The 57671-nt window shown below is 60.9% G+C and carries 49 protein-coding genes, 4 tRNA genes and 1 pseudogene (2 of these 54 running past the window's edge); 14 read left to right on the plus strand and 40 right to left on the minus strand.

What is annotated here, in order from left to right:
* The 6 genes and pseudogenes from smpB to H3T92_RS08270 all read right to left on the minus strand — a co-directional run.
* A protein-coding gene (smpB, locus tag H3T92_RS01855; protein ID WP_024626674.1) for an SsrA-binding protein SmpB crosses the window boundary here: on the minus strand, positions 1-389 show its 5' portion. It extends 88 nt beyond the left edge of the window; 389 of the gene's 477 nt are visible here — the first part of the coding sequence; it begins with the start codon at positions 387-389; the stop codon falls past the left edge of the window.
* 93 nt (positions 390-482) lie between these two features.
* On the minus strand, positions 483-1871 hold the full coding sequence (locus tag H3T92_RS01860) for a CHAP domain-containing protein (RefSeq protein ID WP_198189312.1): 1389 nt from the start codon (positions 1869-1871) through the stop codon (positions 483-485).
* Positions 1872-1959: 88 nt separating this feature from the next.
* Entirely contained in the window at positions 1960-2883 is a 924-nt protein-coding gene (gene ftsX / locus H3T92_RS01865; RefSeq protein ID WP_198189313.1) for a permease-like cell division protein FtsX, read from the minus strand.
* Between the two features lie 766 nt (positions 2884-3649).
* Positions 3650-4685 (minus strand): annotated as a pseudogene (gene ftsE / locus H3T92_RS08175) (cell division ATP-binding protein FtsE); the annotation flags it as partial.
* Positions 4686-4782: 97 nt separating this feature from the next.
* The gene (gene prfB, locus H3T92_RS01875) at positions 4783-5916 is read right to left on the minus strand and encodes a peptide chain release factor 2 (protein ID WP_045924723.1); all 1134 of its coding nucleotides are present in this window, start codon (positions 5914-5916) and stop codon (positions 4783-4785) included.
* Positions 5917-6023: 107 nt separating this feature from the next.
* Positions 6024-6155, minus strand: coding sequence for a hypothetical protein (locus H3T92_RS08270; protein WP_255297770.1), 132 nt, complete (start codon positions 6153-6155; stop codon positions 6024-6026).
* Between the two features lie 146 nt (positions 6156-6301).
* Between H3T92_RS08270 and dapD the strand changes: the two genes are divergently transcribed.
* Positions 6302-7261, plus strand: coding sequence for a 2,3,4,5-tetrahydropyridine-2,6-dicarboxylate N-succinyltransferase (gene dapD / locus H3T92_RS01880; RefSeq protein WP_144085132.1), 960 nt, complete (start codon positions 6302-6304; stop codon positions 7259-7261).
* Positions 7262-7280: 19 nt separating this feature from the next.
* On the opposite strand, the gene H3T92_RS01885 is transcribed toward dapD, so the two are convergent.
* The 3 genes from H3T92_RS01885 to H3T92_RS01895 form a co-directional block, all read right to left on the minus strand.
* Complete coding sequence (locus H3T92_RS01885; protein ID WP_144085217.1) at positions 7281-8570, minus strand: citrate synthase; 1290 nt, start codon at positions 8568-8570, stop codon at positions 7281-7283.
* 350 nt (positions 8571-8920) lie between these two features.
* Entirely contained in the window at positions 8921-9697 is a 777-nt protein-coding gene (gene map, locus H3T92_RS01890) for a type I methionyl aminopeptidase (protein ID WP_029678693.1), read from the minus strand.
* A 103-nt stretch (positions 9698-9800) separates the two neighbouring features.
* Entirely contained in the window at positions 9801-10499 is a 699-nt protein-coding gene (locus H3T92_RS01895) for an HdeD family acid-resistance protein (RefSeq protein ID WP_144085131.1), read from the minus strand.
* 176 nt (positions 10500-10675) lie between these two features.
* Between H3T92_RS01895 and H3T92_RS01900 the strand changes: the two genes are divergently transcribed.
* A complete protein-coding gene (locus tag H3T92_RS01900; RefSeq protein ID WP_144085130.1) occupies positions 10676-12769 on the plus strand; it encodes a M13 family metallopeptidase in 2094 nt (697 codons plus the stop codon).
* A gap of 119 nt (positions 12770-12888) precedes the next feature.
* Here the strand turns inward: H3T92_RS01900 and H3T92_RS01905 are convergent, their stop codons facing one another.
* Entirely contained in the window at positions 12889-13398 is a 510-nt protein-coding gene (locus tag H3T92_RS01905; RefSeq protein ID WP_198189315.1) for a single-stranded DNA-binding protein, read from the minus strand.
* Positions 13399-13768: 370 nt separating this feature from the next.
* On the opposite strand from H3T92_RS01905, the gene H3T92_RS01910 reads away from it, so the two are divergent.
* Positions 13769-14623, plus strand: a complete 855-nt coding sequence (locus tag H3T92_RS01910) for an exodeoxyribonuclease III (RefSeq protein WP_144085128.1) — start codon at positions 13769-13771, stop codon at positions 14621-14623.
* A gap of 128 nt (positions 14624-14751) precedes the next feature.
* On the opposite strand, the gene H3T92_RS01915 is transcribed toward H3T92_RS01910, so the two are convergent.
* Entirely contained in the window at positions 14752-16566 is a 1815-nt protein-coding gene (locus H3T92_RS01915) for a proline--tRNA ligase (RefSeq protein ID WP_144085127.1), read from the minus strand.
* Between the two features lie 221 nt (positions 16567-16787).
* On the opposite strand from H3T92_RS01915, the gene H3T92_RS01920 reads away from it, so the two are divergent.
* Positions 16788-17258 (plus strand): GNAT family N-acetyltransferase, encoded by a 471-nt coding sequence (locus H3T92_RS01920; protein WP_144085126.1) that lies wholly within the window; start codon positions 16788-16790, stop codon positions 17256-17258.
* Between the two features lie 45 nt (positions 17259-17303).
* Here the strand turns inward: H3T92_RS01920 and H3T92_RS01925 are convergent, their stop codons facing one another.
* The 8 genes from H3T92_RS01925 to rpmE form a co-directional block, all read right to left on the minus strand.
* A complete protein-coding gene (locus tag H3T92_RS01925; RefSeq protein ID WP_198189316.1) occupies positions 17304-18710 on the minus strand; it encodes a PIF1 family DEAD/DEAH box helicase in 1407 nt (468 codons plus the stop codon).
* Between the two features lie 39 nt (positions 18711-18749).
* On the minus strand, positions 18750-19451 hold the full coding sequence (gene orn, locus H3T92_RS01930) for an oligoribonuclease (RefSeq protein ID WP_101432699.1): 702 nt from the start codon (positions 19449-19451) through the stop codon (positions 18750-18752).
* A gap of 194 nt (positions 19452-19645) precedes the next feature.
* Entirely contained in the window at positions 19646-21193 is a 1548-nt protein-coding gene (gene guaB, locus H3T92_RS01935) for an IMP dehydrogenase (protein WP_144085124.1), read from the minus strand.
* A 49-nt stretch (positions 21194-21242) separates the two neighbouring features.
* A complete protein-coding gene (locus H3T92_RS01940; RefSeq protein ID WP_144085123.1) occupies positions 21243-22448 on the minus strand; it encodes an MraY family glycosyltransferase in 1206 nt (401 codons plus the stop codon).
* Positions 22445-23092 (minus strand): L-threonylcarbamoyladenylate synthase, encoded by a 648-nt coding sequence (locus H3T92_RS01945; protein ID WP_232341824.1) that lies wholly within the window; start codon positions 23090-23092, stop codon positions 22445-22447. Before H3T92_RS01945 ends, H3T92_RS01940 begins: the two co-directional genes overlap by 4 nt.
* A gap of 121 nt (positions 23093-23213) precedes the next feature.
* Positions 23214-24119: a peptide chain release factor N(5)-glutamine methyltransferase gene (gene prmC / locus H3T92_RS01950; RefSeq protein ID WP_186279345.1), complete on the minus strand. Its 906-nt coding sequence runs from the start codon at positions 24117-24119 to the stop codon at positions 23214-23216.
* A gap of 41 nt (positions 24120-24160) precedes the next feature.
* Positions 24161-25249, minus strand: a complete 1089-nt coding sequence (prfA, locus tag H3T92_RS01955; RefSeq protein WP_144085120.1) for a peptide chain release factor 1 — start codon at positions 25247-25249, stop codon at positions 24161-24163.
* A 103-nt stretch (positions 25250-25352) separates the two neighbouring features.
* Positions 25353-25565: a 50S ribosomal protein L31 gene (rpmE, locus tag H3T92_RS01960; RefSeq protein WP_015022244.1), complete on the minus strand. Its 213-nt coding sequence runs from the start codon at positions 25563-25565 to the stop codon at positions 25353-25355.
* Between the two features lie 208 nt (positions 25566-25773).
* Here rpmE and H3T92_RS01965 point away from each other — a divergent pair, with 208 nt between their 5' ends.
* The gene (locus H3T92_RS01965) at positions 25774-26547 is read left to right on the plus strand and encodes a (S)-acetoin forming diacetyl reductase (protein WP_144085119.1); all 774 of its coding nucleotides are present in this window, start codon (positions 25774-25776) and stop codon (positions 26545-26547) included.
* An 88-nt stretch (positions 26548-26635) separates the two neighbouring features.
* On the opposite strand, the gene H3T92_RS01970 is transcribed toward H3T92_RS01965, so the two are convergent.
* Entirely contained in the window at positions 26636-27847 is a 1212-nt protein-coding gene (locus H3T92_RS01970) for a MalY/PatB family protein (protein ID WP_144085118.1), read from the minus strand.
* 141 nt (positions 27848-27988) lie between these two features.
* Between H3T92_RS01970 and H3T92_RS01975 the strand changes: the two genes are divergently transcribed.
* Positions 27989-28765 carry a helix-turn-helix transcriptional regulator gene (locus H3T92_RS01975; protein WP_144085117.1) on the plus strand — a complete coding sequence of 259 codons (777 nt, stop codon included), beginning with the start codon at positions 27989-27991 and terminating at the stop codon, positions 28763-28765.
* Between the two features lie 591 nt (positions 28766-29356).
* Here H3T92_RS01975 and H3T92_RS01980 read toward each other — a convergent pair.
* The 3 genes from H3T92_RS01980 to H3T92_RS01990 form a co-directional block, all read right to left on the minus strand.
* Positions 29357-29430, minus strand: a tRNA-Ile gene (locus H3T92_RS01980).
* 70 nt (positions 29431-29500) lie between these two features.
* On the minus strand, positions 29501-31129 hold the full coding sequence (locus H3T92_RS01985; RefSeq protein ID WP_144085116.1) for a peptide ABC transporter substrate-binding protein: 1629 nt from the start codon (positions 31127-31129) through the stop codon (positions 29501-29503).
* Positions 31130-31232: 103 nt separating this feature from the next.
* Positions 31233-31859, minus strand: a complete 627-nt coding sequence (locus H3T92_RS01990) for an ECF transporter S component (protein ID WP_144085115.1) — start codon at positions 31857-31859, stop codon at positions 31233-31235.
* A gap of 305 nt (positions 31860-32164) precedes the next feature.
* On the opposite strand from H3T92_RS01990, the gene ettA reads away from it, so the two are divergent.
* Together ettA and H3T92_RS02000 are read left to right on the plus strand one after the other, a co-directional pair.
* On the plus strand, positions 32165-33841 hold the full coding sequence (gene ettA, locus H3T92_RS01995) for an energy-dependent translational throttle protein EttA (protein ID WP_101432710.1): 1677 nt from the start codon (positions 32165-32167) through the stop codon (positions 33839-33841).
* Positions 33842-33879: 38 nt separating this feature from the next.
* A complete protein-coding gene (locus H3T92_RS02000; protein WP_198189317.1) occupies positions 33880-34794 on the plus strand; it encodes an acyl-CoA thioesterase in 915 nt (304 codons plus the stop codon).
* A 107-nt stretch (positions 34795-34901) separates the two neighbouring features.
* Here the strand turns inward: H3T92_RS02000 and H3T92_RS02005 are convergent, their stop codons facing one another.
* The 10 genes from H3T92_RS02005 to H3T92_RS02050 form a co-directional block, all read right to left on the minus strand.
* On the minus strand, positions 34902-35456 hold the full coding sequence (locus H3T92_RS02005) for a DUF3180 domain-containing protein (RefSeq protein ID WP_101432712.1): 555 nt from the start codon (positions 35454-35456) through the stop codon (positions 34902-34904).
* Entirely contained in the window at positions 35453-36535 is a 1083-nt protein-coding gene (locus H3T92_RS02010) for a dihydroneopterin aldolase (protein ID WP_198189318.1), read from the minus strand. Before H3T92_RS02010 ends, H3T92_RS02005 begins: the two co-directional genes overlap by 4 nt.
* An 80-nt stretch (positions 36536-36615) precedes the next feature.
* Positions 36616-38730, minus strand: a complete 2115-nt coding sequence (gene ftsH / locus H3T92_RS02015) for an ATP-dependent zinc metalloprotease FtsH (RefSeq protein ID WP_101432714.1) — start codon at positions 38728-38730, stop codon at positions 36616-36618.
* Positions 38727-39329 carry a hypoxanthine phosphoribosyltransferase gene (gene hpt, locus H3T92_RS02020; RefSeq protein ID WP_144085110.1) on the minus strand — a complete coding sequence of 201 codons (603 nt, stop codon included), beginning with the start codon at positions 39327-39329 and terminating at the stop codon, positions 38727-38729. The genes ftsH and hpt overlap by 4 nt, the downstream gene beginning before the upstream one ends.
* Entirely contained in the window at positions 39316-40425 is a 1110-nt protein-coding gene (gene tilS / locus H3T92_RS02025) for a tRNA lysidine(34) synthetase TilS (RefSeq protein WP_144085109.1), read from the minus strand. The genes hpt and tilS overlap by 14 nt, the downstream gene beginning before the upstream one ends.
* A 19-nt stretch (positions 40426-40444) precedes the next feature.
* A complete protein-coding gene (locus tag H3T92_RS02030) occupies positions 40445-41893 on the minus strand; it encodes a D-alanyl-D-alanine carboxypeptidase/D-alanyl-D-alanine-endopeptidase (protein WP_186279325.1) in 1449 nt (482 codons plus the stop codon).
* A gap of 86 nt (positions 41894-41979) precedes the next feature.
* Positions 41980-43611, minus strand: coding sequence for a hypothetical protein (locus H3T92_RS02035; protein ID WP_144085107.1), 1632 nt, complete (start codon positions 43609-43611; stop codon positions 41980-41982).
* Positions 43608-44453, minus strand: coding sequence for an ABC transporter ATP-binding protein (locus tag H3T92_RS02040; protein ID WP_144085106.1), 846 nt, complete (start codon positions 44451-44453; stop codon positions 43608-43610). Before H3T92_RS02040 ends, H3T92_RS02035 begins: the two co-directional genes overlap by 4 nt.
* 58 nt (positions 44454-44511) lie before the next feature.
* Positions 44512-45738 (minus strand): glycosyltransferase family 2 protein, encoded by a 1227-nt coding sequence (locus H3T92_RS02045; protein ID WP_045924751.1) that lies wholly within the window; start codon positions 45736-45738, stop codon positions 44512-44514.
* On the minus strand, positions 45738-47177 hold the full coding sequence (locus tag H3T92_RS02050; RefSeq protein ID WP_144085105.1) for an AI-2E family transporter: 1440 nt from the start codon (positions 47175-47177) through the stop codon (positions 45738-45740). The genes H3T92_RS02045 and H3T92_RS02050 overlap by 1 nt, the downstream gene beginning before the upstream one ends.
* 90 nt (positions 47178-47267) lie before the next feature.
* Between H3T92_RS02050 and H3T92_RS02055 the strand changes: the two genes are divergently transcribed.
* Positions 47268-48161, plus strand: a complete 894-nt coding sequence (locus tag H3T92_RS02055) for a glycosyltransferase (protein ID WP_144085104.1) — start codon at positions 47268-47270, stop codon at positions 48159-48161.
* A 60-nt stretch (positions 48162-48221) separates the two neighbouring features.
* A tRNA-Glu gene (locus H3T92_RS02060) sits at positions 48222-48296 on the plus strand.
* Between the two features lie 299 nt (positions 48297-48595).
* On the opposite strand, the gene H3T92_RS02065 is transcribed toward H3T92_RS02060, so the two are convergent.
* From H3T92_RS02065 to trmB, 4 genes are all read right to left on the minus strand, one after another.
* Complete coding sequence (locus H3T92_RS02065; RefSeq protein WP_415873688.1) at positions 48596-50128, minus strand: xylulokinase; 1533 nt, start codon at positions 50126-50128, stop codon at positions 48596-48598.
* Between the two features lie 63 nt (positions 50129-50191).
* Positions 50192-50572 carry a VOC family protein gene (locus H3T92_RS02070; RefSeq protein ID WP_144085102.1) on the minus strand — a complete coding sequence of 127 codons (381 nt, stop codon included), beginning with the start codon at positions 50570-50572 and terminating at the stop codon, positions 50192-50194.
* 114 nt (positions 50573-50686) lie between these two features.
* Positions 50687-52708: an elongation factor G gene (locus tag H3T92_RS02075; protein ID WP_144085101.1), complete on the minus strand. Its 2022-nt coding sequence runs from the start codon at positions 52706-52708 to the stop codon at positions 50687-50689.
* Positions 52709-52773: 65 nt separating this feature from the next.
* Complete coding sequence (trmB, locus tag H3T92_RS02080) at positions 52774-53586, minus strand: tRNA (guanosine(46)-N7)-methyltransferase TrmB (RefSeq protein ID WP_144085100.1); 813 nt, start codon at positions 53584-53586, stop codon at positions 52774-52776.
* A gap of 143 nt (positions 53587-53729) precedes the next feature.
* Between trmB and galE the strand changes: the two genes are divergently transcribed.
* The 3 genes from galE to H3T92_RS02095 all read left to right on the plus strand — a co-directional run bounded on the left by galE (position 53730) and on the right by H3T92_RS02095 (position 55009).
* Positions 53730-54740, plus strand: coding sequence for a UDP-glucose 4-epimerase GalE (gene galE, locus H3T92_RS02085; RefSeq protein WP_144085099.1), 1011 nt, complete (start codon positions 53730-53732; stop codon positions 54738-54740).
* A 72-nt stretch (positions 54741-54812) separates the two neighbouring features.
* A tRNA-Asp gene (locus H3T92_RS02090) sits at positions 54813-54886 on the plus strand.
* A 47-nt stretch (positions 54887-54933) separates the two neighbouring features.
* Positions 54934-55009: transfer RNA gene (locus tag H3T92_RS02095), tRNA-Phe, on the plus strand.
* 65 nt (positions 55010-55074) lie between these two features.
* Here the strand turns inward: H3T92_RS02095 and H3T92_RS02100 are convergent.
* The 3 genes from H3T92_RS02100 to H3T92_RS02110 form a co-directional block, all read right to left on the minus strand.
* On the minus strand, positions 55075-55614 hold the full coding sequence (locus H3T92_RS02100) for a low molecular weight protein-tyrosine-phosphatase (protein WP_144085098.1): 540 nt from the start codon (positions 55612-55614) through the stop codon (positions 55075-55077).
* Positions 55614-56282, minus strand: coding sequence for a dihydrofolate reductase (locus tag H3T92_RS02105; protein ID WP_144085097.1), 669 nt, complete (start codon positions 56280-56282; stop codon positions 55614-55616). The genes H3T92_RS02100 and H3T92_RS02105 overlap by 1 nt, the downstream gene beginning before the upstream one ends.
* An 89-nt stretch (positions 56283-56371) precedes the next feature.
* Positions 56372-57247 (minus strand): thymidylate synthase, encoded by an 876-nt coding sequence (locus H3T92_RS02110; RefSeq protein WP_144085096.1) that lies wholly within the window; start codon positions 57245-57247, stop codon positions 56372-56374.
* A gap of 143 nt (positions 57248-57390) precedes the next feature.
* On the opposite strand from H3T92_RS02110, the gene H3T92_RS02115 reads away from it, so the two are divergent.
* Positions 57391-57671: the 5' portion of an OsmC family protein gene (locus H3T92_RS02115; protein WP_024626723.1), read on the plus strand. The gene runs 133 nt beyond the window's last position; the window shows 281 of its 414 coding nt (coding positions 1-281); the start codon lies at positions 57391-57393; the stop codon falls past the right edge of the window.

Here is a 57671-nt window from a genome sequence, read left to right on the forward strand (position 1 = left end):
CGCTTGCCCCTTGCCACGGCGATCTCCACCTTGACTCTGCCATCCTTGAAATACAGGCTCAGTGGGACGATGGTGTAGCCCTTGGCCTGAATCTGCCGCTCCAGACGAATGATCTGCTTGGCATGCAGAAGCAGCTTGCGCTTGCGCTTGGGGGCATGGTTGTTCCAGGTGCCGTTGAGATATTCAGGGATATTCGCGTTCTCCAGCCAGACCTCGTGCCGACGGTCGATGCTGACGAATGACTCGGCCAGGGAGGCCCGCCCCTCGCGCAAGGACTTGACCTCAGTCCCGGTCAGGGCGATGCCGGCCTCATACCGATCTTCGATCTGGTAGTCATGACGGGCCCTGCGATTCTGGGCAATCATCGACGTGCCAGTCTCCTTAGCCATGGTGTCCTCCTCCGGACCATGCCGATCATGTCGCCTGGTAGGCCGGACGGCTAGGAGTGGCGTCCCAGGTGGCGGACCTGGTCCGCTTCGATGTCAGTAATGAATGTACTGGTAGTTGCCAGCCCCGTAAACCGTCTCATAGGCGGGGAATGAGGCAAATCCGGTGCCTCCCTCGGAGATGAGCACGGACCCGTCCCCGTTGACGCGCTCGACCACGGCCACATGGCCATAGGTCCAGTCGGCGTTCCAGTAACCGACCCGCTGGCCACGGGCGAAGACCATGGCAGCTCCGACGTGTGGAGTGTTGTTGACCAAGTAGCCCAGACTGCGTGCGGTATTGGCCCAGTCAGCCCCGTTGCCCATGTAGGATCCCACAGGAAGGGACAGCTGCGAGCGGCGGATGTAGGCCCAGAGGGTGCACTGACGGGCGGGATAAGCGCTGCCGCCCACCGAGTTGCCGGTGGGATGGCCGTAGCAGAACCCAGAACCCTCAGGACAGCTGCCAGGTACCCCGTAATTCATGCCGGAGGCACCTCCACCGCCCCCGTTGCTCGGCGGAGCCGGCTGCGGAGCCGGCGATGGTGCGGAGCCGCCACCGCCGACCTGCTGGGCGCCGCCGGCATGGGGATCGGCACCGCCGCCGGCATTGCCTGTGTTGAGGGAATCGATCATCGACTCGGTGGCCACGATGTCAGCGGCCTCACGGGCTGACTGGGTGGTCAGGGCAGCCTTCTGCCCCTCCAGCTGCTTGCGTGCTGCAGTTCCCTGGTCACGCAAGGCCTGCAGACTGTCCTGCTTGGCCTGCGCCGCGGCTGCCGCCTGCTGGGCCGCCGCCTGCTGCTGGTCGGCTTTGGCCTTCAAGGTGCTGATCTGCTCCTCGATGGCCTCGAGACGCTGCTTGCGATTCATGGACGAATTGAGGGTATTGGCGGCATCATTGGCTGTGTTGGCCTCGGATCGGGTCACGGCTGCATCGGACTGCATCTTGTCCACAAAGTCCTTGGTGCTGGAGGACTTGGTCACCACATCCATGACCTGGGAAGCCTCAGAGCCGTGGAAGCTCTTTCTCGCCATCTGCGCCACACCGGCCTTGGCATCGTCATAGTCGATGCCGGTCTGACGGATCTTGGCCTCCAGGTCGGCACGATCTTTGCGGGCCGCCTGCAATCGGTCGTTGGTGGCCTGAACCAGACTGTCGGCCTGTTCGGCCTGCTGCTGAGCTTCGACAGCGCTCTGCTGAGCCGCCGGGATCTGGTTGGCAGTCAGATCGTTGAGGCTGAGAATCTGGTCGGCCAACTGGCTGTTGACACCTGCCAGTTTGCTCTTCAGAGCCTCATGGCTCTGTACCTTCTGCTGATAGCTGCTCCAATCGGCCCGTGCCGGCGCAGGGGCCACTGTCAACCCCAGGATCCCACCGCCCAGCATCATGGCCAACGACCCCACCAGGCCGCAGATGGCTTCCAAGTGCTTCGTACGATTCATGGTCAAGTCCTCACTATCACTTATCCATGCTAGTCATCATTATGGCAGAGTTCGTGCCCATAAGGTCAACCCGGCCCGTCGCTGGGGATCAGGTCCTCAGATACCGCCGCAGGGAGATGGAAGAGGCCAATGCGGACAAGAGCATGGCCCCTAGGATCAACGCCGGGGCCATGAGCAGGACCGTGGATTGGTCCACGTAGGGCATCCACTGGACCGTCCGGGCCAGCCAATCCGTGATGAAAAGCTTGACGATGGCGCTCAGAGCGCCGACAGCCAGAAGAGACCCCAGCAAGGATGCCACCACGCCTTCCAGGATGAAGGGCAGCCGTATGGTCCAGTTGGAGGCTCCCACCAGTCTCATGATCTCGGTCTCGTTGCGACGCGAGGCGGCGCTCATCCTGATGGTGGTGCCAGTCAGCAGGATGGCCACGATCACCATGACTACGGCCAGAACCAGGGTGACTGCCGTAGCCCTGTTGAGAATCTTGAAGACCGGGTCGAATATCTGACGCTGGTCGGACACCTCCTCTACGCCGTCGCGTCCGGACAGCACCTCGGAGACCACCTGGTACTTGGTTGGATCCTTGAGCTTGAGACGCAGGGAGGCCTGCATGTCCGCTGCGGTCATGGTCCTTCCCTCGTATGTGCCGTTGGGGTACTGCTTGAGGAAGGTGTTTTTGAAGAAGTCCTCCCTGCTCTGGTAGGTGATTTTTGCCACAGAGTCGCGCAGCTCGGTATTGATGGTGTTCTCCAGCTTGACGATCTCGGCGTTGGTGGGCGCCTTGCCGGTCGCGCAGGATGCCGACTGGCTGGCGCCGTCCGGGCATAGCCAGACCACCACCTCTACTTGGTCGTACCAGTCCCCCTTGGCCTTGCTGATCTGGGCCTGCATGAGTCCCGATGCGCCGATGAAGAGGAAGGAGATGAACGTGACCAGCATGACCGAGAGGATCATGGAACCGTTGCGCCGCAGGTTGTCCCAGGTGCTGGAAAGGATGAACCGCAGTCTCATCGTGCCGCCTTCTTCTTGTCATGACGCTCGTTCCGAGCCTGTGCGCCGCTCTTTTGCTGGGGCTTCCTGGCCGCCTTGGGGGCTTCAGGGGGAGCGGGCGGGGCCGGCGGGGCCCCCATGGACTCGGCATCGTGAGACTCGACATCATGATCTATTTCATTCGTCGAGTCCTTTTTGCTGGTCCTGCTCTTGCCGGAGGGTGCTTTTGAGGATTGCGCGCCGTCCTGCTTCATGCGGACCGCAGCCTGACCGGATTCGCCGGTCGGTTGGGCTGGGCTGGATACATCGGGCCTCTTGAACTGTTGTTCACGATCAGAAGCCTCAGCAGAGGATTCCTTCAACGGTTGGCGGTTTTTGACTTTGTCATCTTTCTTGGGCCCGCCTTGACCATGGTCATGATTGTGATCGTCATGCGCGAGACCCTTGCGGTCACGACCTGGGTTCCTATCCTGCTCTCGACTGCCCGCATCTTCGGGCCGCGGAGCAGCTTCCGAACCACGAGCGGACTTCCGAGACTTCCTGGAGGCTGCAGGTTCTGCAGGTTCTGCTTGGGGACGATTCCCGGATTCGGCGCGATCAATTCCTGCCTTGCCCTGGTCTTTGTCACCGGAACCTTCACTCGACTGACCCGGTCGATCCTGGCTGCCCTGAGACACCGGTGCAGGTCTGCGGAATCGTTCGTCAGAATCGGAGTCGGCCTTCCGATCGGGCTGCCCCGCAGAGGCTTCTCCATGCTGACTGGAATCTTCCTGCGCAGACTCAAGACTGCCCAGGCCCTTCCCCCAGGTCAGGGTGTCCTCCACCGAGGTGAAGACCTGCCCATAACGTCCTGTTCTCCCCGAATGCATGGACTTGGCCAGCCGTGCGATTCCCTCATCGCCATACTGACCCTGGTCGACGGCCTGTGCCGCCGCCTGGACCACCTGCTTGGCCCCCTTGGTTCCATCCGCGATGGGTTCGGTAGCCGAGCTATTCCCATCCTGCACGACAACCTGCACCGGACGGCGCCCTCCAACACCAACCTCACGAGCACGGTCCAGGGCATCGCCGTCGGCGGGATCCCCGATGGCATGATGGGAGCGCGCCGCAACCTCGGCATCGGGGAAGAAGCGCGAAGAATCGTAGGAACCGTGGGCCTCGTCGCGCATGATCCGACCCGTATGCAGCTCCACCACCCGCTTGCGCATGGAGTTGACGATCTCCTCGTTGTGGGTGGCCATGACCACGGTGGTGCCGGTCCGGTTGATGGCATCCAGAACCTCCATAATGCCCAGGGAGGTTGTGGGATCTAGATTGCCTGTGGGCTCGTCAGCCAGCAGGATTTCCGGATTATTGACGTAGGCGCGGGCCAAAGCCACCCTTTGCGCCTCGCCGCCGGAAAGCTCGTGCGGGTAGTTTTGCTCCTTGCCCGTCAGCCCCACGGTCTTGAGCACCTGAGGCACCAGAGTCTTGATGGTGGACCGGCGAGCGCCGATGACTTCCAGCGTGAAGGCCACATTCTGCCATACGGTCTTGTTGTTGAGCAGCTTGTAATCCTGGAACACAAAGCCGATGGAGCGCCGATACCCGGGAATCTCACGATTGCGCAGACGTCGCAGGTCGTTGCCGGCCACACGGATCTCCCCCTCGGTGGCCTCCTCCTCGCGCAGAAGCAGGCGAAGCAGGGTGGTCTTGCCCGACCCGCTGGCGCCCACAAGGAAGACAAAATCCCCACGATCGACATCCAGGCTGATGTCATCCAAGGCGGGACGGGACCCCTTGGGGTAGATCTTGGTCACGTCCTTGAGCGAAATCAACGCCATTGACTCTCCGTTCCTCGGTATTCCCCTACAGAGGCTATCAAGAAGACCGACACCACACGCTCATGAAACACCGACCCGGAAGAGGCCGAGCGCAGGGTTATTTGCTGGCTTCCTCCTCACGGGCCTGAACCCGCTGCTGATGCCGCCAGCGGATGCCGGCCTCTATGAAGGCATCGATGTTGCCGTCGAAAACGCCCTGGGTGTCAGAGGTCTCGTATCCGGTGCGCAGATCCTTGACCATCTGGTAGGGATGCAGCACATATGAGCGCATCTGGTCCCCCCAGCTGGCCTTGATGTCGCCGGCCAGCTCTTTCTTCTTCTTGGCCTCCTCTTCGTGCCGCAGCACCAGCAGACGGGACTGCAGAACGGCCATGGCAGCCGCACGGTTCTGGATCTGGCTGCGCTCATCCTGCATGGTGACCACGATATTGGTCGGCAAATGAGTGATACGCACGGCCGAATAGGTCGTGTTGACACCCTGGCCGCCGGGGCCGGAAGAGCAGTAGGTATCCACTCGGATATCCGAATCGGGGATGTCGATGTGGTCGGTTGGCTCCACCAGGGGGATGACCTCGACGGCGGCGAAAGAGGTCTGCCGTCGGCCCTGGTTGTCAAAGGGCGAGATCCGCACCAGACGATGGGTGCCGCCCTCCACCGACAGCCGACCGTAGGCGTAGGGGGCATCCACCTGGAAGGTGGCTGACTTGATGCCGGCCTCCTCTGCATAGGAGGTATCCATGACCTTGGTGGAGAAGCCGTGCCGCTCAGCCCACCTCATGTACATGCGCAGGAGCATTTGGGCCCAGTCAGCTGCGTCCACCCCGCCGGCGCCAGAGCGGATAGTGACCACGGCGGCGCGCTCGTCATACTCCCCGTCCAGCAGGGTCTGGATCTCCATGTCAGCCAGGTCGGACCTCAAGGAGTCGATCTCCTTGCGGGCCTCCACCAGGGTGTCCTGGTCATGCTCCTCCTGGCCCAGCTCCTCCAGAGCCTGGACATCCTCCAGCCGGGAGGATGCGGACTCCAGATGCTTGAGCTGGGATTGCAGGGCCGAGAGCCTGCTGGTCACCTTCTGGGCATTCTCCTGATCATCCCAGAGTCCGGGCGCGCTGGCCTGACGCTCCAGATCAGCAATCCGCGAGCGCAAACCCTCCGGGTCCAGCGCCTTGGAAATCATCTCGTACTTGGCCTTGGCCTGATCCAATGCTTGGGCAAAATCCATCTCTGCCATACCGTCTCACCGCTTTCCAGACCGGCTCCACGCGAGTCGGTCGCCGTCTTCATTCCCATTTGCCTTTGACTGTGACGGCCGGATTCCCGCCGACCGGACGGACCGGGTCAAAGGCCGCTGAAGATGGCGGGAATGACAAGACTGGCCAGCAAAGCCACGGCAATGACCAGGCAGACCGCCCTGGCTGTGTTGCGGCGCCGACGTTCCCGGCGCTCGCGCTCATGACTGTAGGCACTCATGATTGATAATTTTACCTACCGGCTGGGACCTGGCTGGCGACCATCCAGACCCGACTGTCGGACGGACCATCGCTGTTTGAGCATCGACCGGTTTATCCTGTAAGACAACCTATGACAATACGACTGCACAGCCTGAAGGAGGAACGATGAGCACAGCACGCACCGCATGGGGTTGGGGCTTGGCCAGCCAGGACGAGCAGGGCCGGACCCTGGACACCTGGTACCCCAAGGCCGAGATCTCGACACCGCCGACCCCGGCCAACCGTCCCAACCACGACTTTGGCGACCAGGTCAACAACCAGCCCGACGCCCGCGGCATCCGAAAGGTTCCGGTCTTCACCGTGGCCGATTTGGATGGCCCAATAGCCAATGCCGCCGATGCCTATCTGCGGCTTCATCTGCTCAGCATGCGCCTGAGCCTTCCCAACAGCATGAACCTGGATGGGATCTTCGAACAGCTCAACACGGTGGTCTGGACCAACTACGGACCCTTTGCCGTGGAGGACTTCGCCCTGCGCCGGTCAGCGGTCATGGCCGCAACCAGCCGGTCCATGCCAGGCATCCCGGTGACACAGGTAACGGTGCTGAGCGTGGACAAGTTCCCCCGCATGGTGGATTATGTGGTTCCCGAGGGTGTACGCATCGGCAACGCCGACCGGATTCGGCTCGGCGCCTATCTGGCGCCGGGAACGACAGTCATGCACGAGGGCTTCGTCAACTTCAACGCTGGCACGCTGGGCCACTCCATGGTCGAAGGACGGATCTCCCAGGGAGTCGTGGTCGGCGACGGTTCGGACATCGGTGGCGGAGCCTCCATCATGGGCACCCTGTCCGGAGGAGGCCGCCACCGGGTCTCCATTGGTCAGCACTCCTTGCTGGGAGCCAACGCCGGCATCGGCATCTCCCTAGGCGACGACTGCGTGGTTGAAGCCGGGCTCTATGTCACCGCCGGCACCAAGATCGGCCTGGGCGACGAGGAGGTCAAGGGGGCAGCACTCAGCGGACGGGATCATCTGCTCTTCATCCGCGACTCCCGCACGGGCCAGGTCAGAGCCCTGCCCCGCAAGAAGGGGATCGAGCTGAACGAACGACTGCACGCCAACTGAACCCAGGCGGTCATAAGACTCAGCGCTCTTCTATAGGCAGGTAGTCGCGTGGCCCCTGACCGGTATAGACCTGCCTGGGTCGACCTATTTTCGTGTCAGGATCGTCCAGCATCTCCCGGTACTGGGCGATCCATCCGGGGATGCGACCCAAGGCGAAGAGCGTGGTGAACATCTCCGGGTCGAAGCCGATGGCGCGGTAGATGAGCCCGGTGTAAAAATCCACGTTGGGATACAGGTGCCGCTCGACGAAGTAGTCGTCATGCAGGGCCAGGTCCTCCAGCTGGAGGGCCACGTCGAAGAGCTCTGCATCCTCGGCGTTCCTGTCCTGGTCGGGCTCGTCCATGAGCTTGTAGAGCCACTGCTTGGCTATTGCCGCGCGCGGGTCATAGGACTTATAGACCCGGTGGCCCAGACCCGCGATTTTCCGCCCCTCGTTCTTGGCCTGGTCCACATAGCCTCGTACGCCCAGTCCGGAATCCCGTATGTTCTTCAGCTGGCGCAGCACGGCCTCGTTGGCGCCGCCGTGCAGGGGGCCTGACAGAGTGTTGATGCCGGCGGCCACCGCAGAATACAGGTTGGCCCGGGCCGAGCCGGCAATCCTCACCACTGAGGTGGAGCAGTTCTGCTCATGGTCGGCATGGATGATCAGGAGCTTGTCCAAGGCTTGCACCCTGAGAGGATCGGCCTGATAAGGCTGGTAGGGCATGGCGAAGCTCATCCGCAGGAAGTCCTCCACATAGCCCCAGGTTCTGTCCGGGTAGAGCAGAGGCTGGTCGCGGCGACGACGGTGGATCAGGGAGACGATGGTGCGCACCTTGGCCATGATGATGGCGCTGGCCTCCTCCAGCTGATCAGGATCATCAACATTGCAGGTGTCAGGATGAAAGCCTGCAAGTGCGTTGACCGCTGCGGCCAGCACACTCATGGGGTGAGCCTGGCGGGGGAAGGACGAGAGCAGATGGCGGAAGTCCTCACCCACGACCGTGTAACCCAGGACATGGCTGCGGAACCGCTGGTACTGCTCGGCATCAGGCAGTTCGCCATGGGACAGCAGCCAGGCCACTTCGAGAAAATTGGACTGGGCGCACAAGTCCTCTATGGCATAGCCCCTGTAGCGCAGTATGGACCGCTTGCCGTCAATGAAGGTAATTCCCGAAACGCACTGAGCTGTGGTCTGGAAGCCGGGATCGAGCGTGACCCAGCCGTCATTGCGCAGGGAGGAGACCAGAATGCCGTCGGGCCCCTCGGTGGCGCGAACCAACGGCAAATCAACCTGGTCGGAACCGATGGACAACCGTGCTGTAGACACCACGCACCTCCTGTCAATCAACCAGTGAGGTGCCAGTGAGCGTCGACGGCCATGCCAGATCAGGCTACCGGCACCTGTACCGGCTTGGAATTGCCGACATGCTAACAGAAACAATCACGATTTCGATTACCGGCTTGTAACCGCAAGCAGGAATCCGCAGCCTCCACCCACGATGCGCAGCTCCAAGCCAGTGCCGTCTTCGCTCCCGCACCAGCTTGCGGGCACAAGGCCAATGAAGCAAGTGCAGGCATCAAACAGGGTCGGCATCAAAAAAGGATCCAAGAGCATCCACATTGTGGACATTCCTAAATCCCTTATAGTCCTGATTCGGCCTCGGACAGCCTTCTGGCTCAGTCCCTGGTCGTCAGGATGACAGGCCCCTGCTCGGTGATGGCGATGGTGTGCTCGCTGTGGGCGCCGCGCGATCCATCTGCAGAACGCAGGGTCCACCCATCCTTGGGATCCTGGTAAATCTGATCGGTGGTCGCTAGGAACCAAGGCTCAATGGCGATGACCAGACCCGGGCGCAGCTTGTAGCCGTGATGGGGAGTGCCGTCGTTGGGCACATGGGGATCGCCATGCATGATCCGCCCTACCCCGTGGCCGCCGAACTCCAGGTTGACGCTGTATCCGTTTTCATGGGCAACCTCACCGACTGCAGCGGAGATGTCGCCTAGGCGGTTACCGGGCTGAGCCTGGGCGATGCCGGCCTTCAGGGCCTCTTCGGTGGTCCGAATCAGCCGCAGATCCTCCGGATCGGCATGCTCGCCCACAACGAAGCTGATGGCCGAGTCGCCTACCCAGCCGTCCACGTTGATGGCCAGATCGAGGGAGAGCAGGTCGCCGTCCTTGAGGTTGTAGTCATAAGGCACCCCATGCAGGACGGCATCGTTGACGGATAGGCAGATGTAGTGGGCGAAGGGTCCGGTGCCGAAATCAGGCGCATAATCCACATAACAGGAAGTGGCTCCCTTGCGGGAGTTGATCCTGTCCTTGACGTAGTCGTCCAGCTCCAGGAGGTTGACCCCAGGCTTGCTCATGGCCTTGAGCTCCTTGAGGATGCTGCCGACAAACCTCCCCGCCGGCTTCATCTGTTCGATCTCCTGCTTGGTTTTGAGCTCGATCATCCTCTGCGTCCTTTCATGATTGGTGCCCGCGGGTGCCGCCCCTCAGGATCCTGCCCAAGTACTACCTCTCAGTATTATCGGGTCACTCGGACGAGTCCGGATCTCAGTTCCGGCCGAAGGTGAAGGCCCTGATAATGGAGACGACTCCCAGCACCAGAAGAGCGCACCCACTGAAGATAACCAGGAAGATGACGGAGCTCAACGGGTAGATCATGACGATGATTCCGGCGATGATGGAGACGATGCCGGAGAAGATGGCCCAGCCTGAATGCGGGAGCCCCCAGGAGGCGGCCAGGCTCATCACGCCCTCCATGATCCAGCTGATGCCCACAATGATGGTGACCAGCAGGGTCAGCGCTGAAGCGGACAGGGCCGTGTTCCTGACGATGACGATGCCGCCGACGGCAATCAGGGCGCCAAAGAGGACACCCAGCACCCTCCAGCCGCCAGGAAGCCCCTTGGACACGATGGAGGTGGCCAGACGAACCACGCCGGAGATGATGAAGTAGATACCCAGCACCACGGTCACGGCAATCAGGGTCTTGTCCGGCCTGAGCAGCAGGGCCAGGCCCAGGATGACTCCAATCACGCCCATGACGCCCATGATGACGCGGATGGCCCGCAGGGTTCTGAATCCCAGGTCCTCAGCGATCATGGAGAAAGGATCCATCCGCGGCGGGCGCCCCTGATAGCCGGGGTATTGCCCATACTGGGCATAATTATTCTGGTATTGGCCGCTATTCTGCCCAGAATCCTGACCACCGTACTGATTGGGCTGACCGCCCTGCATGGGATCCGTCATACCGTCCTCTTTCGCTCGCTCAGGGCGGCCTATGGGCCGTCCCGTTACCGTCTTCCAAGTGTAAATCACCAACGGAGGCAATCGCGGCTTTTCCCTTCGGCGGAGGATTCGCCAGTCCGTCGATTGCCGGTGACCACAGGGTATGGCATGTCACCAAAGATGGCTAGGCTTGTACCATGGCACAATCTACAGCATCCACGACCTCCTCCGGACTTGATCCGGCCTCCTTCTCTTCGGTCATTCGCCCTCAGGACGATCTTTTCCGCTTCGTCAACGGCCCCTGGATCGACACCTACAGTCTGCCCGAGGACCGCTCCCGGTTCGGCTCCTTCGACAAGCTTGCCGAGGATGCCGAAGCACAGATCCATGAAATCCTCGAGGATCCGGAATCTCCGGCAGTCAAATCGGCCCTGCTCTATCGCAGCTTCCTGGACACCGATGCCATCGAGGCTGCGGGAATGGAACCCATCCGCTCCGACCTGCAGGCCATTGATGATGTACCCGACAAGACAGCGTTAACCAGCCTGCTCGGCCAGCTCAATCCGACTGGCGGCCCCGATCTGTTCGGCATCGCCATCTATGGCGATCCGGGCAATGCTGGCGTCAACGTGGCTCATGTGGAGCAGGCTGGGCTGGGACTCCCCGACGAGGCCTACTACCGGGAGAAGAGCTACGCTCCAGTCCGCCAGGCCTACACCGACATGGTCGCCTCATTGCTCAGGCTCTCCGGCTACGCCGACGACCAGGAGGGTGCCCACAGGCAGGCGGAGTCCTTCCTTGAAGTCGAGACGCGCATAGCGGCACGCCACTGGGACAACGTATCCACTCGAGATGAGGATCGCACCTACAATCCCACCACCCTGGCTGATTTGGAGTCAACGCTCGCCGATTTCGATCTGCACACCTGGATCGAATCCTGGCAGAAGGCCTATGCAGCCAGCCCTGTCGCCAATGTGCAACCAGTCGAACTGAGCGCAGCCCTGTCCAGGACCATCGTGCACGAACCCTCCTTCCTGCAGGGTTTGAACGAGCTATGGAAGACCAGCGATCTGGAGGATCTCAAACTCTGGGCCCGCGTGCACACCCTGATCGAGTGGGCAGGTCTGCTCAGCAGCGACTTCGATCAGGCCAGGTTCGACTTCTACGGGAAGGTCCTTTCCGGCACGACCAAGATGCGGGACCGCTGGAAGCGAGCCGTCTCCCTGGTCAACGGCATTTGCGGCGAGGAGGTCGGACGCGAATATGTGCGTCGGCACTTCCCTGCCTCCAGCAAGGCCCGCATGGAGGCCCTGGTCTCAGACCTGATCGACGCCTACCGGGTCTCCATCACCTCCAGCGACTGGCTGGGCGAACAGACCAAGGTCAAGGCTCTGGCCAAGCTGGACAAATTCTCGCCCAAGATCGGCTACACCGAGCACTGGCGCGACTACACGGCCCTGGCTGTGGACGAGAAGCTGGGCCTGGTCGACAACGTGCGGCGGGCCAACCTCTACGAGTCCGGTTATCAGTTCGGCAAGGCCGGCCAGCCTGTGGACAAGGAAGAGTGGCTGATGAACCCTCAGACGGTCAACGCCTACTATGAGCCCACCCTGAATGTCATTGTCTTCCCGGCAGCCATCCTGCAGCCGCCCTTCTTCGATCCTGAAGCCGACGATGCCGTCAACTACGGAGGCATCGGATCGGTCATCGGTCATGAGATCGGCCACGGATTCGACGACCAGGGTTCCAAGTACGACGGCGACGGACGTCTGCAGGACTGGTGGACCCCGCAGGACCGTGAGAACTTCGAGCAGCGGACCAAGGCGCTCATCGAACAGTACAACGGGTTCGTCCCCCAGCAGCTTGCCGAGAAGTACGCCGACAAGCCCGAGCAGGCACCTCATGTCAATGGGGCGCTGACCATCGGCGAAAACATAGGAGACCTGGGAGGCGTCAACATCGCTATCAAGGCCTATGCCATCGCCTTGCAGAAGCGGCAGGGCGGCACGGCCAGGTCAGACGACGCGGCCATGGATCAGGCATTGGCCTCGGCTCCGGTCATGGACGGCTACACTGGCCTGCAGCGGTTCTTCCTGTCCTATGCCTCCATCTGGAGGACCAAGAACAGGGATCAGCTGGCCGAACAGTATCTGCAGATCGACCCCCACTCCCCTGCTGAATTCCGCACCAACGGCATCGTCAGGAATGTGGATCGCTTCTACCAGGCCTTCGGGGTCACCGCCGAGGACGGCATGTGGCTGGAACCCGAAGCACGGGTCAAGATCTGGTAAGCCTGTTCTGATTGAAATCATCGGTTGACGGTTTCAATCAGCCTGTTGATCAAGGCGGGATGTCGACTGGAATCAGCCGGCCTTCCGCCTTCGTCTTGCTCGGCCGAAACAACCATTGCTCATCCAGCATTGGAAGCCCTCACTGGTGTCCGCTCGGCTGCAGATGATACCGATGATGCTGGGGCGGTTTCAGAGGGTGAAGATGTCAGCGGAGTGGTCCAAGGATCCGCACCGGCGGCCCCCTCATCGATAGATGCAGTGCCCGATCGGATCCTGGTGAAGGTATCCTGTCCCCTAGCCAGGTCGTGACCGATGCCATCCACTACCAAGACCAGGCTGCTATGCGGCTGGCCGTCGCTGGTCCACTCCTCTGTCACCAAGGATCCCGTCACCATGACCGGATCGCCCTTGTGCAGACAGGCCAGAGCATTAACCGCCAGAGTCCTGAAAGCCTTGACTGTCAGCCAGGTAGTGGATTTTCGTTTCCATACCCCAGCCGCAGCATCGTAATAGGCCGGTGTAGAGCCCAGCCTGAAGGAGCAGACTGGTGTGGCTCCCGGCTGTCCCAGACGGGCCGGCTGGGTCCCCATAAAACCGAAGACCGTCGTTTTTATTTCGTTGATGGACATATCGGAACCTCTCTGTCGATGGTATGAATCCGACGCTGTAAACCTGCCGGTCGATTACTCATTGCATAGCAGTGAAGCCGTCCCACGGAGAATCCCTAGCCAGAGCGCGGATAATCGGAGCGGGGGAAGGGACTGGCCCCGGCCAGGAACCCTCCGTCGAACGGTGACTCCATCCTGCCTCCGCACAGGTTCCGTGCACCCGACCCGGAGGGCATTGTGGTCGAATGGGCTCGGCCTGTTTGCGTGGTGGACAACCCTGCCCACGACTGGTTTGGCAATGGCTCTTTCACTGCGCAAGGACATCGAACATCGGTCCTGGGCTACACTGTGAGAGCAGATACATCGGCACGGTTTGGAAGGACCCGCAGTCATGGTTCACACGCTGGTCAGTTGGAACATCGATTCGCTCAACGCCGCCCTGCTGGGCAAGAGTAGCCGCAGCGCCCTCTCCCTGAAGGTGGTGGAGACCATCCGGGATCTGGACCCTGATGTCGTAGCCATCCAGGAGACCAAGCTCAACGGTGACCAGAAGAAATCCGCAGGCATCCTGAAGGCGCTCATGCGCTACTTTCCCGATTACCAGGAGGTGGACCGCCGCTCCGAGCCCCCGGCCCGCACAGGCTATGCAGGCACGCTCATGCTCTACCGCAAGATCCTGCCGGAGCCTACCGTGACCCGCCCCCGCATCGGCGCTCCGGACACCATGGACGACGAGGGCCGCATGCTCACTCTGGAGTTCCCGGACTGCTTCGTCACCACGGTCTACACCCCCAATTCCGGATCGGGACTGGTCAGGCTCAAACCACGTGGCGTCTGGGACGATTGCTACCGCCGCTATCTGCAAGAGCTGGATGCCCGCAAACCGGTCCTGGCCTGTGGCGACTTCAACGTGGCCCACGAGGAGATTGACATCGCCAACCCCGGTTCCAACCATCACTCAGCCGGCTTCACCGACCAGGAGCGCGAGAAGTTCGGCCTTCTGCTGGATGCGGGCTTCACCGACACCTTCCGAAAGATCCATGGCGATGCCGCCGGCTTCTACGACGATCACCGCAGCGTCTACACTTGGTTCGCCCAGCGGGCCCCAAAGAGCAAGATCAACAACTCCGGCTGGCGCATCGACTACTGGCTGACCTCCAACCGAATCGCTGACCAGGTCGACACCAGTGAACCTGTGGACACCGGCAAGCGCCAGGATCATCTGCCCATTCTGCTGCGCATCTGACCTGATAGATTCCTGAACCCAAACCGATACAACCAGAAGGGTGGGGTCTTGGTCGCATACATCATGACGTGACCAAGACCCCACCCTCCTGTATCAGTTGCGATAAGCAACTACGGGTGAGGCATACCCTACTGCAGATCGGCGATCCGATCCACGATCACCTGAGCAGCCTGATCAGCAGGAACTGCTTGCACATCCGAGCCGTCGCGGTTGCGGATCTCGATGGTGCCGTTGGCAATGGTGTCACGACCGGCGATGGCGACCAGGGGGACCCCGATCAGCTCCGCATCCTTGAACTTGACCCCGGGAGATACCTTGGGACGGTCGTCGTAGATGACCTCCACACCACGGTCCTCCAGATCGGCGACCAGCTTCTCTGCGGCATCGAAGGCCTCCTGCTTCTTGCCGGTGGCTACCACATGAACCGCGGCAGGAGCGACAGCCTTGGGCCAGGCCAGACCCTTGTCATCGTGATGCATCTCGGCAATGCAGGCCAGAACACGGGAGATGCCGATGCCGTAGCAGCCCATCCAGACCGGCACCGCCTTGCCGTTGCGGTCCAGGACCTTCAGCCCCAATGCGTCAGAGTATTTCAGTCCAAGCTGGAAGACCTGCCCGATCTCCACGCCACGCTCGAAGCTGAGCGGCCCGGAACCATCAGGACTCATGTCCCCGTGACGGACCTCGGCGGCCTCCACCACTCCGTCGGATTGGAAGTCACGCCCGTAGACCGCATTGGCCAGGTGCATGCCTTGGGCATCAGCCCCGGTCACCCAGGCTGAGCCAGGGGCCACATGGGCGTCGAGGAAGTAGCGGATATGAGCGGCAGACTCGGTGTCAGAACGCTGAGGACCCAAAACACGGGGGCCAATGTATCCCTTGACCAGCTCGGGATGGGCAGCAAGGTCAGCCTCGCTGGCCTCCTCGATTTCAGCAGGGGCGAACTGGGCCTCCAGCCGCTTCATATCCACCTGACGGTCGCCCGGCAGGCCGACGGCCACCAGTTCCCGCCAGCCCTCGGGATGGTCATCATCCGCAGGGTGCTTGACGGCCACGATCAGGTTCTTCAGAGTATCGGCAGCGGTCCAGTCACGGCCATCCTCGCGAGGATGCAGCTGGTTGAACCGCTCTACCAGGGTGTCGATGGTGGTCGAGTCGGGGGTGTCCAGCTCTTGCATGGCCGGGGTTTCAGCGTAGTCGACGGGCTCAGGACGCGGAGTGGTCAGCGCCTCCACGTTCCATGCCTTCCCCGAGGGAGCCAGGGCAAAGGTGTCTTCGCCTATGGGCAGCGGAGCCAGGAACTCCTCGGACTCGGATCCCCCCATGGGTCCGGAAACCGCATGGACAATGACGTACTTGACACCCAGACGCTTGAAGATTCGCTCGTAGGCGCCGCGCTCATCCTGGTAGGCCTTCTTCAGCCCCTCCTCATCCACAGTGAAGGAGTACGCGTCCTTCATGATGAATTCGCGTCCCCTGATCAGCCCGGCGCGGGGACGGAACTCGTCGCGGTACTTGGTCTGGATCTGGTAGAGCACCACCGGCAGGTCCTTGTATGAGGAGTACATGTCCTTGACCAAAAGGGTGAACATCTCCTCGTGAGTGGGAGCCAGCAGGTAATCGGCGCCGTGCCTGTCCTGGAGACGGAAGAGATTCTCCCCGTACTCCTCCCAGCGGTGGGTGGCCTCGTAGGGCTCGCGAGGCAACAGGGCCGGGAAGTGAACCTCCTGGGCGCCAATGCTGTTAATCTCCTCCCGGACCACGGCCTGAACCTTGTCAAGGACCTTCAGCCCCAGCGGCAGCCAGGTGAAGATGCCGGGGGCCACCTTGCGGACATAACCGGCCCGCTGCAGGAGTTTGGCCGAGTCCACATCGGCGTCGGCCGGATCCTCCCTGAGGGTCCGCAGAAAGAGGGTTGACATGCGCATGGCTTTGGTTCTCATACCTCCCAAAGATATGCGCGCAAAGGGACAAGCAGCTGCAGGGGAAGCTACATGACGATTCGCGCAACCAAGCCCGAAACCAAACAGCATAGGCAGGTGCAAGTCGGTCAATTCATAACCTGGCATCCATCCAGCTCCAAGCCCCCTCCATCAAGACAGCCAAGATATAGTGGTTGTATATCGAACAGGTTTTCTGATTTACCAGGACAAGGCGGGCACCTATGTCATCAGAGCCGGGTGTGACCATCCAGACCTTTACCAACCTCGACGCAGAGCACATGACACTCCTCTTGGAGGCCGATCCTTCAGAACGGATAATTCATGACGTTTTCACCCGTTCCCGTGCCTACGAAATCCGAGTGGGACAAGCTCTGGCCGGTGTCATGCTGCTTGTCAGACCAAACACGGATAGCTTGGAAATCGCCAATCTCAGCGTGGATCGCGCTTATCGCCGACAGGGACTTGGCAGCCGATTAATAGACCGAGCCAAGATGGAGTCTGTCAGACTGGGGCTGGAAAGACTGGAAGTAGGCACCGGATCCACCAGTTTTGGGGCCCTTTGCTTCTACCAAACATGCGGGTTTCGCATGGACAGCATTGCACGGGATTATTTCGTCAATCGCTACGCGCATCCCATTGTCGAGAACGGAATCACACTTAAGGACATGGTCCGCCTGTCATGGCATCTCTAGCGGCCCGAATGGCCACACCCGGCCAAGACCAGTAAGGGCGACCCTTCAGAAAAGCTGATCCTGACTGAATTCGTCTTCTGGTTCCTGACCGACGGCGCGCTTGGTGAAGGACTCGGGTCCTTCATCCTTCAGGCGTGCGCAGGCCGCCTTGGACTCGGCCCTCAAACCGGCATCCAGAACGACGGCATCAGGAGAGACCAGGAAGGCATGCTCATTGATGCCCGTCAGGTAGAGCCCATCCAGACTCTCCACACGGGAGAGGGCCACGTACCCCATCCCTGGCGCGAAAGTCCGTCTTAAATCCATGACGGCCCTGTCCAAAGTCATCCCCTGGGACTTGTGGATGGTGATGCCCCAAGCGCAGCGAAGCGGCACCTGGTTGACGGCGGCCAAGACGGTGTCCCCATCCATGGTCTCCCAGGCGGCCGGCTTCATGGTGACCACGTTGCCGTTCTGGAAGGAGACGATCGGCCATCCCCCCTTGGCCGAGCTGGTGAATCCACTGACGGTGCCGATGGAGCCGTTGACATATTGATGGTCCTGGTCGTTGCGCAGGGCCATGACCGCGGCCCCGGTCTTCAGGGCCAGATCCTCGGGGGCCAGCATGTTCTTCTTCAGCCGTTCCACCAGCCTGGCCTCACCTCGGGATGTGGCCTGGTAATGGTGGGCCTCTTCGTCGATGGAGGCCAGGCGCTGGTCGTTGAGCGTGTCGGCCTGTTTGTTGACCGGGAAGAGGTGGACCGCCACCTGACCGGGGGCGGGCACTGCGCCGACACGGGCGGCCAGGACCTCATGGTCCTCCTGGGTGACGCCACCCTCTCTGATATCAGTCAGGACGGTCAACAGCTGGCCATCGTCCTGGCGGTGCTGCTCGGTCAGGTAACAGATGACCGGGTCCAAGTCCTGCCAGACCAGTGATTCGGTGACGAACCCATCCGGGTCCTTGCCGGCCTGGGCATAGCGTTCCCGGGCAGTCTGGAATTCAGGGCTGGGCAGTATTCCTGCAGCTCGGTTGGACCGCGTCACCGGCGGCAGCTGAAAGAAGTCCCCGGAAAGGACCACCTGGATCCCTCCGAATGGTTCGGGGCTGTGGCGAACGGCCCGGCAGGCCTGGTCGACCATGTCGAAGAGCCAGGCGTGCATCATGGAAACCTCATCGATGACCAGGATGTCGGTGCCCTCGATCTGTCTGCGACGGCGGGTCTTGATCCGTTTCAAGAGTGATTCGGTCATGCAGGTGGCGATGCCTACTCCGCTCCAGGAGTGGATGGTCTGGCCGTTGATGTGCGTGGCGGCGATGCCGGTCGAGGCGGTCACCGCCACAACCGCCCCGGCCTGACGGGCCTGGGCGACAAACTCATTGAGCACAAAGGTCTTGCCTGACCCGGGGGCACCCGTGATGAAGGCATTGGCCCCCGCACTCAGTATGGTCAAGGCTTCGGATTGCTGCATGCCTCCATGGTGCCACCGCAGAGGTACATGGCACGCCTGTCAGTAGTCGGTCTTCTCGGGCTTGTTGGCATCCTCGACCGGATTGCCGGATTCTTCGTAATGACGCAGCAGGCTGGTCTGCTCGATCTGTTCCGCGCCAGCCTTGGACTGGGCTTGGTCGGGTCCGGGAGCCGGAAGGAAGAACATGGAGCGGTAGTAGCGCAGTTCGTCCATGGACTCGATGATGTCAGCCAGGGCCCTGTGGCCGCCATGCTTGGCCGGCTTGTTCTTGTAGACGTCCGGGTACCAACGGCGGGACAGCTCCTTGAGGGTGCTCACATCGATGACCCGGTAGTGCAGAAGATCCATCAGATCAGGCATGTACCTGTCAAGGAACTTCTTGTCGGAGCCCACGGAGTTGCCGGCCAGATGGGCCTTGCCGTTCTTGGGCAGGAAGGGCTTGACGTACTCGATCACCTGACGCTGGGCATCCTCCAGGTCAAGGCCGGTCTTCATCTCCTCGATCAAGCCCGAGGAGGTGTGCATCTTCCTGACGAAGTCCCCCATGTGATCCAGGGCCGCCTGGGAGGGCTTGATGACCAGATCGATGCCCTTGTCCAGGACCTTCATGTTAAAGTCGGTGGGCACCACGGAGACCTCGCACAGCTCGTCATGGAAGATATCCAGACCGGTCATCTCGCAGTCTATCCAGATCATGCGGGATTCCTCCGCCGAGAAAGTCAGATCATTCTTATCGCTCATCTGTACGCCTTTCAGATCCGGGTTGCGCACCGGATCGCTCCTTCCGCCGCCTTGGACGGAACATTACAAGATACCGCCAGCGCGTGACCGACAGAGGGATCGCCAACACAACCAACTGGATCATGACTGCCATGAGAGATGCAATCGGCGCAGGTCCTGATGAGATCCTGCGCCGATCACCTGCCTATGTAGGCTCAGTTGTGGAAGCCTGAGTAGTTGGGGGCTTCCTTGGTCATGACGATGTCATGGGGATGCGATTCACGCAGACCGGCATCGGTGATCCGAATGAACCGGCCCTTGCGCTGCAGCTCGGGGATGGTTCGTGCGCCGGTGTAGAACATGGTCTGATGCAAGCCGCCGACCAGCTCGTAGAGCACGTAGTTGAGCGGACCGCGGTAGGGCACCTCGCCTTCGACACCCTCGGGCACCACCTTGTCGGAGCTGGTGACGTCGGCCTGGAAGTAGCGGTCCTTGGAGTAGCTCTTCTTGCCGCGCGGAGCCATGGCACCCAGCGAGCCCATGCCCCGATAGACCTTGTACTGCTTGCCATGCAGGAGGACCTTCTCGCCAGGGGCCTCCTCGGTGCCTGCCAGCAGACCGCCCAGCATGACCGAATCAGCTCCGGCCACGATGGCCTTGGCGATGTCGCCGGAGTAATGGATTCCGCCGTCGGCCACCAGGGGAATCCCGGCAGGGCGGCAGGCCAGGGCTGCATCGTAGACGGCGGTCAGCTGGGGCACACCCACACCGGCCACCACGCGGGTGGTGCAGATGGAGCCAGGGCCCACACCGACCTTGACCGCGTCAACGCCGGCATCGATCAGCGCCTGGGCGCCCTCACGGGTGGCCACGTTGCCGCCTATCACATCCACATGGTCGAAGGCATGATCTGCCTTGATCCTGCGAATCATGTCCAGCATGAGCTTGGCATGGCCATGAGCGGTGTCCACGACCAGGATGTCGACCCCGGCATCAGCCAGGGCGGTGATGCGCTGCCAGGCGTCGCCGAAGAAGCCCACGGCTGCAGCCACACGAAGCCGGCCACGCTCATCCTTGGTGGCCTCGGGGTACTGCTCGGTCTTGACGAAGTCCTTGACAGTGATCAGCCCGGTCAGCTTGCCCTCATCATCGACCAGAGGAAGCTTCTCCACCTTGTATTTGGCCAGAAGCTCGTGGGCATCCTCCTTGGTGATGTTGGACGGACCGGTGATCAGGTGGTCCTTGGTCATGATGTCGCTGACCTTGAGCCGGTCGAAGTCAGCGGGATTGACGAAGCGCATGTCGCGGTTGGTGATGATGCCCACCAGCCGCTGCCGACGGTCCACCACAGGCAGACCGGAGACCTTGTAGGTGGAGCAGAGCTTGTCCAGATCGGTCAGCGTGGCATCTGGGGTGACGGTCAGGGGGTCGGAGATCATGCCGGACTCGGACCGCTTGACGATGTCGACCTGATTGGCCTGATCCTCGATGCTGAGATTGCGGTGGAGGACGCCGATGCCGCCGTTGCGGGCCATGGCCACAGCCATGGCGGCCTCGGTTACGGTGTCCATGGCGGCCGAAAGCACCGGGGACTTCATGGTGATGTTCCGAGTCAGCCGGGTGGTGGTGTCTACCTCGGAGGGGATGACATCGGATTCGTTGGGCAGCAGGAGGACGTCGTCATAGGCCAGACCGATTTTCTGGAAGGCGTCGGGAAGTTGAGTGTAGGAGGAGGGTTCGCTTTGTGGGTTTTCCATAGCCATAGCACCATGCTACAAGTGCTTCTTGACCGTTCACTGCACCGTGTCCGCACTATTTCATTGGGTGAATATCGTCCTCATCCTTGTCGTGGCGGCTCTTGCGATGCCAGTGCGGTCTGGCCGCATGCTGCGAACCTTGGGCGGCAAGAAGAGCGTTCTCACGCCTGATTTCGGGAAGGCGACGACGGTAGTAGGGGTAGAGGGTAGCGAAGGTCAGCAGTATGGCGGCCAGGGCCAGACCGATCAGGACATATCTCAGAGGGAAGAAAAGAATAAAGAGCGAGCCGAAGGCAATCAGGGCGGCCCAGCCCCAGAGAATGAGGACCGCGGAACGAACCGTGTGACCGATGCGCAGCATACGGTGGTGCAGGTGCATGCGGTCGGGGTGCATGGGTGATTGCCCATGGCTGAGCCGCCGGACAATGGCCAAGCACATGTCCAGAACAGGCAGGAAAAGCACCAGGATGGGCAAAAGAATGGGCATAAAGGCCGGCAGATAGATGCTGGCATGAATGGTGGCTGGATCCAGCCGTCCGGTGACCACAATGGATGCGCAGGTGATCAAGTAACCCAGCAGCATGGATCCTGAGTCGCCCATGAAGAGCTTGGCCGGATGCCAGTTGTGCAGGAGGAATCCCACGCAAATGCCCACCATGGCGACGTCGATCAGCGTGGCCAGGGAGGCGTAGTCGGGCGAGATGCGGGCGATGATATATGAGTAGATGGCGAAGGCGATGCCCCCGATGGCTACGATGCCCGCAGCCAGGCCGTCCAGTCCGTCCACAAAGTTGACCGCATTGATGGAGGCCACGATCAGAAATGCCGTGATGGCCATGGACAGGCTGGGCGATGCCGCCACCAGGGATCCCAAAGGCAGGGAGATGATCTGGATGCCGCCCCAGGAGACGAAGACCGAAATCAGCAACTGGCCGGCCAGCTTGAGCATCCAGTCCAGATCCCAAAGGTCGTCGGCTATGCCCAGCAGGCAGATGGCCACGGCCCCGGCCAGAATGACCCAGGCCTGATGACCGGACTGGAAGAGGCCTGTGATGAAGGGGATGCGGGAGGCGAAGCACATGGCCACGGCAAAGCCGATCAGCATGCCCAGGCCGCCCATACGGGGGGTGGGCACCTTATGTACGTCGCGAGCGCGGACCACACCTACGGCACCAACCCGGATGGCGAGATGACGCACCATGGGCATGACCAGCCAGGTGGCTCCGCCAGCGATGGCAGCAATGAACAGGTATACCCTCACCGACCCTCCCCTCCGCTGGTTTGGCTGGACAGTATTGCGCGGACCCGAGTCTCGCCTATGACGCCCTGCCGCAGCACGTGTATTCCGTCAGCATCGGTCCTGTCGGCTTCCACCACCGTGCTGGCCACTGAGCCTGGGGTCGGCCCCCCGTCCAGGTAGAGATCGACGCTGTCACCCAGCTCGGATTCGGCCTGCTGGACGGTCTCCACGCTGGGATTGCCGGATCGGTTGGCGCTGGAAGCAGCCAGGGGGCCGGTCACCTGCAGGAGGGCCCGGCAAATGGACGAGTCAGGCACCCTGACGGCCTGGGTGGGACCCTCGGGCTCCCTTCGAGGGGTGCGCAGAGGGCAGGAACTTCCTACAAGGGCAATAGGCGAAAAGGGGCCCGGCAACAGGGCATCGGACAGGCGATCCAGAGGCGCAGGCAGGCTAAGATCCAGCCGGTCCATGGCCTGGACCCCATCCAACAGCACCTGGATGGACTTGGTCCTGGGACGGTGCTTGGCCTGGAAGAGCCTATCGATGGCCGCGTCATTGCATGGATCGCAGACGATGCCATAGACCGTGTCGGTAGGAATGACCGCCAGCCCCCCGGCGGCCACCACCTGGGCCAGTAACTGCGGCGACCGACTGTCATAGGTCATCACCCGGCTCATACCCTGCATCACGACCTTTCGGCTCGACATGTTCATGTGACCAGCTACCAATCTATCCCAGGACCCCGGCAGCCCGCCAGGACCTGAAGAACCGCGGATCTGCGTCCCGTCACCCTGGCCGTCGGGCTGTCAGGTAGCGGTCGCGGCCAGTCAGATCCCGGTGTGTGTGCGCATCCAGGTACCCTCGCTCCTGTGCAGCTGCAACCATGGCCGCCCCCTGGGAGGCGTCATGCTCCATGACCAGCAGACCGCCGGGTGCCAGCAAAACCATGGCCCTGTCCAGAATGCGGCAGGGCACAAGGCACCCGTCGGGTGAACCGCCATAGAGGGCCAGGTCCGGATCCCAGTCACGCACCTCGGGCTGGCTAGGAATCGCATCCATGGGGACGTAGGGAGGGTTGCTGATGACCAAATCCACATGGGCATCCAGATCAGACAGAGCGGCGGAATCCGTGGCATCAGCCAAGAGCAGCTGATAGTCGGATCCAGCCTCCCGAATGGCAGCCTCCTGAGCGGCGGCATTCAACGCACCCCACCGATATGCCTCCTTGTCCACCTCCACGGCCCGAACCCGCGCACCTGGAACCTCTGTGGCCAAGGACAGGCCGATGGCTCCACTGCCGGAACACAGATCCACTGCCAGTGGATGATCCACTCCAGTCAAGGCATCGATACCTGCCTGAGCCACCGTTTCGGTCTCAGGACGTGGGATAAAGACCCCCGGCCCCAGGCGGAGATCCAAATAACGAAAGTAGGCGTGGCCAAGAATGTACTGCAGGGGTTCGCGTCCGGTTCGCCTCTGCAGATAGGACCGATAACGTTCCAGGGCCGCCGACTGAAAACCACCAGCCTGTCTGCGACCACCTTCATTCGTCAACAGTTCCTCAGCTGTCCGGTCCAAGAGCAGAGCCTGATCCAGCTTATGCAGATCGCACCCAAGGGCATCGGCCAGCAGCAGCCTGGCGTCATTGAGCGGAGTAGGCACACCGGCCTGGGCCAGCAAGTGATGACCCATGTCAACCAGCTCGGCCAGACTGGTCCCATGCTCCTGCTGATTCACCCCTGTGAAGCCATTCTGCGGGCCTCATCAGCTTGAATGTCGGAGTCGATGACGGCCTGCAGGTCGCCGTCCAGGACCTGCTCCAGGTTGTAGGCCTTGTAGCCGGTACGGTGATCCACGATCCGGCTCTCGGGGAAGTTATAGGTCCTGATACGCTCGGACCGATCCAAGGAACGGACCTGGGAATGGCGCATGTCGGCAGCCTGGGCGGCCTCCTCCTCGTGCTTCATGGCCAGCAGACGGGACTTGAGCACCCGCAAGGCGGCCTGACGATTCTGTATCTGGGATTTCTCATCCTGCATGGAGACCACGATGCCGGTGGGGATGTGGGTCATGCGCACAGCCGAGTAGGTGGTGTTGACGGACTGTCCTCCTGGGCCGGAGCTCATGAAGATGTCAACCTTGAGGTCCTTGGGGTCGATCTCGATCTCGTCGTCGTCCTCGTCAGCCTCTGGAAAGACGATGACCCCCGCAGCTGAGGTCTGAATACGGCCCTGGGACTCGGTGACGGGGATGCGCTGGACCCGATGCACGCCGCCCTCGTACTTGAGGGAAGCCCAGACGCCATCGGCAGGAGCCACCTGACCGCGAGCGCGAATGGCCAGCTGGGCATCCTTGACCCCACCAAGCTGGGTGCGGTTCTCGCTCATGATCTCGGTGGTCCAGCCGCGTTTTTCGGCATAACGCACATACATGCGCATCAGATCGCCAGCGAAGAGGGCCGCCTCCTCGCCGCCGCTGCCGGCCTTGATCTCCATGATCGTATCGCGGCCGTCATCGGGATCACGCGGAATAAGCGCGGTGCGCAGGGCCTGTTCCAGGTCCGGTATGCGGTCAGCCATGGCCTTGGCCTCTTGCGCGAAGTCAGGATCCTCCCGTGCCATCTGTTCGGCGGCCTGGCTGTCTTCCAAGGCGCTGTGATAGGCCTTGTAGGCTTCAACGATGGGTGCGAGCTCAGCATGCCTGCGGCCCAACTTGCGGATCTGCGCCGGATCTGAAGCCGTTTCGGGCTGACTCATCTGCTTTTCCAGGCGACCGTACTCCTCGACGGCAGCCACCGCCGCCGGAAACTGCTCCTCGCTCATCTACACCCTTCCCGTCCGCTCATCCGCATGGTTCAAGTCATAAAAAACGCCAGTCCCCACCGGGCATAGCAGAGCGACCCGGAAGGGACTGGCGTTGGAAGTGCTACTTGGTCCTCTTGCCGTAACGGGCTTCGAACCGAGCCACGCGACCACCGGTGTCCAGAATCTTCTGCTTGCCGGTGTAGAAGGGGTGGCAGTGCGAGCAGACATCAACCGTCATATGATCGCCGGGAGCGGTCGAACGGGTGATGAAGGTATTGCCGCACGAGCACGTGACCTCAACGGGATGATAATCGGGATGAATTCCCTGCTTCATGGTTACTCCTAGATTCAAGGGCCCCGGGTCGACCGCCCCTGTGGCGGACGTGAACCGGCAACCGCGTAATAGTCTAGCGCAACCCGGGGAGAATACGACCCCCCTTGCGCCACACGCCGAATCAGCCAACCGGTGTGGCGGACCGCTCGCCCTTTAGAATCAAACAGTCGGACCGACCGGCCCGGCGAGGCGACAAAGGAGGGCAGCAATGCAGCAGGAAGTGGCGTTCGTTACAGGGGCGGCTCAGGGAATCGGCGAGGCCATTGCCCGCCGTCTGGCCAAGGACGGGTTCGCCGTGGCCGTGGCGGACATGAACACCGACAAGGCCCAGGCAGTGGCCGACTCCATTAATCAATCTGAGGGACGGGCCATGGCTGTCACCCTGGACGTGACCGATCGTGTCCAGGTGCGCTCGGCGGTAGAGAAGACGGCCACCAAACTGGGCGACTTCAACGTGATCGTCAACAACGCCGGCCTGGGACCGACCACCCCCATCGATTCCATCACCCCGGAGTTGTTCGACAAGGTCTACCACGTCAACGTGGCAGGAACCATCTGGGGGATGCAGGCCGCCGTTCAGGCCTTCCGTGATCGGGGCCACGGAGGCAAGATCATCAACGCCACCAGCCAGGCCGGCGTGGTGGGCAACCCAAACCTGATGCTCTATTCCTCCACCAAGTTCGCCATCCGCGGCCTGACCCAGGTGGCTGCACGCGATCTGGCCAAGGAGGGCATCACCGCCAACGCCTACGCCCCCGGGATCGTCAAGACGCCCATGATGATGGACATCGCTCATCAGGTGGGAGTCAACGCCGGCAAGGATGACGAGTGGGGCATGTCCACCTTCTCGGACGGCATCGCCCTGGGACGGCTCTCTGAGCCGGAGGATGTGGCCAATGCCGTAGCCTTCCTGGCCGGACACGACTCCGACTACATCACCGGCCAGACCCTGATCGTGGACGGCGGCATGCAATTCCAGTGAGTCTGCAGCAAGGATTCGCCCACATATGATGGACCCCCGCTGATCGGTTCTGCACCACAGCGAGGGTCTATTACCACTCAAGTATCATTCAGGCGTTGAAAACGTACTTGTCCAGACGGTCCATAGCCTCCTGGACCCGGCTCAAAGGCAGCGCCAGGTTCATGCGGATGGCACAGGGAGCCTTGAACTGCCGCCCATCCTGAACAGCCACGCCCACATCCCAGGCCCGCTTCAACAGCTGGTCCAGGCTCAGATCATGCTTCTTGCACCATGGCGTGCAATCGAGGAAGAGCATGTAGGTGCCCTGGGGCTTGGCGAGCTCGACTCCCTCGAAATGCTGCCGGATGTAATCGTAGGCGTAGTCGACATTCCCGGTCAAAACCTGCCGGAGTTCATCCACCCACTCCTGGCCTTGGGGCTTGTAGGCCCCGATCAGGGCATGCATGGACAGCACGTTCATGTCGTTGTAGTGGGCCTTGGACCCCTTGGCCACAATCCTGTCGCGCAGGTACTTGTTATAGATGATGTGGTAGGAGCCGACCAGACCGGCCAGGTTGAAGGTCTTGCTAGGCGCATAGAAGGCGGCCGTTCTGTTGCGGGCATCCTGGCTGACCGACTGGGTGGGGATGTGCTTGTGGCCCGACAGAATCAGATCCGACCAGATCTCGTCGGAGATGACCACGCAGTCGTTCTCCTTATATACCTCCATGGCCTTCTCAATCTCCCACTTCTCCCAGACGCGGCCGCAAGGGTTGTGCGGGCTGCAGAAGACCGCCACATGGATGTTGTGCTCCTTGAGCTTGCGATCCATGTCCTCGAAGTCCATGCGCCAGACGCCCTGCTCGTCCTTCTTCAAGGGGCTGTGCACGATGTGGTAGCCATTGTTCTCGATGCAGGAGGTAAAGCCGACGTAGGTCGGGCTGTGGAGCAAAACCGCATCGCCAGGAGCCGCGAAGGCGGTCAAAGTCGAGACAACCCCGCCCAGGACCCCGTTCTCATAGCCGATGTCTTCAGCTGTCAGGCCTTCCACGCCATTGCGGGTGTGCTGCCAGTTGATGATGGCATTGTAGTACTCGTCAGTGGGATTGAAATAGCCGAAAGCCGGGTGCTTGGCACGCTCGATGATGGCCTCTGGTATGGTCGGCACCGTAGGGAAGTTCATATCGGCCACCCACATGGGAATGACATCGAAGCCCTCCTTGGGAGGGTCGGGGGCGAATCCAGGCTCGGCACCCAGGCCGTCAACCGAAATGGCGTCCTTGCCGTGCCTATCCATGATGCTGGTGAAATCGTACGTCATTAGTCAACCTCTCATCCCGTGCAGATGTGCTCGCAGCGACCTTCCGCCAGTCTACAGCCGCGGGCTCCATCAGAGTGTCTGCGTCTAATACCAGAGCGGCGATGGTACTATCTGGCTTGAGTCAGTGGATGGGGTGACAGAATGAGAGCATCAAAGCCCATTTCATCTTCTCTGCAGCTTTTCGTCCCGCTAGTGGACTTCCTGGGGAAAATCCTCGGACCCAAGACGGAAGTAGTGCTTCAGAGCGTCAAGGATTTCTCGCATTCGGTGGTTGCCATCGCCAACGGCAACTTGAGCGGACGCACCATAGGCAGCCCCGCCACTGACCTGGTCCTGCACATCTGGCAGAACCACGAATACGACCAGCACAACTATCTGACCCACTGCACCAGCTACACCGTCCAGGGACACCCTATGGTCTCCTCTACTCTGTTCTTACGAAATTCGAGGGGACGGGTGATCGGCTTTCTCTGCATTAATTTTGACAATTCCGCCTTCCGACAGGCCAGTCAAGAGCTCAGGCGGGCCAGTGCCTATCTGGACGCTCTGGGACTGGCCGATCCTACTGCTGAGCTGAAGGACGACAGGGCCTTACCAGGACAATCGGAGGCCGAGAACGGGACAGACCGATCGACCCGTGAAGTGCTCTCGGTCAACACAGATGAAGTAGTTACGCATAACATTGCCGAATTCGCCGCAGATCTTGGCATTCCTCCCGTACGGATGAACCGGCAGGAGCGACTGCAGCTGATCATGCGCCTGAATGGGTCAGGGGTCTTTCTGGTCAAGGGCTCGGTGGATACCGTTGCCCGGGCTCTGGGGATCTCCGCCCCCAGCGTCTATCGCTATTTGCATACGATACGCAATGCGGCTGCAGACCCTGATCAGAGCACCTCGGCTCGCCCTGTTCAGCTTTGACACACCCCCTCCAAGGTGTATGATTAACAACAGATATACGGGGGACGTATACACGATGGACCTACAGGGACTGAACTATTTTCAGGCCCAGAGGAGATGTACATGCGTATAGTTTCCCGGCATAAGCCGACGGCTCCGACTCGAGCACGTCCCGTATTCTTTTCCCTGATAAATTCCCATACTTAGCGGTTCTACGGAAACGCTTCCGGATTATTGTGTCATGCGCAGATCTTATGGCTGTCTACGTATGCACGCTTGGGGCACCGAGAAGTGGATATACACCGAGGGTGCTCTATGATCCGAGATAAAAAACGCGCCTAGCTCTTTTCCCCCGGCTTACATGTGAAGCCATACATATGTGCATCGGTGAATCATGGATGCTAGAGCTAGGCGGCGAGAGGACCAGCCCCGACATTAGCCGGGGCAGGTCCTTCTACTAAGACTATCAAGAAAGTTCGGGGCGCAAAACCTTCGCTATTCCACTGGCAGTCACCGAAGACGCAGGCCAGTTCTGAGATAAAAACCTTGAACTCTTGATTCATACCATGAATTTAAGCCCCGGAACTTAGAAAGTTCCGGGGCTTGCTTGTGTGGGGCCTCAGGGGCTTGAACCCTGGACCGAACGATTATGAGTCGTTTGCTCTAACCGACTGAGCTAAGGCCCCGCGCCGTTTATACCGGCCAGAGTCATGGTATCAAAACGACTCGTCATCAGCCAGATCCGGGTTGTCGGACCTACTTGGTGACCTGATTGTAGACAGGCAGACCCATGTATCCGAAAGGAGCCTGGCGAACCTGCTTGCCAGCCACTGCGGAGACCTTCCTGTACCAGAGCGGCAGCACCGGAAGGTCCTTGAAGAGAACGGCTTCGGCCTGGCGGTAATCCTGCATGGCTTCGTCATGATCGGTCTTGGAGGCGGCACGGGAAAGGATGGCATCATATTCGGCGCTCTTGTAGTCTCCATTGTTCAGACCCTTGCCATCGGCCTGGCTGGAGGCATACCCCTGAACCAAGTAGCCTTCGGGGTGGGGATAGTCCGAGGTGATGCCCGAGTTGAAAATACTGTTGACCTGACGGTTATGAACCGCCGTATTGAATTCCTTGCCCGTCGGGAAGATATTCGGTGCCGTCTTGATTCCCAGAACCTGGGCGTACGCATGCAGAACCGCGTCAACCCAATCCTTGTCGGTTCCGTCGGCACTGTAAGCGATGCGAAGCGTGCCCTCCCAGGGAGCGATGGCATCAGCCTCCTTCCAAAGTTTGCGAGCCTGGTCCGGATCGTGCTTCAGCACCTCTTTGCCTTCGATGTCGGAGGCATTCCCCTTGATGGTGGGGGCAAGGAAATCAGTGGCCGGCGTAACCGTACCAGCGAAGACCTTGTCAGCTATTTTCGCGCGATCCAGAGCATACGACAGAGCCTTCCGGCGAAGAGCGCCCTCCTGCCCCTGGAAATGCTGCAAGCCCTGCGGGATAGTCAGGGACCGGAAGGCCGGCCCCGGCTTGATCAAGGGCTGCAGGCCCGAATCGGTATGGAAGGTTTTCAGGCGAGAGACCGGAACCGTATCAAGCACGTCCAGGTGACCGGCTTGAACATCGGCATAGGCGGCATCGAGGCTCTGGTAGTCCCTGAACTCCAGGCTTCCGTTCCTAGCCTTGCGCGGTCCCTTGTATGCAGGATCTTTCTCCAGCTTGATCCCCTGATTGGGCACCCATGATTTGAAGCGGTAGGGTCCGTTCCCGATCGGTTTCTTGCCGAAGGCCTTGATGTCCTTATAGGCGGATGCCGGCAGGGGAAGAAAGGCCACATCTCCCACCTTGTAGGGGAAGGAGGAATCCGGCTTGTCCATGGTCACCTCCAGGGTCAGGTCATCAACCACCCGAAGACCGGACAGGGGAGCCTTGGGGTCACCATGCTCATCCTGCACTTGCCCGTATCCGGCGATGGTCGAAAAAGCCGAGGCGCCCAGCTGCCCATTGGCTGCATTCGCCGCGAAGGACCAGGAATCCGCATAGGTCTTGGCTGTGATCGTCTCACCGTCGCTGAAGGTGAGTCCCGGTTTAAGGACGATCGTGTACCGGCTGGCATCCTCATTGGGAGTAATCGATTTGGCCTGAACCAGGGTCATCCCGCCTCGGGCATCGAAGGTGACCAACCCATCGAAGAGCTGGGTCACCACCTTCCAGCCTGCAGTGTCGTTGGTGCTGGACGGAATCAGAGGAGCAGTGGGTTCGGCATTGTTGACGCTGATGGCGGCCTGAGGGTCAATCCGGTCTTCTTTGGAAGTCTGGGAGGTGCCGCAGGCGCCCGCTGCCAGGATGAGTGGCAACACCGCTGCTGCGATGTAGGAACGAAGCTTGGCCATGATAGGACCCTTCCTGCCCGGTACGGGCTGTCACAGATGCGCAAGAAACACTGAGTCGATAAACATCTGGTCAATACAGTCGGTTGGACGAGGATGCCGATATTCAGACCTGCCTGACATCCTGCCCGGATGCCAGCCGATCCAGAGCACCAGTGCTGCCGATGGCCCGGAAGAGGAACCAGCTGACCAGTCCAGCCAGAACCACTCCACTGATCAGTTCGCAGATGGTGCCGATGATCCCCCTCGGGCTGAAGAGGGAGACCCCCTGATAGTAGAAGGCCAGGAGAAAAGCGTTATAGACCAAGGCTATCAGGATACCCCCCAGAACGGTCGTTCCCAGGGTCCACCGACGGTAGCGGAATATTCCGAAGGCCAGTTCCGCGCAAAGGGCCTCGACGATGGCCTCCACCAGAATCATCGGCACGTTGTAGGCGTTGCCAGGCAGAATCTCGACCAGGACGCTGATGATGCCGACATAGACGGCCGCGCCTGGCTTGCGCAGTATCAATAGGGACAGGGTGCAAGGAAAGTAGAAGACCCCATGCAAAAGAGCCGCCGCCCCAGGCAGAAGGGCCGTCATCAGCGGGAATATCCACGAGGCAAGCAGGCTGGCCAACCAGTAAATCAACCCCGACACCGCGCCCAGGCCTGCGCCGACCGCTATGTCAAGCGGCCTCCAGCGCAACCGATGAGATGTGGAAACCCGACCCTGCTGCTGCTTCTCCGTCATTGATACTCCCTTGCGACCGTCATAGAGCGGACGGCCCCTTTGCTCATGCGCACAGCGATAGGAAGGGACCCGCCCAAGCCGGCAAAGGCCCGTCCGGCGTTCCTTGACCTGCGCATGCCGGGCGGGAACGTCGACTCAAGGCTACCCCGACCACGGCGGCAGAACCAGGGTCTGGTCATAGGTCTTGCTTATAGGCGGCCATCCGCCGGCCTGGCCATGCTTATCAGCCCGGCGCATAAGTCAGAAGTCCCCACTACCATGAATGCAGTTTGCACTGTCTTTCTATGGTTCTGTGAGGTAGCTTCTTGGCCGAATTCATTTATCAGATGATCAAGGCGCGCAAGTCCTTCGGCGACCGCGTCATCCTGGACGATGTGACCCTGAGTTTCCTGCCCGGCGCCAAGATCGGCGTGGTGGGCCCTAATGGCATGGGCAAGTCCACCCTGCTGCGGATCATGGCCGGCCTGGACACGGTCAGCAACGGCGAGGCACAGCTCACCCCCGGCTATACGGTAGGCATTCTCCAGCAGGAGCCGCCGCTGGACGAGGACAAGACCGTGGGCGAGAACATTCGCATGGCCTTCGGCGACATCATGAGCAAGGTGGATCGTTTCAACCAGATCGGCGAGCAGATGGCCGACCCCAACGCCGATTATGATGCCCTGATGACCGAGATGGGCCAGCTCCAGGAGCAGATCGATGCCGCCAACGGCTGGGATCTGGATTCCCAGCTGGACCAGGCCATGGATGCCCTGCAGTGCCCCGACCCGGACACCCCGGTCTCGGTCATCTCGGGGGGCGAGCGCCGACGGGTGGCTCTATGCCGGCTGCTGCTGGAAGCACCCGATCTGCTGCTGCTGGACGAGCCCACCAACCACCTGGACGCCGAGTCCATCCTCTGGCTCGAGCAGTACCTGCACACCTACAAGGGCGCCGTCCTGGCTGTGACCCACGACCGGTACTTCCTGGACAACGTGGCCGAATGGATCTGCGAGGTGGATCGTGGCCACCTCTACCCCTACCAGGGCAACTACTCCACCTACTTGGAGACCAAGGCCAAGCGTCTGGAGGTCCAGGGGCAGAAGGATGCCAAGCTGGCCAAGCGGCTCAACACCGAACTGGAATGGGTCCGCTCCTCCCCCAAGGCCAGGCAGGCCAAGAACAAGGCCCGCCTGGAGCGCTATGAGCAAATGGAGAACGAGGCCCGGAACAACAAGAAGCTGGATTTCTCCGAGATTCAGATTCCGCCGGGGCCCCGCCTGGGCTCCAAGGTGCTGGAGGCCGAGCACATCCACAAGGCCTTTGGCGACCGCGTCCTGATCGACGATCTGAGCTTCACCCTGCCTCGAAACGGCATTGTGGGCGTCATCGGCCCCAATGGCGTGGGCAAATCCACGCTCTTCAAGACCATCGTGGGCCTGGAGCCACTGACATCGGGCTCCTTGGAAGTCGGCGACACGGTCAAGATCTCCTACGTGGATCAGAACCGCGAGGGCATCGACCCCAACAAGAACCTCTGGGAGGTAGTCTCCGGAGGGCTGGACTTCATCGAGGTAGGCGGCGTCGAGGTGCCCACCCGTGCCTATGTGGCCTCTTTCGGCTTCAAAGGCTCAGATCAGCAGAAACCAGCTGGTGTCCTGTCGGGCGGCGAGCGCAACAGACTGAACCTGGCACTCACCCTCAAGCAGGGCGGCAACCTCCTCCTGCTGGACGAGCCCACCAACGATCTGGATGTGGAAACCCTGGAGAGCCTGGAGAATGCCCTGTTGGCCTTCCCCGGATGCGCTGTGGTCATCTCCCACGACCGCTGGTTCCTGGACCGGATCGCCACCCATATCCTGGCCTGGGAGGGCACGGATGAGAACCCGGCTTCCTGGTACTGGTTCGAGGGCAACTTCCAGGCCTACCAGGAAAACAAGGTCAAGCGTCTGGGCGAGGAGGCCTCCAGGCCCCACCGCATCCACCGCAAGCTGACCCGCTGAACGAATACACCACAAGGGATTGAGGGCCGAGGAGAAGCATGAGCACTGAGGATGGAGCACTGGCCCAGGCCATCGCTGGGCTGAACCTGCAGGAGCAGCAGCCTGACGATGGCCGTTCCCGTTTTCTGGGCAAATCGCTGGACTTCCCCACTGGCCGCCTCTATGGAGGCCAGCTGCTGGGCCAGGCCATCATGGCCGGCGGACGGACCGTGCCCGAGGGTCGATTGCCCCACTCGATGCACGCCTATTACCTGCGCACTGGACTTCTGGATCAGGACGTTCAAGCTGAAGTCGAGACCATTCGAGATGGGCGTTCTTTCTCCTCCAGACGTGTTGATCTGCACCAGGGGGAACGGACCATCCTGAACGCTCTGCTCTCCTACCAGCAGGTCGGCCAGGAGGGCATCCGCTATGCCGACCCAATGCCGACGGGGCTGCCCGATCCGGAGGACCTGCCCGGCTCCCGGGAGCTGATGGAACCCTATGCCGACCAGTCCCCCTTCGCTGACTACTATGCCCATCAGAGCCCCTTCGACATGCGCCACGTCGGCGGCACGGTCCTGCTGGATGATGCAGATGAGGCAGACAAAAGGGATTCCGAGGATGACAGCAGGAGCCGCCAGGCCGTTTGGAGCCGCACCCAGGGAGGTGCCGACCTGGATCCGCTGATGCGCCGGGCCCTGCTGGCCATGGAATGCGATCAGATCATGATGGAGCCCGCCCTGCGCCGTGCCGGGCTGAGCATGACCACCCCGGGGATCTCCTTCGCCTCCATCGACCATGCCATGTGGTGGTATCAGGATCTGGATCCTTGCGACTGGCACTGCTTTATTCAGGAGTCCCCAGTGGCCGACCACGGCCGCAGCCTGTGTATGGCTAAGGTCTACAACCGCCAGGGTGACCTAGCTGCCTACATGGTTCAGGAAGCCATGATCAGGGTACCCAAAGACTGAGCGCTCACTAGGTCATCGTGTATTGTACCCAAGCAGGGGATCACCAGTGAGGTCGACAGCGGGCCGACTTGCTTCAGAAATTTCTCAGCAATGGCCTTGAAGGCTGGTCAGTGACGCTTTTCACTGGAATCGGCCTTTACCTCCGCTCTTTCAGCGGTATCGGCCGCATCGGCCATGGGTCTGCGTGAGGACTTGCGTCGATCCGGGTTCTCAGGACCGTCATCTGGGGGCAGTTGACAGAGCCACTCCCCAACAGCCCCCGCCACCACATCGAGCAGACAGACCAGGGAGGCGACCAGGCACTCCTGCATGACCCGCGTGTAATAGGGCGCGGCTGCATGGCCCATGCTGATCAGGGCCTGACTGCCGTACCAGCCCAACAGGGCAGCGCAGGCGATGCCCATGGCCTTGCTCATGATCAGCACGTTGACCGCGAAGCGCAGATCCATCTGCTTGCGGTCTCCCTTGGCGTAGCGGTGCACCTGGAAGGCCATGATCAGAATGGCTACCCCAAGCAGGAAGAGCAACACGCTGACTAGCCAGGGAACTCCCATGAGGTCCGTCCTGGTGGACATGCCCAGTTCCGAGATGCCGGCGCCTCCCATCAGCCCAAGGACCAGGGCGACCAGATAGTGCACAAGCGGCGTGCGGCGGGCCCTCATGACAGCCCGTCCAGAATCCAGTCCTCCGAAACCAGGCTGATGCGGTCACGGTCAGGAGCACGGTTGGCCAGGCTGGCCAGGCAGGATCCGCCAGCACCAGGCAGACAGTGTTCAGGCTCCAAATACGCCCAGGGAGTCACAATGCGCGAGGGAGCATCGGCGGTCAGCAGAGGCGGACGGTCCTGGGAAGACAGCAGCGAGCCGTCCGAGGTTTCCACCTCCACCACATCGGCATCCAGCCCGCCCATCTGTCTGATAGGGGCTGCCACCATGTCTAGAGCCGACCGCAGCTCCTCCAGATTCAGCGGCGTCTGCAGAATAACCACGGCCGATAGGCGCTGATCCCCCTGATCATCCCGGTAGGCATACAGGGGCGAGATGCCGACCAGCTGACTGCCGGGGATCCCGTCCAGAGCCGCCAGAGCACGGAGCATAGTCAACCGGTCGGTTCCCGATGCTCCCTCCAGCGCAATAACATCACGCATCAGAAAACCCTGCGGCTTGGCACCCTCAACAGGCGACTGACTGGGCGCTTCGCTATCATTCTCTGGATCCGAGGGCAAGCCGTTCTGCGTGGAGGAGGTCACAGGGTGACGCAGCCGGGCCCGTGCCGCATGGCCGGCATCAGCCTGACCAGACAGGAGGAAGGAGGGATGCCCTAAAGCAGTATTCCCGCTGCCGCTGACTCGTCCAGATTCCATGCTGGCCGGGTTGCCTTCCACCTGATCGTCGGCCGCACGCTCAAGGGTGACGCCCACCTGAAAGTCGACCCCTGTTCCCTGGTCGGCACCCAGACGGGTGACCGTGACCCGGGTGCGGCGGATCTGGTGGGAGAGCAGGATGGCATCAGCCACCTTGGCAGTCAGGGATTCCAGAATCTCATCAGCCGGCTCGTTTTGGATCAGATTGACGATCCGACGGACAATCTGCACATAGTCCACGGTCTGAGTGCCGTCGTTGAGCCTGCCTGCCTCACTCAAATCCAGGTAGAGGACGGCATCGACCTGGTAGCTGAACCCTGGCTTCTGCTGGCCGTGCAGGGGTGCGACCTTGATGGAACTCAAACGGATGGAATCCATGATGTACGCTCCTCCCTCGCCTTGGAACATTCGATGCCGCACAGCCCGGAACCATATACTTCACCGGGCCGATTCGGAATTCAGTGCTGGTCCTCTGTGGACGACCCGTTCACGCTGCGCCTGAGCTCCTCAGGGATCTCCACAGGGGGCTGCTCGGAGTCCGGCCGATCCGGCGCAGACAGCCAGAGCTGGCGCTCGGGAGCTTTGCGCAAGCCAGCGAAGACCGCAGCCAGCTCGTCCTTGTTCAGGGTCTCCTTGACCAAGAGCTGCCGGACAAGCTCGTCCAGCACGTCACGGTTCTCAGTGATGATCCGCCAAGCCTCTTCGTGAGCCGTCTCGATAAGATTGTGGACTTCCTCATCGATGGCCTCGGCCGTCTTCTCGGAGTAGTTGTGCGGCTTCAGGGCATCGAGTCCGGCATCCTGGTCATTCTCATCAGCCCACTTGATGGCACCCAACTTGGAGGAGAATCCGTATTGCAGGACCATCTGCCGGGCTATGCTGGTGGCCTTCTCGATGTCATTGGAGGCGCCAGTGGTCGGGTCATGGAAGACCACCTCCTCCGCCACGCGGCCGCCCATGGCATAGGCCATCTGGTCCAGCAGTTCGTTGCGGGACTGCGAGTAACGGTCTGTGGTGGGCATGACCGCGGTGTAGCCCAGGGCCCGCCCGCGAGGCAGAATGGTCACCTTGGTGACCGGGTCGGTGTGGTGCAGGGCCGCAGCCACCATGGCGTGGCCGCCCTCATGGTAGGCGGTGTTGCGCATCTCGGCCAGAGCCATGCCCTTGGTCCGCCGCCGAGGTCCGCTCAGCACGCGGTCGATGGCCTCGTCGATGGCCCGGTTGTCGATCAGCTGGGCATCGGAACGCGCAGTCAGCAGAGCAGCCTCGTTGAGCACGTTGGCCAAGTCGGCACCGGTGAAGCCGGGCGTCCGCACGGCCACAGTGTGCAGATCCACGTCAGGCACGAAAGGCTTGCCCTTGGCATGGACCTTGAGGATGGCTTCACGGCCCTCCAGATCAGGAGCTTCCACGGCTACCTGGCGGTCGAACCGGCCGGGCCTGAGCAGGGCCGGATCCAGAATGTCGGGACGGTTGGTGGCTGCAATGATGATCAGGTTGGTGTCATTGTCGAAGCCGTCCATCTCCACCAGCAGCTGGTTCAGGGTCTGCTCGCGCTCATCATGGCCACCGCTCATGCCGGAGCCGCGCTTGCCGCCCACAGCATCGATCTCATCGATGAAGATGATGGCCGGCGCGTTCTTCTTGGCCTCATCGAACAGGTCGCGCACTCGAGAGGCGCCCAGACCAACGAACATCTCGACGAAGTCAGAGCCTGCCATGGAGTAGAAGGGCACGCTGGCCTCACCGGCGATGGCCCTGGCCAGCAGGGTCTTGCCGGTTCCAGGGGGACCATAGAGCAGGACGCCACGGGGTATGCGGGCACCCAGGGCCTTGTACTTGGAGGGATCCTTGAGGAACTCCTTGATCTCCTCCACCTCCTGGACTGCGGCCTCCTCGCCGGCCACGTCCGAGAACTTGGTCTTGGGGGTCTGCCCGTCGCTGAGCTTGGCGGAGTTCTTCTTGCCCCCCATGCCGAACATGCCGCCGCCGGCCGCCGAGGACATGCGCGAAAGCAGGAACCAAAAGACTCCCAAAATGATCAGCATGGGCAGGATGGAGGAAATCAGGTAGCTCATCATGCTGGTCTGCGGCACCACCGAGTTGTACCCCTCGGAGGGCTTGGCCTTCTCTACGGCCTTGACCACCTGCTGCCCCTGGGCCTCCACGTAGTAGAACTGCACGTCCTTGCCGAAGTTCTTGGAGGTGCGGTTGCCGCGGAAGCCGGGCACATCCTTGACGAAGTCGCTATTGAGCTTGAGCTCGACGACCTGCATTTTCTCGGTGATCTCGGCCTTCTTGACCATGCTGCTGCGGTCGTTCAGCAGCTCCAGGCCATCCTGGGTGTCGATGGTCTGTGCGCCGTTCTGGCTGCTGAAGAAGCCGAAGATGGCTAGGATGATGACCACGGCCAGAATCCCCCAGAGCCAGGGGGAACGCCAGAAGGGGCGGTTGCCCCCATTGGGGCCAGAACCGTTGTTGCCCAGGTTAAAGTTGAAGGGGTTGTTGCCCTTGTCGCCGTTGTCCTTGCCCCCATTGGGCGGACCCTGCTGCGGTCCCTGCGAGTAGCTCATGACTGCTCCCCCTGATCCTGATGATCCTGTTCCTGGGTCGGGTCCATGTATTCCTCGGACCTGAGTACGGCTATCGAGTCCAGATTACGGTACTGCTCGTCGTAATCCAGCCCGAAGCCCACAACGAATTCGTCGGGTATGGCGAACCCTGGATACTTGACATCCACCTCGACCTCGTGTCGCGAAGTCTTGTCCAGCAGAGTGAAAATCTCCACCGATGCAGCCCCTCGCTCCTTGAGATGCTCAACCAACCAGTGCAAGGTGTAGCCGGAATCGATAATATCCTCAACGATCAGAATATGCCGACCGCGCACATCGCAGTCCAGATCCATCCTGATGTCCAGGTCTCCCTCAGAAACGCTGGTCTTGCCTGCCGGATAGCTGGAGATGCTCATGAACTCGATCTGAACCGGAATGGTGACGGCCTGTGAGAGGGCGGCAAGCGTGTTGAAAGCCCCCTTGAGCACGGCCAGCATGATCGGGTTCTTACCCCGGTAATCCCGGCTGACCTGCTCGGCCGTCCGGTTGATCAGCTCTTCTATCCGTTCCTTGGACACTAGTTCATGGTCGATATGGGATTGAATATCAGCGATGCGCATGGTCTCCATCATTGCATATGAGAATGACTTGACCCTTACGGATTGCTGTATGGGAGCTGGGAAAACGGGGGCCCTGCTGGCCGTGCCATCGGCAGACCAAATCATCCAGGGCCCGGACCTGCACGGCTGTGAACCGTATGCCCAGTTTGCTCAGTACCTGGGCCAGCAAGCGGGTGCGCAGAGCCGGATGGCAGTCGGCCAATCCGTGGGCATCCAAGCGGGCCAGCACCCCTTTGGCCCTCTGGTCCGAATCGGGGCGGGTGACCAGCCGCTGGGACAACCCATCGACCTGGGTGTCCAAGTAATCCTGATCCAGACGGGCCATATCGGCGCCAAGGGCCAGGCGGCGGGCCATGTCCCGACCAGCGAAGCGATTCAAGGCGGGCAGTAGGTCGTGGCGGATCCGCGAGCGCAGCGGCAGCGTCTCGGGAAGCGTGGAATCAGCCGGTCGATCATCGCCGTTAGTAGGGTCATCCCACCAGTCGATCCCCTGCTGCCGGCAAATAGCCGTGGTATCCTTCCGGTCCAGGTCCAGAAAGGGACGCAGGTAACGCATTCCCCCACGCTCCACACGCCGAGCCATGCCGGTGATGGCCTCCAGCCCCTGTGAGCGAATCAGTCCGATCAGCACCGTCTCAGCCTGATCGTCACGAGTGTGCGCCAGAAGGACGGCCTTGGCCCCCAGCTTGAGGGCCTGTTCGGAGAGCGCCTGGTAGCGGGCTGCACGTGCATCGGCCTCAGGGCCGGCCGAGGTGACCGGTACATCCACTCTGGTGACGCGGACCGGATCCAATCCCAGCTTCCGGCAGGTTCCAGCCGCACGCTCTGCGACCTGATCCGAATCAGGCATCAGACCATGATCGATCAGCAGGGCACCGCACCGCAGCCCGGTCATGTCGGCCACCAGGTGGGCCGCACAGGCCAGGGCCAAGGAATCCCGGCCTCCCGAGCAGGCCACCAGAATCAATGGGGCATCCTGATCGGGCTGATGCACCCCGTGATGAGCGAACCGCTGATCCTGCAGGCCCAGGCCCTCCCCTTCAAGGGTCGAACGCAGGAGCCCCACCGCCTTTTTCATTGCCGCTGAATAGACCATGGTCCAGGCTTCTTCCTGCTCAAATCCGATCCAAGGATCCGACCAAGGTGTCCACAGCCTGTCTGGCAGCAGCCACATCCTCGGAATCGTTGATGACCACAGCAAAGACCAAAACACCTCCGGAGCGACGAATCACATTGCCCGTAAGCGAGGTCACCTGATCCAGAGTGCCGGTCTTGACCCGAATCAGTCCATCAGCCTGGTCATCCACCTTTCGGCTGGCCGCTGTGCCGGTCAGGCCCACTACAGACAGGCCCTTGACTAGGGGGGTCAAGCCCTTGTCGGCAAGAGCCAGCTGCTGGACGTCAGCCAAGGTGCCCACCCGCAGGACGGAGCCAGGGGTAAGCCCCGAGCAGTCGGCCATGTTGAGGCCCGCGGTGTCCACGCCCAGTTTGTTCAGCGTGCTGGTCACGGCTTTCACAGCCCCGGCTGGGCTGTTGGGCATGCCCAGGGCCAAGGCGGTCAGACGGCCGAAAAGCTCGGCCAGACTGTTGTCGGAGTTGCGCAGCATCAGCGACATGATCTCGCTGAGCCGCGCCGAGCGGATACGGGCCAGAACCCTGCCCTGGGCATGGTCAGCCCGTTCGGGCCCTTGGGCATGATCCACCTGGATCCCGGACTCCATCAGGCTGCTGGCGAAGGATACGGCAGCGGCCTCCGCCGGGTTTTCGACCCTGGGCAAGTAAACCCCTGCATCCGGGTAGGCGACAGGCTCAGTGCGTCCCTGCCGAGCCTCATCCACAGCCATGGAGACAGGCACCTGGAAGTAGATTCCATCAGGATTATTTTCTGCAATGCCCTCCGGCTCCCGATCGTCGCCGAAAAGCGTGTCTTGGTAGGCCAGGGCCACTCGGTCGATCCCCTGCTGGCGCAGAGCCTGAGCCGTCTTCTCGGCCAGGGTCCCTAGTCCGGCCCGGCCATTGACATGCAAGGGGTCGTCTTTGCCTGCCCCTAGGAGCATATCGCCGTGACCGCGCAGGGTCAGCGTGGCCTGCGAGGGGGTGGAGGAATCCAGAACCACCTCAGTATCCAGCTGTGAAGACATGTCCAGAACAGAGGCGGCTGCGGCTGCGGTCAAGGTCTTCATAGTGGAGGCCGGCTGGCGTGCCTGGTCGGCGTTCTTCTGGGCCAGCACCCGTCCGTCGGCCTGTCGCACGACCAGCGAGTACCCATTGCCCAGGCCCGGTGCACTGGCGAAAGCATCGACCAGCTGCTGGACCTGGCCGGCATCCACTGCAGACCCAGGCTTGTCCGCGGCGAGGGTCGGAGGATCTCCTACCATGACCGCAGGAGGGGCCGAGGAATGGCTGGTCTTGGCCAAGGTCAGCGGTCCGGGCACCAGGTCGGCCAGATCCATGCCTGCATAGCCGACGACCAGTATGACAGCCACAAGCATGGCCAAGGCCACCCGCCAGCGTCGCTTGATCCGCCGACGACGTGTCATGCGCAGCTGATGTCTGTCACCCAATTGCTCACTCCCGGACTTGTGTTCGCCAACCGAGTTCGAATCGGTAGGCACCAACCAACTAGCCTAGTACTGGTTCTGTCACTGCCTCAGGACTGCAGAGAGGCATAGCGATCCAGCGTCAGCAGAATGGCCGACTGTCGACGATCGAAGATCCGGGATCCTAAAGCGACACCTGCGGCAAGCACAATCAGCCCGTTCGCCAGTGCGACCGGCACGGGCAGCCAGAGGGGAAGAATCCCGCCTGTGATAATGGCCGGCAATGCCACCAAAAGGGTGGGCAGCATGATCACCAGGCTAGCCAGCAACTGCAGCATCGGCAGGAAGCCTTGGGCCACGGCACGTCCCTGCGGCGAGGTGAAAGGCTGGTCCATGGAGGGTACCGGGTAAATCAGCAGGGCCGAGAAGACCTGGGCAACTCCCAGCCCAGACAGGAGCAATCCTATGGTCGCGGCCAACATATCCAAGGAGATGACCAGATCTGGTCCGCCCTTCATTGCCCCGGAGAATACCAAAGTCACCAGCCCAAGCAGGAGTATGCAGGGCAGAGCTACACTCAGATGGCTGCGGACACGGGAGAGCCGGTCCTCACGACCTTTCACTCCCGCCGCTATCTCCATGCGCAAGGCAAGCCCATCGTAGGCCAGGGCGTTGCCCTCGGGAACCTCCAGCACCCAGGCGCCCACAATCGGTCCCAGCCATAGCATCATGGGCATCTGACGGAAGATTATCGCGTACAGAATCACCACAACAAGCAGAAGCGGATAGCTGACAAGCTTGCGGGGGTCCTGACGAAGATAGATCAGCGATCGCGCAATCATGGCATCCACTACGTTCCGGGACCGGCCCAGCAGCCCCAGCCCCCTGGGGGCAGACGACCTTTCAGCACTGGCCCCCGCGTATAAACGGTCATGACGCAGACACAGCATGCCGATCATGAAACAGAGAGCAAGGGTGGTCAGCTCCACACACAGACGTCCTACCAGAGCCCACCATGATCCTGAAAGGAAATCCTCCGGCAGGCGGACAGCGGCACCCAGCGGCGTCCAGGCCAGTATGTCGGCCGCGGTCTTGAGGGAGTCAGTGTCGACTGCCATGCCATCCATAATCCCGCTGTCCAGCAGAGAGGGCAGCAGACACAAAAGCATGATCACCACGGTGACCAGCAGATAGAGTCCGGATCGGGAGCGCTGAGAAACCATCAAGGTACCGACCAGGTCCAAAACAGCCCGGGATAGGGCCAGCATCACCATGACAGCCAACAGGGCTGCGATCAAAGCCATGATCGTGGCTCCGACACCCGTGCGGGCATAGATGGCTGTCAGAGCGAGGAAGCAGCCAAGGCCGGTCAATCCTGCAGGCCCAGTCAGCCCAGCCAGGTAGAGCCCCACTTGCAGCTGGCTGTCAGGAATCCCGTACAGGACGAATCGCGAAGAGCTCAGAATCGACCCCTGGCCCAGAAAAGCCAGTTGAATCAGGATCACTCCCAGAGTCAGCCCGACCATGAACAGGACCAAGATGGTTCCCATACGCTGCCGGTCGCCCGGACTAGCACTGGGCAGCCAGCCCCCGAGTGTCAGCGCGACCTGCCACGAAGCCAAGCAGATGCCTATGGCCATGAGCAAGCTGATGATGGCGCCGACCAACTGCCAGGAGGAGTGCTTGATGGTTCCCCAGGTAATGGACCAACGCATGGCGATGATGGTGGATGCCGTGCTCATTCCGTCTCCTGGTCTTCCTCGGACCCGGAACCGTTCAGCCAAGCGATTCGCTTAGCCTGGTGGCGGCCTCCGACAAGCTCCAGGAAGCGATCCTCCAGATCCTCGCCGGCAGCGACCTGTGCCACCGTGCCATCAGCCCGAACCAGACCATGGTCGATGATGGCCACATGGGTGCACATCCGCTCCACCAGGGCCATGACATGCGAGGAAATCACCACTGTTCCTCCGGTATCGACATACTCGGCCAGGATGTCCTTAAGATTGGCGCTGGAGACCGGGTCGACCGATTCAAAGGGCTCATCCAGCACCAGAAGCCTAGGGGAATGAATCATGGCCGTGGCCAGGCAGATCTTCTTGGTCATGCCCGATGAATAATCACAGACCCGCTTGCCGCCGGCATCAGTCAGGTCGAAGGCCTCCAGCAGGTCCCTGGCCCGGCCCAGCGCCTCACTGCGCGGCATCCGTCGAAGCATGCCCGAGTAGACCAGCAATTGCAGACCTGTCAGCCTGTCGAAGATCTGATCGCCCTGGGGCATGACGCCGATGACCCGCTTGGCCGTATCCACGTCCGACCACACGTCTCTGCCGAGGATCATGACCTTGCCGGAGTCGGGCATCAGCAGGCCGGTCATCATGTTCAGCGTGGTGGTCTTCCCTGCGCCATTGGGGCCGACTATCCCGTAGAAGGACCCCCTGGGAATATCCAGAGAGAGGGCGTTGACAGCCGGCCGGCCCCGGTAGCACTTGACCAAGGCACGGATAGAGACTGCTGCCTGCGGATCTGGCGGAGGGACCATTGCCGTTTGGGCGGTCATCCTGGGTGGCTGCGCTTCGTCGGACATGGCCTTAAGTCTATCCCATCCCACCCCTGGCTCGGTGCCGGTTGAGGGACGACTGGCCTCAATGCCCTGAGTGCTCGATGGGCTTCCATCCCGGATTGGCGAAGATGGCCTGGAAGGAGATGGGAAGGTAGCTGAGCATGAAGATGGGGAAGCTCAGGCAGTAGGCGAAAAGCTCCTTGTTGGATGCGCCGATCTTGTCCCGCTCGGCCAGGACCGTCAGTGCGGCCAGGCCCATCATGGCCAGGACACCCAGCACTCCAGCTGCGATGCCATTGATCAGTTCAGTCACCTGGCTGGTCCAGGTCACGAAGCCCAGAGCCGGGAAGAGCAGACCGAAGAAGCAGCGGACCAGAGCCAGGACGGTCAGCGGGCAGATGAGAATGGTCAGGTCCACGGCCGAGAAGTCGCGTTCACGGAAGGCTCTGGAGATCAGGGCGGGCCCGTAGTAGCGGAAGACCTGAAGGAAGCCCTTGCTCCAGCGCAGCCGCTGCCGCCAGCTCTGCTTGAAGGTAACCGGCTGCTCGTCATAGAGGATGGCGGTGCCGCAATAACCGATGCGCTCGCCGTGCAGCACCGAGTCCATAGTGAACTCCAGGTCCTCGGTCAGCAGGTGGAACTTCCAGCCGTTGTTGCGCTCCATAACCTCCCTGGAGAACATGAACCCGGTGCCGCCCACATGGCAGCTGGAGCCGATGACCATCCTTGAGGTGTTGAGGAACCGGGATTCGCGGATGAACCATAGGGCTGAGCCGGAGGAGACCCAGTTGTCAGAGAAGTTGACCGAGTTGCGGTAGCTGGTCAGTATGCGGAAGCCGGACTGGAAGGCCTTGTTCATTTCTTCGATGTAATGGCGGTCCAGGAGGTTGTCCGCATCGAAGACGAAATAGGCATCGTAGCGGGAGGCAAGGCCCCGCTCAAGTATCTGGTCCAGCAGAAAGGTCAGAGCGTAGCCCTTGCCCACCTGGTTCGGATCCTGCCGCTCTACCACATGACAGCCCAGGGACCTGGCCAGTCCGGCGGTGTCGTCAGTGCAGTTGTCGGCCACCAGCCATATGTCGATCATGGAGGACGGATAGGTCTGTTCCTTGATGGAATTGATCAGATGACCGACCACCTGCTCCTCGTTGCGGGCGGAAATAAGGACGGCGAACCGCTTGTCGAATGGGGCCTCGGGAAAGACCGTAGGCTTGGAGACAAAGGAGATGACGATGCAGATGGCCTGGTAGACGATGCCCACCCCGCCCAGCAACATCATCAGAACGTCCAGTACTTTGAGCAGAGCCATCAGCGCCACTCCTTGCGGGGGTTATCCTCCCCCTCGGAGGCCTCGTCCGCAGTCTCGGTGCCCTTGAGCGGCCTGTGCCTTACGGGGGCTGAGGCGGACTTGGGTATGGGAACCGTGGCCGACTCATCCAGATCCTTGGCCGTCGGGGAAGAGGTCGGGTAGAGCTCGCGGGCAATCGTCATGACCGGATCGTCCACTCGGACCCTGGCGCTGGTCCCCTTGGCCGATCGGCTGCCCACATGGCTTGCCACCGGCTGAACCACGTGCTCATTGAAAGCCTCGACACCTTCGACCACCTTGGACTTGCCGACCGGCTTGGGATCCTGCATGAGTGGAGAGTCGATCAGCTCATAGTGCCTGACCGAAGCCGAGAATATAGCCTGGAAGCTGGCCGCCAGAGGCAGGGCCAGGAAGGCCCCCAGGGCACCGAAGACCGCACCCAGAGCCAGTACGGAGAGGAAGGCGATAGCAGGGTTGAGGTCCATGGTCCGCTGGGAGATCTTGGGGGCCAGGATCATGTTTTCGATCTGCTGGTAGATGATGATGTAGACCAGCACGATCACAGCCACCAGCAGTCCGCGGCTTCCCCAGGCCACCACTACGGGAATAGCTCCGCCTATGTAGGTGCCGATGGTGGGCACGAACTGGGATACCAGCCCGCAGAAGAGGGCCAGCGGCAGCCAGTAGGGCACCTTCAGAATGACCAGAAAGACCGACATGCAGGCTGCGGAGATGAGCGCCAGAATGGTTCTGCTGAACAGGAAGCTGGAGATCTGGTCCTGGGCGATGGTCCAGACAAAAAGGAAACGGCGCTGGCTCTTGGGGGCCAGCCACTGGCAGAGGCTGCGGCGCAGTTTGGGCCCTGCGGCGGAGATGTAGTAGATGACCAGCAGGACGGTCATGATATTAATGAAGGACCCCACCAGGCCCACGGTGGTGTTCAGGGCCTGTCCTGCAAAGTCCGTCACCCATGAGGTCTGGATGTTCTTGACGATCTCACCGCCAAGATCCTGCATGGCCGGCAGGTGCCAAGGGGTGCGGCTGGCGATGAATTCCGCCACCTGCTCATAGAGGGCTGGAGCCCCGTTGGCCATGCCGATGACCTGCTGAACCAGCAGGTTGCCGAACATCCCCATAAGGACGATCACAATGATGATCAGCCCTACCAGCGTGACCGCAGAGGCTGCTCCCCGCCGCCAGCCATGTCTGACCAGTCTGATCACAAGAGGTTCCATGGCAAGGGAGACAAAGATGGCGATCACCACATCCAGCACCAGGAATTCGATCTTCCACCAGGAGGCGTAAGCGAACCAGGCCAGAAAGACCGCTATCGCTACATAGAGGAGGGCGCGGCCGAACCATTCCGGAGGTCGGCGCGGATCCCCCTTGGGCGGGAAGACCGTCGCGAAATCGAAGCGCTGCTTTTGCTCGTTGGCCATATGTTCCATTATCCCAAGATGGCTGACATGGCGGGCTGTAGGGCACAGGTTGAGCCGACGGTGTATCCGGGCACACGTATCCTGAGGGGTATGTTGACCGTTTCCATAGTCATACCCGCCTGGAATGAGGAAGAACGCATTGAGGACTGCCTCCTGAACGCCACCAGGCAGAGCCAGGCACCCAAGGAGGTGCTGGTAGTCGACAACCACTCCACAGACGCAACGGCCTCCATCGTCCAGCACTTCATTGACCAGAACCCTGACCAGCATGTCAGGCTGCTCCACCAGGACAGTGAACAGGGGCTGATCCCCACCCGCAACTACGGACTTGACCGGGCAACCGGCGATGTGCTGGGCCGGATTGACGCCGACTGCATGCTTCGTCCCAATTGGGTTGAGGTGGTCTCCGGCATCTTCACCCGGGACCCCAAGGCCATGGGCGCCACTGGACCGGTTGCCTACTATGACATGCCAGGCAAGAGGATCGGGCTCAAGGGCGACAACACCATCCGCAGGGCCATCTACCGGGCCGACGACGGGCAATACCTGCTCTACGGTTCCAACATGGCCCTGCGCGCCACTGCCTGGCGGGCCATACGCAGTCACGTCTGCAGGGACAAAGAGGACATCATGCACGAGGACGTCGATATCTCCCTGCACCTGATCGACCAGGGGTTCAAGACGGTCTACTGCAAGGACATGAATGTGGGCATCAGCGCCCGCCGGATGGACACCTCCTTCACATCCTTCCGCCACTACATGCAGCGCTTCAAGAACACCTTTGATGCCCACCCGCAACACACCAGGGAGCAGAAGCCCGAGCACACCCTTTACGCCATCTACCCCATCCTCAGGGCCTTCTATCCCGTCTACCAGAAGTACCTGGAATCCGCCGATATCAACCCTGCGGAGCGTGTCTGGATCCGCGAACAGATGGAGCTCTTCCATCGCCGCGACCAGGAGCTGGACCAGGAGGATCACTGACCGGCGGACGGCACACCAGGTTTGCCTGGTCCATAGGGGGCGGGTATCATGGGCACGTTCGCCCCCGTCGTCTAACGGTTAGGACACCAGACTTTCAATCTGACAGCGAGAGTTCGACTCTCTCCGGGGGTACCAGGCAAAGGGTTGGAAAGTGGCGGTATTCCGCCGTTCAACAAATTCGCAAAAAATCAGCGCAAAATTCGAATCGGGCTGTTTTGGTCGATATTGAACCAAGATAGTACGCACAACAGTACACACTTATAATCATCGCCGATAAGAATCCACCAGCATAGTGAAGTCACATTTATTTGAATTTCTATGGCTTTGCTTGTCGCAGTCTACGAGCATGCGAAAACAGACAAAATAGTTGCCAAAATTACTCCAGCCTGAATCGTCCTCACCGGACATGAGGAACAACTGCATCCGATGGACATTTACCGAAGTGCATCCAAAGCTGGATATAAACGCCGGAACCGGCTGTAACCAGCATCGTACACTTGACGGTTTGCACCGTCGGGAGAAAAGACGCCTCCTGTAAGGTTCGCTTCCACCAATTTCTCCAAGCCCTCCAAATCAGGCCGTGAAGAGGGCTTGGCCTGTTTGCCAACAGAGACCAGCTGAGCCAGGGCCACCGCAGGCATGAGATGGGCATCATCGAGCACTTGAACGGGCGCATCAAGGATATCCGCCAGCATCTGGCACCATTGGGGTTCGCGGGTTCCGCCGCCAATCAGGGTGACGCGTTCGATAGGCGTGCCCAGCAAGTCAAGCCCCTGACGAATCGAATAGGACACACCTTCCAGCGCGGCTCGGGCAAGGTCGCAGGCCTCCGTCTCGGAAGAAACGCCGACATAAGCTCCCCGAATCGAAGGGTTCATCATAGGGAAGCGCTCCCCCACCAGATAGGGCAGGCATATCACGCCGCGCGCTCCTACCGGACTGGATTCCAACAAATACCCCATGCGTCGATAGGGATCGCTGTCGGCCACGGTCGGACTGCCCCCTGCAAAGACTCCGGTGGCCCAAGCATGCACGTTGCCAGCATTGAGGAAGGGCACTGTATTGATGATGCTGTCAGTACCCAGATAGGCCAAATTGACCATTCCGGGGCGGTCAATTACAGCCTGGTCTGTCACTGTGGCAATCCAACCGGATGTGCCCAGGTTGATATTGAATTGACCGGGATGGAATACCCCGCCGCCCAAGGTGGATGCGCCAGCATCCCCCATTCCCGCATAGACCGTGGTTCCCGGAGCAAACCCCGTGGCAGCGGATGCACCCGGCGTGCTGGCGCCGATGCTTTCCCATGGCCAATAGACTTCCGGGAAGATCGCGGCATCCACACCTGCTGCCTCCAGGATGTCCCTTCTCCACTTCCGCGAGCGCAGATCCATGGCGCCTGCCGTCGAGCAGGCCGTCATATCGCCGCAGTAGACACCGGTCAGCCACCAAATCAGATAATCCTTGGCATCGATGAGCACATGGCGAACCTGCGCATAACGGTCGGGCTGATGCCTGGACAACCACATCAGTTTGGCCACCGGCAGGGACCCATCGCAGGGATTCCCCACTACGGTGTGAAAGGACTCAGACCCATAGGTTTCCGTCAGTTCAGCAGACTCTTCTTCGGCCCTGCCGTCCGCGTACAGGATCGCCGGCCCGACGGGCTGCCCCAGTGCATCCAGGGCAATCAGGTCCTGCATCTGTCCGCTCATGATGATGCCGGCGACCTGGTCGCTCTTGAAGTGCTCGATGCTCCGCCCGGCCCTGGCCAAAAGATCACGGGACACCTCAATGAAGGCCTGCAACCAATCCTCGGGATTCTGCTCGATACGCCCGTCACCTGTGTTGAGCGGCAGAAGACCGCTGGACGCGCACACCCTGGCAGAGCCCTGGTCATCCACAAGAACGGCCTTGACTTGCGTGGTCCCCACGTCGAATGCGGCTGTATAGGTCATACCGGTCATCCTAGGCTTTCCCAAGCGCTCAAATGCTTGCATAATCCCATATATGGACTGACGCAGTTACCCCTAAGCCCCTGACCAGTCCACCACTGCTTCGACATTATTCCCGTCCGGATCCAAAACGAAAGCCGAATAGTAATGAGGATGGTAATCGCGCAGCCCTGGAGCACCATTGTCACGGCCACCGGCAGCGAGCGCCTCCCTGTAGAAGGCATCCACCATTGCAGCATCGTCAGCCCTGAAAGCTATGTGGGTCACCGGCGAGCCGGTCCCATCCCCGCTCGGTGTCAGATAGAAGTCCGAGTGGGCCCCGTCGTCCTCTGCGCCGAACCCAATAGTGGGCTCATGGTGGGCCTTGGCCACGTACCCCAACGGTGCCAAGGCTCTGCTATAGAAATCGATGGAAGCCTGGATGTCCCGAACCTTCAGCGTCAGATGATCAATCATGTCCATAATTCTAGGTAAATCGTCAGCCAACAGCGGCCGGTAACCCCGAATGATCCTTGCCCCATGCCGCTCGATGCCGGTGACCGATCGAGCTCGAATCCTCAAGGCTGTGTTTCAGATGTACTGGCCGCCGGGCAGGTGCATGAAGTCCTCCACCTTGTTCCATTTGACCGGGTATCCTGCCCCGTGGGCGCAGAAGACCGAATCAGGGGTGTTCTCCAGGTCGGACTCGGGGTCATAGCCGATGGAATCCACAAGAGCATCCTGGTCCTGGCAGGGACGATACCCGTTGAAGAAACAGGTCAGATGTCCGCGGCCGTGAGTGTAGGTGCTGACCTCGATGACATAATCACGCATCTGTGATACCGGCGCATCCCCTTCCAACTCGACAGTGTCCCCGTCTGCCTGCGGTTCCGAGAAGCTGCCCTTCATCCGGTAGATGTCCGACATAGCCCTGCCCAGATTCTCCTGTGGAAGGGCGAGCCTGAAGTGGTACCAGGGCTCCAGCAGGATATTGCTTGCCTTCATCAGCCCCTGCCGGACGGCCCGGTAGGTGGCCTGGCGGAAGTCTCCTCCCTCGGTGTGCTTGATATGCCCGCGGCCGTCCAACAGGGTGATGCGCATATCGGTGATAGGCGAACCTGTCAGGACGCCCAGATGCTCCTTCTCGGCCAGATGGGTCATGATGAGCCGTTGCCAATTGCCGTCCAAGCGGTCCAGGCTGCAGGTCGATGCGAAACTGAGACCGCTGCCCGGCTCCGTAGGTTCCAGGAGCAGATGAACTTCGGCATAATGCCGGAGGGGCTCGAAATGTCCAACCCCTTCGACGGGGGTCGCGATGGTCTCCCTATAGAGGATTCCGCCCTGGCTGAAGGAGACCTGTATACCGAAGCGCCGCTCCAACTCCTCCTGAATTACCTCCAACTGGACCTGTCCCATCAGTCGTAAGTGAATCTCTTGAAGCTGCTCCTGCCAGACCACATGCAGCAGTGGATCCTCATCCTCCAAAATGTGCAAGGCACTCAACAAGTGGTGCGGATCCACCTCTTCGGCAGCCACTGCATAGGACAGCACCGGCTCCAGCACAGGAATCAGGTCCTTCCGCTCGCACCCCAGCCCCTGCCCCGGACGTGTCAGGTCAAGGCCGGTGGCCGCCACGATGCTTCCGGCCTGGGCGCAGTCCGTCAACGTATAGGAAGCTCCCGAATAGACACGAAGCTGATCAACCGTCTCTTTGGTCTCAACGTGTCCGTTCTGCGCCATATCTCCAGCTGTCCCGTACGCCTCCGCAACAGAACCCGATGCTTTGTTGGGTTCATCTCCATGACGGAATTCGGTGGTCAAAGAGGATTTGACCGGCAGGTCGCCACCGGTCACCTTGAGCCAGGTCAACCTGGCGCCTTTGTCATCATGCGATACCTTAAACACCCTTGCGCCGAACTCTCTGCCGTACCCAGGCGAAAGGGTGTACCGCTCAAACCCCTCCAGAAGGGCGTCGATTCCGTCCAGACGCAGGGCGGACCCAAGGAAACAGGGAAAAAGACGACGGTCGGCAACCAGCCGCGCCAGGCTCTCATCAGATATGCCCTCGGTCTTGAGGTACTCATCCATGACGTCCTCGTTGAGCAAGGCCACATCCTCCATATCGCCATGTTCAAGTCCACGGCTCAGATCGAAGCAGCCCGGAGACCAGCGCTGCTTGCAGCTTTCAAGAATACGGGCGGCATCAGCTCCAGGGGCATCCAACTTGTTGATGAAAATGAAGGTAGGCACCTTGTAGCGTGTCAGAAGTCGCCAGAGCGTATCAACGTATCCTTCCAATCCAGCGGTAGCATCGACGACTAGGAGGGCATAATCCAAGATTGACAGGACCCGCTCCATCTCGGCTGAGAAATCCACATGGCCGGGTGTATCGATGAGGGTCAGGTCGACATCGCGATAGGTCAGCCGGGCTGGCTTGGAGAAGATGGTGATGCCCCGCTGCCGCTCCAAATCGTTGGTGTCCAGATAGGCATCGCCATGGTCCACCCTGCCCAGACGGCGAATTTTCCCTCCCTGGTAGAGCATGGCTTCCGAGAGCGTGGTCTTGCCGGCGTCCACATGAGCCAACATCCCCACCACTATCCTCTTGGCCATCAGGGCCTCCCTCGCTCTTCACATCTACAAGCACCAGACGCATATCCCATCTGTGCGCTCTATGGTCAGTCTGCCAAAACCTGATAAGTCAGGTCATGGATGATCCGGGCGGCCTGAATCCCCTTGCGCTCGAAGTTGGTCACAATTCTGCCGTCGAACCGCTCCGACTCCATGAACATGGCATGAGGCAGGGATTTGGCCTGATCAGCAGTCCCCTTGCCTACATGCTGGGTGGGCAGACTGACCGGCAGATTACCCAGGTTTCTGAATCTCGGATTCTCATCCATCACCTCATGCACATGCAGAGCGTAATCCTCGATATCGGTTGCAATTCGCCAAAGGCCGCCCGGCTCCAGACAAGCCGCCAAGTCATCAGCCAGAGCCGGCTGAACCAGGCGACGCTTATGATGCTTCATCTTGGGCCAGGGATCAGGAAAGAAGGTCCATACTTCCTTGATCAGCCCAGGATCCATTCGGGCCAGGAGGTCTGGGGCGTTAACCTGGGCAAGTCGCAGATTATCCAAGTCCGATTTGCCGGCCATCAGCATGGTATGGGCCAATCCCGGCTGGTAGACCTCCAGGGCCAGGTAGTTCCGATCAGGGTGTTCCCGGGCGCTGGCCACGACGTTCTCCCCCTGGCCGGATCCGATCTCGACGATCAGCGGCGCATCCCGTCCCCAGACCGACCTGACCATTGCTGCATCACAACGCAGATCCTCGTCAACCGTCAACGAACCTTCAGCCTGGCCCAAATCGAGCAAATATCTAGAGGAATACCGAGCCCAAGCCTTCGCCAGCCGGTCGCTCAGCTTCTCGGACCGCCTCACATAGGAGACGATGGACCTCATGGGGGCCTTGCTCTGTCTTTCTGTACTCATCACAGCTCATATATATCCTAGGAAGCGGATACAAGCAGGCACAAGAGTCACATGTGCCCGTGATATACTCAATTCAGAACAAAATACAACAAAATATTGCAAAACCGAACAATAGTCTGGTTTTCGATAGGAAAGGCATGCATATGTCAGTTTTGGTTACAGGCGGCTGCGGGTACATCGGCGCCCATGTGGTTCACGCCCTGCAGGAGACCGACAAGGATGTCGTCGTAGTCGATGACCTCAGCTATGGCAGGCCCGACCGGATCGGGAATGCCCGTCTTTATGGCGCCGACGTGGCTGCACCTGGCGCCGATCAGCGCCTGGCTGAGATCATTGAGGAGAACAAGGTCGACTCGGTCATCCACTTCGCCGCCCGCAAGCAGGTGGGCGAGTCGGTGGAGAAGCCCATCTGGTACTACCGGCAGAACCTGAACGGCATGATCAACGTCCTGTCCGCCATGGCAAAGACCAACGCCAAGAAGCTGGTCTTCTCCAGCTCGGCCGCAACCTACGGCGAGCCTCCGGTCGACGTGGTCCCTGAGGACGTGCAGCCCATGGTCCCCATCAACCCTTACGGCCAGACCAAGCTGGTCGGCGAGTGGATGGCGCGGGCCTGCGAGCAGCCTTACGGCATCCGCTTCTGCGCCCTGCGCTACTTCAACGTGGCCGGCTGCGGACCGGTCAGCCTGGAGGACCCGGCGGTCCTCAACCTGATCCCCATGCTCTTCGACAGGCTGCGTCAGGGCAAGGCGCCCGCCATCTTCGGGGACGACTACCCCACCCCCGACGGCACCTGCGTGCGTGACTACATCCACGTCTCCGACCTGGCTGACGCCCACATCGCCGCCTTGGACTACCTGGACCGCGACCAACGCCGCTACGATGCCTTCAATGTGGGCACCGGCCAGGGCACATCCGTCCGACAGATCGTGGACGAGGTAAAGAAGGTGACGGGTCTGCCCTTCACCGAGGCCGTCAAGCCCCGCCGCGCCGGCGACCCGCCGCACCTGATCGGCGACCCCACCCGGATCAACACCGAGATGGGCTGGCATGCCAAGTATGGCGTCGAGGAGATCGTAGAATCTGCATGGAAGGCCTGGCAGGCCAACCCTGCCCACCACATCGACACCGACGGCTGGCAGCAGCAGGACTAGGCAGCGACGCGCCGGGGCTTGCATTCCTCCGGCGCTCATGTAAACTTTCCTCTTGGCTGTTCAAGCAGTCTCGGCTCCGTAGCTCAGTTGGTTAGAGCGCCGCCCTGTCACGGCGGAGGTCACCGGTTCAAGTCCGGCCGGAGTCGCTGGGAATGGTCTGGCCCGGTCTTTCCGGGTCTTTTCGACTGTTCATGGCTCTGTAGCTCAGTTGGTAGAGCGAGCGACTGAAAATCGCTAGGTCAACGGTTCGATCCCGCTCGGAGCCACCAGCCATTAAGCCCCTGAGACTCTCGAGGAATCCAGGGGCTTAATTGATATTTCATGCATCTATCGTTCAGGACAGCTGCCTAACCACCCAGTCGACGATGTAGGGCGCCGTGTGCTCGATCTGATCGATGGCCACCTCGAACTCATGGGGGCCGCCATACCAAGGGTCAACCAGGTCGATTTGGCTCTCCCGACCCGGTGCCGGCTTGGGCAGGTCCGGGTCGAAGCTGCGGTACAGGTGAACAGCGGATCGCTTGCCGGAGGGCAGCAGACGGAGAAGGGCTCGCATATGGTCGGCCGTCATGGGCAGCAGCAGGTCGGCATCTTCGGCCTCCTCCCGGGTGATCCGGTGGGCGAAGTGGTCAGCCGGCACCTCATAGCCCCGCTCGCGCAGAACTTTCTGAGCACGTCGATCTATGGGGTTGCCGAACTCCTCGTCACTGACTCCGCTGGATTCCACCCTGACCTGATCCTCATCCAGTCCGCGGTCTTGGAAGAACTTGCGCAGAATGACCTCAGCCATGGGCGACCGGCAGATGTTGCCGGTGCAGACGGTCATGACGTTGTAGGGACCCCGTGAGGCCTTTCCTTCAGAATCCTGGCCCATCAACGCACCTTCCCATAGGTGATGTACCGGAACCGCGGGATGGCAGCCGCCTGGTCTGGTTTGGCAGGGTTCATCCACTGGCTCTCGTCGCGCACCTGCCAGAACCGCTTGCTGACCAGCTCCTCCATATCAGGCACAAAGACATCAGCTGGAGTCCGCAGATCCAGATCCGTCACGTAGGCGGCATCAGCCAGCGGGAAGAAGGTGCTAAAGACCCCTGCGCCGCCGATGACCCAGATTTCGCTGCGATCCATCCCATCGTCGGGAATGGCCTCCTGCCTGGCCAGCTCCAGAGCATCGTCAGCTGCAGATACCACCGTGGCGCCTGGAGCCCGAAACCCTGGATCACTGGACAGAATGATATTGTCCCTCTTGGGCAGGGGCCGCTCCCCCATGGAGACCCAGGTCCGCCTCCCCATGATGACCGGATGGGAGACGGTCAGCTCCTTGAAGTGCCGCATGTCCTCGCTCAGATGCCAGGGCAGTGCGTTGTGGTAACCAATCGCGCCGCGCCGACCGTCAGTGGCCTGCGCCTGCGCCCAGATCATATTGACCGATGAGCGGCGGCCTATCTCTTCTTCCTGATGCCGCCATTCCTCATCACCTAGAAGCCCGGCCTGACCGGGCTCGGGTTCGTGATAGCCGCTTCGACTATTGTCATGCTCCATCTGTTGTGTTCACTCCTCATAGCGAGTAGATATACGAGTACATTCTAATCTGCGGATCCGACGGTGCCCGTATTCCGCTCACCGCACCATCAGACCGCCACAGGGGCCTTGATGGCGGGGTGGCAGTGATAGTCCACCACCTCGAAGTCTTCGTACTGGTAGGAGAAGATGGAATCGGCCTTGCGAATGCGCATGGTCGGATAGGGATAGGGCTTGCGTGACAGCTGCTCCAGAACCTGCTCCACATGGTTGTCGTAGATGTGGCAGTCGCCACCGGTCCAGACGAACTCCCCAGGCTCAAGACCTGCCTGCTGGGCCATCATCAGGGTCAGCAGGGCGTAGGAGGCGATGTTGAAAGGCACCCCCAGGAACATGTCGCAGGAACGCTGATAGAGCTGGCAGCTCAGTTTGCCGTCGGCCACATAGAACTGGAAGAGCGCATGGCAGGGCGGCAGGGCCATGCTGTCAACCTGGGCTGGGTTCCAAGCAGTGACGATCATTCGACGGGAGTCCGGGTGGGTGCGTATCAGATCCAGCACCTTGGCGATCTGATCAATGGTACGATCGGGGTCCTCGGGGGTCGGAGCGGGCCAGCTGCGCCACTGAACTCCATAGACCGGACCCAGATCCCCGGTTTCCGGGTCGGCCCACTCGTCCCAGATGTGCACGCGGTTTTCCTGCAGCCAACGCACATTCTGCGACCCCTTGAGAAACCAAAGCAGCTCGTAGGCGATGCCCCGGAAGTAGACCTTCTTGGTGGTAATCAGCGGGAAGGAATGCGACAGATCGAAGCGCATCTGCTTCCCGAACAGCGATATGGTCCCGGTGCCCGTCCTGTCGGACTTCAGGGTGCCCTCGCGCAGGATGGTGCGCACCAGGTCCTCATAGGGAGTGGGAATGTCCGAGTCTGGACGCTCGGGGATGCGTGTGCGAATACGTTGCAGTTCTTCAGGAGTCAAGGCCATGCGGCCATACTATCAAGTCCTCGGTCAGCTGAGCGCGCCCCGGTGACGAATTGCGCTGTCCGGGTTAGATTGGAGGAGCAGGTCCGGCCACAGGGTCGGATCCGAATGACGCACCCGGGCGGGTGCCGGACAAGGAGGAACAGATGGGCAAGAGACTTTGGGTCGAACGCGACAAGGACGGCACCTGGAACGCCTATGGCGACAATGGGGCTCACATCACCTTCGGCAAGGGCGAGGATCAGTTCAACCCCGGCGATCTGATGAAGATCGCTCTGGCTGCCTGCGGAGCCCTGTCCAGCCAATTCGCCGTGGAGAGCGCCCTGGGCAAGGGCAAGGGGGCGAAAATCGTGGTGGACGGCACCTATGACGCCGACGATGACGCCTACCTGAGCTTCGACGAGCAGGTGGACGTCGATGCCACTTC

This window comes from Bifidobacterium sp. W8112, from assembly GCF_016101425.1.
Classification (GTDB): Bacteria; Actinomycetota; Actinomycetes; order Actinomycetales; family Bifidobacteriaceae; genus Bombiscardovia; species Bombiscardovia apousia.

Coding starts and splice junctions, on each gene's coding strand:
- H3T92_RS01860 (WP_198189312.1), bottom strand. CDS start 1,871: ATGAATCGTACGAAGCACTTGGAAGCCATCTGCGGCCTGGTGGGGTCG.
- ftsX (WP_198189313.1), bottom strand. CDS start 2,883: ATGAGACTGCGGTTCATCCTTTCCAGCACCTGGGACAACCTGCGGCGC.
- prfB (WP_045924723.1), bottom strand. CDS start 5,916: ATGGCAGAGATGGATTTTGCCCAAGCATTGGATCAGGCCAAGGCCAAG.
- H3T92_RS08270 (WP_255297770.1), bottom strand. CDS start 6,155: ATGAGTGCCTACAGTCATGAGCGCGAGCGCCGGGAACGTCGGCGCCGC.
- dapD (WP_144085132.1), top strand. CDS start 6,302: ATGAGCACAGCACGCACCGCATGGGGTTGGGGCTTGGCCAGCCAGGAC.
- map (WP_029678693.1), bottom strand. CDS start 9,697: ATGATCGAGCTCAAAACCAAGCAGGAGATCGAACAGATGAAGCCGGCG.
- H3T92_RS01895 (WP_144085131.1), bottom strand. CDS start 10,499: ATGACGGATCCCATGCAGGGCGGTCAGCCCAATCAGTACGGTGGTCAG.
- H3T92_RS01900 (WP_144085130.1), top strand. CDS start 10,676: ATGGCACAATCTACAGCATCCACGACCTCCTCCGGACTTGATCCGGCC.
- H3T92_RS01905 (WP_198189315.1), bottom strand. CDS start 13,398: ATGTCCATCAACGAAATAAAAACGACGGTCTTCGGTTTTATGGGGACC.
- H3T92_RS01910 (WP_144085128.1), top strand. CDS start 13,769: ATGGTTCACACGCTGGTCAGTTGGAACATCGATTCGCTCAACGCCGCC.
- H3T92_RS01915 (WP_144085127.1), bottom strand. CDS start 16,566: ATGAGAACCAAAGCCATGCGCATGTCAACCCTCTTTCTGCGGACCCTC.
- H3T92_RS01920 (WP_144085126.1), top strand. CDS start 16,788: ATGTCATCAGAGCCGGGTGTGACCATCCAGACCTTTACCAACCTCGAC.
- H3T92_RS01925 (WP_198189316.1), bottom strand. CDS start 18,710: ATGCAGCAATCCGAAGCCTTGACCATACTGAGTGCGGGGGCCAATGCC.
- orn (WP_101432699.1), bottom strand. CDS start 19,451: ATGAGCGATAAGAATGATCTGACTTTCTCGGCGGAGGAATCCCGCATG.
- guaB (WP_144085124.1), bottom strand. CDS start 21,193: ATGGCTATGGAAAACCCACAAAGCGAACCCTCCTCCTACACTCAACTT.
- H3T92_RS01945 (WP_232341824.1), bottom strand. CDS start 23,092: ATGACCTATGACAGTCGGTCGCCGCAGTTACTGGCCCAGGTGGTGGCC.
- prmC (WP_186279345.1), bottom strand. CDS start 24,119: ATGGGTCATCACTTGCTGGCCCAGGCCGGTGTGCCTACTCCGCTCAAT.
- prfA (WP_144085120.1), bottom strand. CDS start 25,249: ATGAGCGAGGAGCAGTTTCCGGCGGCGGTGGCTGCCGTCGAGGAGTAC.
- rpmE (WP_015022244.1), bottom strand. CDS start 25,565: ATGAAGCAGGGAATTCATCCCGATTATCATCCCGTTGAGGTCACGTGC.
- H3T92_RS01965 (WP_144085119.1), top strand. CDS start 25,774: ATGCAGCAGGAAGTGGCGTTCGTTACAGGGGCGGCTCAGGGAATCGGC.
- H3T92_RS01970 (WP_144085118.1), bottom strand. CDS start 27,847: ATGACGTACGATTTCACCAGCATCATGGATAGGCACGGCAAGGACGCC.
- H3T92_RS01975 (WP_144085117.1), top strand. CDS start 27,989: ATGAGAGCATCAAAGCCCATTTCATCTTCTCTGCAGCTTTTCGTCCCG.
- H3T92_RS01985 (WP_144085116.1), bottom strand. CDS start 31,129: ATGGCCAAGCTTCGTTCCTACATCGCAGCAGCGGTGTTGCCACTCATC.
- H3T92_RS01990 (WP_144085115.1), bottom strand. CDS start 31,859: ATGACGGAGAAGCAGCAGCAGGGTCGGGTTTCCACATCTCATCGGTTG.
- H3T92_RS02000 (WP_198189317.1), top strand. CDS start 33,880: ATGAGCACTGAGGATGGAGCACTGGCCCAGGCCATCGCTGGGCTGAAC.
- H3T92_RS02005 (WP_101432712.1), bottom strand. CDS start 35,456: ATGAGGGCCCGCCGCACGCCGCTTGTGCACTATCTGGTCGCCCTGGTC.
- H3T92_RS02010 (WP_198189318.1), bottom strand. CDS start 36,535: ATGGATTCCATCCGTTTGAGTTCCATCAAGGTCGCACCCCTGCACGGC.
- ftsH (WP_101432714.1), bottom strand. CDS start 38,730: ATGAGCTACTCGCAGGGACCGCAGCAGGGTCCGCCCAATGGGGGCAAG.
- hpt (WP_144085110.1), bottom strand. CDS start 39,329: ATGCGCATCGCTGATATTCAATCCCATATCGACCATGAACTAGTGTCC.
- tilS (WP_144085109.1), bottom strand. CDS start 40,425: ATGGTCTATTCAGCGGCAATGAAAAAGGCGGTGGGGCTCCTGCGTTCG.
- H3T92_RS02035 (WP_144085107.1), bottom strand. CDS start 43,611: ATGAGCACGGCATCCACCATCATCGCCATGCGTTGGTCCATTACCTGG.
- H3T92_RS02040 (WP_144085106.1), bottom strand. CDS start 44,453: ATGTCCGACGAAGCGCAGCCACCCAGGATGACCGCCCAAACGGCAATG.
- H3T92_RS02045 (WP_045924751.1), bottom strand. CDS start 45,738: ATGGCTCTGCTCAAAGTACTGGACGTTCTGATGATGTTGCTGGGCGGG.
- H3T92_RS02050 (WP_144085105.1), bottom strand. CDS start 47,177: ATGGCCAACGAGCAAAAGCAGCGCTTCGATTTCGCGACGGTCTTCCCG.
- H3T92_RS02055 (WP_144085104.1), top strand. CDS start 47,268: ATGTTGACCGTTTCCATAGTCATACCCGCCTGGAATGAGGAAGAACGC.
- H3T92_RS02065 (WP_415873688.1), bottom strand. CDS start 50,128: ATGACCGGTATGACCTATACAGCCGCATTCGACGTGGGGACCACGCAA.
- H3T92_RS02070 (WP_144085102.1), bottom strand. CDS start 50,572: ATGATTGATCATCTGACGCTGAAGGTTCGGGACATCCAGGCTTCCATC.
- H3T92_RS02075 (WP_144085101.1), bottom strand. CDS start 52,708: ATGGCCAAGAGGATAGTGGTGGGGATGTTGGCTCATGTGGACGCCGGC.
- trmB (WP_144085100.1), bottom strand. CDS start 53,586: ATGAGTACAGAAAGACAGAGCAAGGCCCCCATGAGGTCCATCGTCTCC.
- galE (WP_144085099.1), top strand. CDS start 53,730: ATGTCAGTTTTGGTTACAGGCGGCTGCGGGTACATCGGCGCCCATGTG.
- H3T92_RS02100 (WP_144085098.1), bottom strand. CDS start 55,614: ATGGGCCAGGATTCTGAAGGAAAGGCCTCACGGGGTCCCTACAACGTC.
- H3T92_RS02105 (WP_144085097.1), bottom strand. CDS start 56,282: ATGGAGCATGACAATAGTCGAAGCGGCTATCACGAACCCGAGCCCGGT.
- H3T92_RS02110 (WP_144085096.1), bottom strand. CDS start 57,247: ATGGCCTTGACTCCTGAAGAACTGCAACGTATTCGCACACGCATCCCC.